This window comes from Streptomyces sp. H27-H5 (assembly GCF_026627505.1).
Classification (GTDB): domain Bacteria; phylum Actinomycetota; class Actinomycetes; order Streptomycetales; family Streptomycetaceae; genus Streptomyces.
Map to the genome: position 1 here is coordinate 56409 of NZ_JAPNLK010000012.1, position 56473 is coordinate 112881.

Sequence of the window (56473 nt, forward strand, 5' to 3'; positions counted from 1 at the left end):
TGGGCCTGCGTCCCGCCGCCGCTGACGGCAGGCGCGAGCGGATCCTGTTCTCCGCCCCCGCACGCCTGGGCCCCAACACCCTGGAGGACCGCCGCGAGTTGGCGGTCCGGTCCTCGTACGACGAGGGTCGGACTTGGCAGACCGAGGGCACCCTGGTGATACCGGGCCGGGCCGGGTACTCGGACCTGACCCTGCTGCCCTCGGGCGCGGTCGGCATGCTCCACGAGACGGCGGGGAACATCCCGCACGGCACCGTCGCGTTCGTCTCCTTCACCGAGTCCGACATGGACGCCGCGAAGACGGGGCTGCGCAGCCCCCGCACCGCCGACACCGGCCCCAACGGCAACGACAACCACGCCGTCGTGCACGGCGGCGCCGTGCTCGGGGACCGCGGTACCGGCAAGGCCATGACGTTCGACGGGAAGGACGACTACCTGCGTCTGGTGAGCTGCTCGGACTCGCTGAAGGTGAAGGACCAGGACTTCACGGTCACCGCGTGGTTCCGCCACAGCGCGACCACCGGCGCGCTGCCCATCGTCTGGGCGTACGGCATGGAGGACTCGGACCCGGCGAAGAACGTGCGCCAGTTCTGGCTGAAGGCCGAGCCGGGCAAGGGCATCATGCGCGCGGCCATCAGCACGGACGGCGCGTACGCGGAGGGGAGGTGAAGACGAACTCGTCCTACAACGACGGGAAGTGGCACCACGCCGTCTTCAAGCGCGAGGACGCGAAGCTGGTCCTGTCGGTCGACGGCGCCGCGTTCACCGCGAACGCGCCCGCGGGCGACATCACCCCGCCCGGCGAGTTCAGCATCCACGTGGGCGCCCGGCCCGACTTCCCGAACCAGCCGGTGGGGGTCGGGGAGCTGTTCAACGGCGGGCTCGACGACGTACGGATCTTCCGCCGCGCCCTGACGGCGGAAGAGGCCGCGCGGGTCAAGGACGGGGCGCTGGACGTCGCGAACGACAAGGAGAGCGTGCGGCTGGGGTTCTCCACCATCGGGTGAGCAGCGGCTGTCGACGGTTCGCGCGGGCGGGCCCTCGGGGCGGGTGAGGGTCGGCGGGGCTCGGGGCTGCCCGGGCAGCCCCGCCGGCCCACTCGACGACTCGACGACTCGACGACTCGACGACTCGACGAAACGGCGGGACCGGCGCCGGTGCCGGTCTGTCCGGGCACAATCAACCCTGCCTCGAACGAGGTGAGTTCGACGACGACCGACGAGGGACACCGCGAGGAGATGTGCGGCCACCCTCCCCGGGTGGACAAGGACTGACGGCCTGACCGGCCGTCCCCGATCCCGGTCCGACCCGCGGGGCCGGTCCGACCCGCGGGGCCGGGCCATCCGGCCGGGACGGGCGATCGACGCTGTGCTGGTACGGCGGTACCATGAAACGGCCCCGGCCGCGGCCCCACCGCCGACCGGGCCCCATCCCCGACCGGGCGGAGACACCCCAACATGCCGAAGCGCGTGGACCACGAGGAACGGCGGGCGCAGATCGCCGAGGCGCTCGTCCGGGTCGCCGGACGGCGCGGGCTGCACGCGGTCGGGATGCGCGACGTCGCAGCCGAGGCCGGCGTGTCCCTGCGCCTGGTGCAGTACTACTTCGAGACCAAGGAGAAACTGCTCCTCTACGGGCTCCGGCACCTGACCGACCGCTTCACGGCGCGCGTCGGCGCCCGACTCACCGCCGCGGGCCCGGCCCCGGGGCCCCGCGCGACCGTCGAGGCGCTGCTCCTGGCATCGCTGCCCACCGACGAGGAGAGCCGCACCTTCCACCTGCTCTACAGCTCGTACGCGATCCTGTCCGTGACCGACGAGGCGCTGGCCGCCCAGCCGTTCATCGACAACCCCGACGCCGCGGAGGACGCCGTGACCGGGCTGATCGACGGGGCACGGGAAGCCGGTCTGGCCGACCCGGACGTGGACGCGCGCACGGAGGCGATCAGTCTGCTCGCCATGGCGGGCACCCTGGGGACCAGCATCCTCGTGGGGCAGCGGTCACCCGAGTCGTCCATCGAGGTACTGCGCCACCACCTGGACCGGATCTTCACGACGACGCCCGCGGACGGGTAGTCCTCGTTCCCTCGGCACGCACCCGTTCCGGTACGTCAGCGGAGCGTCAGCGGGGCATGACCACAACGATGGTCGCTCCCGGCACAGTGGTGATCATGCGGGAACCCTCCCGCTTCGACCGCACCACACGGGGGCACTCCACATGCGTACCAACCGGACCCGCGCCATCCACCCGACCGTGACCACCCACCCGACCCGGACCACCGCCCGGACCACCGCCCTGGCAGCCGCCACCGCCGGCCTCGCCCTGGCCCTGACCGCCTGCGGCGGCGGCTCGGCCACCGCGGGCGGATCGACCGCGACGCCGGGCCCGGACGCCAAGCCGGTCACCTCCGGGTCCACGTCCACGTCCGTGTCCACTCCCCCTGCCACCGGCTCGGCCGCCTCGACGAACGGCAAGACGGCCGCCGGAGCCGGTACAGCCGGCAAGGGCACGCCGGTCACCCCGGCGAATGCCGGTTCGGGCGACGCCGCCGACGACTCCTACGCCTACAGCCACCCGTGCTCCGCGAGGAACCTGACCGTCAAGGTCACCTCCCCGCAGGGCATGCCCGCCACCGTGCGCGTGATCACCGTGACCAACAACGGTTCCACCGCGTGCGGCCTGGACTACCACCCCGCCGTCGGCTTCAGCGCCAAGGGTGCGGCGCTCGGCATCCAGGCCACCGCCCCCGAGGGCCTGGGCGGCGCGCCGGCGTACCCGGTGCGGGCCGGCGCCACCGCGTACGCGGCCGTGAACCTCAACCCCTCGGGCGGCAACGGCCCCGTCGCCGACGAGATCAACATCCTGGCCGACGGCTCGCACATGCCGAACGCGGACGGCGTCAGCCTCCCGCTCGCCAAGCCGGGCAGCGTCGTCAAGCCGAAGGTGGGCCTGTACCGCACCAACGCCGGCGACTCGCTCAAGACGCTCTGACGCACTGCGCACTGCGCACTGCGCACTGCGCACTCCGGCCGATGGCCGGCCGACGCCGACCGATGCCGGCGGCCTACGTGTCGAACTCGCCGACCCAGCTCCGGTGCAGGAGCTGGGTCGGGAGGTAGTCGGAGACCACGTCGATGGGAAAGTCGCCGTCGAAGGCAAGGCACGCCATGGCCAGGGGGCCGATCGCCCACAGGCCGGTGACGTCGAAGTCGCGTTCCTCCTCCGGGACCGCACACAACTCGGTCATGCGGAGCTGGTCACGGCAGATGACCGCGAAGAAGGAGGCGTCCAGCCAGTTCGGCGCACTCGCGAGCTTCCTGCAAAGGCACCGTGGCGCTCAACAGTCACCCTCACTCGATCTCCCTCACGCCAGGCCGCTCCCATGCACGAGTGGGAGCGCCGTTCTCGTCCCAGAACGTCACGTCTCGCAGGCTGCGGGTGTCAGCGTCGAAGCATCGCGGTGCCGTGAAGGCTCCCTTGGAGTGCCCGCGACGATCCGTCTCGGAATGGCACAGAGACGTCGAGGTGGGCCCATACGCACCGGGGCGGCCACTAGTCCGCCTTACGTGGGGAATTCGCCGCACCAGTTGCCGGCGAGGAGAGTGGCGGGCAGGTACTCGGACTCGACCTCGATCGGAATGCCCTCGTTCTGAGCGAAGCAGGCCACGGCGAGCGGAGCGAGGGCGACGAGACCCGAGACCCGGGTCGCCCGACCCTCGTCGGTCCAGTACTCCTTGTGCAACTCCAGGGCTGCGGCGAGGGCACGATTGAAGCCCTCGTGGTCCCCTCGAACGACACGGTGGAACATCTCCATCGGCGGGTACATCAGCTTGCCCGCGGCTTCCGGTTGAGTGGCGACTGCCGGGTCCGTGCCGTCGATCGCGGCCACCAGCTTCGCGCTGAAGCCGTCACCGCCGAGCCAATACGTCTGCAACGCGTCGATCCAGGCGTACTCGAATGCGTCGAATTGCGCGTCGTTGTCCCGGAGCAGCGACAGCGGCACCCGGCACAGGGCCGTGATCCGGTCGCGCTCCCGGCACACCACGGCCAGGTAGAAGGCGGTCAGCCAGCTACCCGGGGTGACGTACTGCCGCGGACCGGTGGCCTGGAGCGTGCGGTCCTCGTGCGCGATTCGGCACTGCACCGGACCCTCGGTCGCGCTCGCGGCGGCGAACACGGCCGAACCGACCTGCATGGCATTCACCCAGGCATCCCACGTGGGAAAGATCGCCCCCCGTGGATCCGTCCCGCAGCGCAACTTGGCCACCATGAGCGTGGTGTCCAAGGCTTCGCCCAGACCGGTCGAGTCCGCCTCCAGACCACCGATCCACCCTTCCGCACTCTCTGTGAGCACAGTGAGCGCTGCTTCCACGTTCTCCGTGGGGAAGGGGTGGCGGGGGATGACCGAAACCAAGGCGTTTCTCCTTAAAAGAGATCGAAGTCTTTGAGTACGGCTCCAGCATACGTACCGGTGTTTTCGGAGGCCTGGACGAGGACGTAACGCAGAGTCTTGGCCTTGATGGCGTCCTCGATCTCCTTGATGTACTTGGCTTCGCCCGGTGATTCCAGGACGCGATCCTTCATGTCGGCCACGATGGTGCGGACATAATCGATGCTTCCTTGCTTCACCATGAACGTGCCGCCGCTGGGATGGCCATTGCTTTGGCGCCATTCCAAGGTCCCGTTGGGGCTCTTGGCCTCGACGATGATGAGGTTGCCGTCTTTGCCACGCCAGAGCTGGTCGAACCTCTTCGAACCATTCGCCGTCTCCGGCAGGTCGGTCAGCTCGTGAGCGCCTTCGAACTCCACCTGCCGGAGGATGTGTCGGCGGGCGGCCTCCTCGCCGAGGGTCTCACCCAGCTTGCTGTTGTTCGCGGCACCCTCGCCGATGATGTTGAAGTTCTCCTGCGCGTGGGCCAACTCGTAGGCGTTGGCGAAGCTCGGGTCCTCCGCGAAGGCCTTCTCCCATTTGGTCAGCTCCATGCCTGCGAAGCGCCTGGCCGCGATCTTGTCCAGGTGCGGGAGGTCGTTGGGCTCGACCGTGGACCGGCCCCTTTCCATGGTGTCGAGGTGGAATCCGCCCGGGTGCGCGTGGGGAATCGAGGACGCGGCAATCCAGCTGCCGTCCGGCTGCTTGTTCAGAATCGGCAGGAGCTGGCCATCGACCAGTTCGCTCGCACTGTTTCGGTATCCGGGCCTGTACTTGTCGTAGTGCTCGGCACGCCAGATGGGGTCCTCGTTGACCAGCCGGACGTGTTCGCGGGTGATCGCCATGCTTTCGGCAGGCGTCCGCTCCTTCGCCGGCACCTCACGGGCGGCCTCGTACTCCGCTCGGTGGGCCGCACGGGTCGCCTCGTCAAGGGGTGCCGAGGGTGAAGGGCCGTGGGGTTCGGTGCCACCTGTACCGCCGGGGCCGTCCGGATGACCACCGCCCGCGCCGGGGCCGTCGGGGTGGCCGACCGGCGAGAGGTCGCCCGGGCGAGAGCCGCCTGCGGACGGGCCGTCGGGGTGGGAGCCGCCCGAGCCGGGGCCGTCCGGGTGGGATCCGCCCGCGGACGGGCCGTCGGGTCGGCCGACCGGGGACAGATCGCCCGGTCGGGTGCCGCCCCGCGGCGTGTGGTCCAGGTCGTTGCGCGGCATGCCGTCCGGGGCCTGGCCGCCCGGGGTGCCGTGGTCGCCGGCGCGGCCCGTGGGGGTGTTGTCGATGCCGTGGGGGCCGCCGTGGGCGCCGTTGTCCACCGCGCGGACCGGTTCGGAGATGTCGGAGCCGACGCGGATGACGTCGTCGCCGCCTCGGGCGCCGACTCCCGCCAGGACCGGGGTCTCCTGGCGGACCGGGACCTCCGTCTTGGGGGTGTTCGCGCCCGTGTCGATCTTCGGGGACGGTTCCGGTCGGGCCTGGTCGGCCTTCTGGTAGAGGCTGCCGTCCTCCTTGTAGAGGTTGCCCGCCTCGTCGGCGTACTTCGCGGGGCCGTCGAAAGGCCACTTGACCGTGCCCGGGGGCAGGGAGGCGGTGCCCTCCGGGAGCTTGATCGTGTCGTCGGAGACCTTGACGGCCCCCTCGGGTATCGGGGTGTCCTTGGGCAGCTGAATCGTTCCGTCGGGCAATTCCATGGCGCCCTCGGGGAGGCTGAACGCACCCTCGTCGATCTTGGGAAGCTCGATTTTGCCCATGCCCTTCAGGCCGGCCATGACATCGCCGATCTTCGAGACACCGGCGCCGGCGCCCTTGAACACGTACGTCATGGGGTCGATCGCCCGGCCGGCCTTGCCCGCCAAGGAGATCGCCTTCGCCGCGAGCCCCGCCTTGCCCGCGCCCGCCGCCGCACCGCCCGCGCCGCCGGTGAACACCGTGGTCAGCACGTTGAACGTCACGGCGCCGGCCGCGCGCGAAGGGTTCGAACCCCACTGGTCCCACGCGACGAGCGCCTTGCCGGTCTCCTTCATCGCCGTGCGCGAATCACGGATCCACGGCGGCAGGTCCTTGTCGTCCGCCAGCCAGAACACCGCCGCCGCGGGCGACGCGGTGATCGCCACACCCGTCAGGAGCTTCCCCAGCCCCGTCCACGCCTGCCCCGCCGCGTCCCAGCCGTCGAAGCCGACCAGCGTCCCCAGGCCCTTGATCGTGCCCCACACGCCGTCGACGATCAGGCCCTTGCCGAAGTCGTAGGCGTGCTCCCACACCTGCCACGCCGGGACCGACTCCTCCACCGCGTCACCCCACGGCAGCGTCTTGGCCTGCTTGAGGGCCTCGGCGTCGTAGCCGTACATGCCCTCGCCGTTGGAGCCGTCGTTGACCTTCAGCGGCGTGCCGCACACCAACGCCACGATCTTGTCGTGCGCGTGCCGCTCCGCCGCCTGGAACTGCGTCCACACCTCGGCGATCTTGTTCCGGCGTTCGAGGTTCTCGTCGATGAGATCCCCGTCCTCGATCCAGTCCTCGTCCTGGGAGACCTTGGACTTGAACGACGCGGCCTCGACCTTCAGCTCCTCCATCCTCTTCACCAGAGGACGGATCTCCTGCGCGTAGGTGCCCAGCGCTCCCGCGATGGTGCACATGTCGCCGCTGAACGACATCGTGATGTCGACGACCGGCTTGGTCACCGCGAACAACTGCTCGGCCTCGGGCGCCTGGTAGTACGCCGACATCCCACCGAAGGTGGTGTGGACGGACGAGCCGGCGTTCGCGAGCGCGCCGCCGTCCGCCGACAGGGCCTTGACCTTCTCGTCCAGCACCGACAGCTGTCCCGTGAAGACGGGAACGTTCGCCGGATCGACCGGGGCGTTGCTCACTTGTGCCCTCCTGCGGCTTCCTTGAGCTGGTCGAGGCGCACGTTCTTCGCCGCGTCCTGGGCCTCCTTGGCCGCTTCCAGGTCGCCTTGGACGTACTCGTTCGTCGCCTTGGCCGCGCCCAGCACCGCGGCCTGGATGCGGTCGACCATGGACTTGAGGTCCGTCTGCCGCTTCTCCAGGTACTGGCTGAGCGCGGCGCCCACCGGGCCCGTGCTGCCGCGGTGCGACAGGGGCACCTGCCCCGTCGCCACCGGGCCCTGCATGGTGGGTGAGGGCAGCTTGGCGGCCGATCCCGGAATCGCCGTGCCGGCCGCGTACGCGGCCTCCGACATGTCCGACATCAGCTTGTTCAGCGCCTTCTCCAGATCACCCGCCCGCTCACCGGTGAGCTTGAGCTGGCTCTGCACACCCTGCGGCTTGATGTCCCACGACGTCATGGCTCCCCCGAAGCTCCGACAACCCCGCTCAGCCGATGTTGTCGACCGCGGCCTTGGCCCGCGCCAGCGTCTGCTGCGCCGTCGCGTCGTTCTTCTCCAGCGTCGTCTTGAGCAGCCGGATGATGTTCTTCACCTCTTGCGAGGCGTTCTTCCACCGCAGTTCCTTGGCGTGGTAGTCGTCCGCCACACCGTCCGCCGCGAAGTCCGACATCGCCGCGCTCACCTGCGCCTCGCGCGCCGCGATCACCTGCTCCAACTGGCCGATGACCACCTGGATGTTGCCCTGCGCCTCGGTCGACGCACCCGTGTCGTAGGACCGACGGTCCGTGTCACCGGCCATCACACATCACACTCCCCGTGTGGTTGAAGGGTTCTGAAGAGGATCAGCGGCCGGAGAACCGGGCCGCGTCGAAGTTGCCCGCGCCCATCTGCGTGCGCGCGTTGTCGCCGTGCTCCTGGTCGCCGGTCCCGAAGGCCTTCTCCATGCCGGACTGGCCGCCCAGGATGGCCGACAGCGAGGCGTTCAGTTCCTTCGTGATCCCGTCCGACCGCAGCTTGAACGAGTCGAACGCGACCTTGCCCTGGCCGTTGAACTTGCCTTCCAGGGGCTGCGCCGCATTGATCAACTGCTGGATCAGCGTCCCCAGGTCGGTACTGGAGTTCCGCGACCCCGACATCAGGCTCGTCAGAACCTGCGTCCCCATGTCGAACTTCATTCCACTCCCCCGCACACTCGGATGACCGTAAGTATGTTCATTTCTATCAACTCACGTCGCTAGTGCAACCAGCAACCGGCTTCCTGTGACAAAGGCCTGACAAACCCGCGGCCTCCGTCATTCCCCCTTCAGATGTCGCACCAGCCGCTCGAAGTCGGTCCATCCCGAAAGGTCCGAAGGATCCCCCGGGAACGGGTAGTACAGCGCCGGGCGGGCCTTCGGTCCCAGTGTGACCGGCTGCACTGACAGCGGCGTGCGTCGTGCGCGGTCGCCCGGCATCGCCCGGACCTCCTCGGATCCCAGGACGAACGCCAACGGCACTCCGGGTCCCTCGAAGCGGGCCGGTACCGCCAGGTCACGGCGTGCTTTGCGGAACTGTACGAGCATCGACCGCAAGGGGTGGCGGGTGGCGAGGGCCTCCGCGAGCCGCGGCAGCGCCTCCAACGGCGGCTCCTCGTGGGCCCCGTAGCCGAACGCGAGCGTGACGTCCTCCTCCACGCCCGCCTTCGTACGGGTCACCCGGACACCGGCGACGCCCGGCCGCTCCGGGCTGCCGACGACCACGAACCAGCTCGGCTCGGGCGACCGCGCGTGCGCGACGTCGGTCAACCGCGCGGGTGACCAGGGCAGGTTGGCGGGTTCGGCGGTCGACCAGCCGGCCGGCGCCTCGCCGGTCAGCTCGCGCCAGACCGTCTCCAGGGCGCCGCCGAGCACCAGCCGGTCGTCGGCGGGGTGGACCGTACGGAAGGAGACCGTGAGTTGGCGTTCGCCCGTGTCCGTGAACTCCCGGAACGAGGCCGCCACCGGGGTGCGCGGATCGTCCTCGGTCGCGTCCGGGTGCACGACCGTCGCGAACATGCCCTCCTGCCAGCGCAGCACGGCGCCCGAGCGGCCGTCGAAGTAGCCGTCCCGTTCGTCCCGCACCACCCAGCGCGAGGGCCAGCCGGGCAGGGCGTCGCGCACGGCCGGGGTGAGGGTGCTGCCCGCCGGGCTGACGATCTGGAGCCCGCGCTCCGAGGCGGCGGCGGCCCGGAAGGCGTCCGCGAGCCAGGCCGTCATCGCGACCACGGGCCGGTCCATGATGACGACGGCGACCTTGTCGGTCAGGACGTCCACGGCGGGTTGCGCGGCGGCCGGCGCGGGGGCGACGTCCACGCCCTCGGCCGGGACCACGGCCAGCGACAGCGCGGCCTCCGGTGGCCAGGCCGTGCCGCCGGCGAGTGCGGCGACCCGGGCCGCGAAGGTGCCCGCCAGCAGCTCGGCCTCCGCGACACCGGTGGTGGCGCGGGCCTCGGTCCACCAGAACGGCACCGGCGGCTCCACGGCTGCGAACAGCCGCGTGGCCTCGCCGGGGACCTGTACGAGCATCGGGGCCTCGACGGCCACCAGTGGCCGGCCCCGCGGGTCGCAGAGCTGTACGACGGCTCCCTCGCCGGTGGTGTCCACCAGCTTGTCCGGGCCGCCGGAGAGCAGCCCCGCGAGCACGCTCCAGGCGTCGGGCATCCGCGGGGTGAGGGCTATGACGTCCTTGGTCATGGGGTCGTACGGTCCTTAGGGGTCTGGCGGTTTCGTCACTCGGGCGTGTACACGGTCTGGATCAGGCGGTGGGTCTGTCCCCGTCGGACGAGCACACCGCGGCCGGCGGGCTGCTGCGAGGCGTACACACCGGGGAAGAGCTGGCCCTCGCTGCGGTCGCCCGCCATCACCACGGCCGAGGCCCCCGACTCGCGCAGGCCCTGCACCAGCGGCTCGTACATGCCGCGCGAGGCGCCGGCGACACGGCGGGTCAGGACGAAGTGCAGGCCGATGTCGACCGCCGACGGGATGTAGGGCAGGAAGGGGGCGAGCGGCGACTGTCCGGCGGTGGTGAGCACGTCGTAGTCGTCGACGAGGACCACGATCCGGGGACCACCGCCCCAACTGCCCGGTTCCAAGTCGTCCAGGGGGGCGCTGTCGTCGGGCATCCGCCGTTCCAGCTCGGTGGCGATGCCCGCGGCCAGTCCCGCGCACATCTTGGCGTTGTAGGCGTAGCCCCCGTTGAACTCCTCGGGGATCGCCCCGCGCAGGGCGCGGCGCGGGTCCATGATGGCGAAGACGAGCTCCTGCTCGCCGTACCGCTCGATGAGTCCGGCCGCGATGGTCTTCAGCAGGTTCGTCTTGCCGCATTCGCTGTCGCCCATGACCAGCAGGTGCTGGTCGTGCGCGAAGAGGTCCAGCAGGACGGGCGCCAGGGCCGTCTGGTCGAGGCCGATCGGCACCCGGCGGGGTTCGACGGCGGGTCCCGGCAGCAGGTGCGGCTCCAGGACGTGCGGCAGTACCCGTACCGGCTGGGCGGCCTCGCCGCTCCAGGTGGCGCGCACCTGGCGGGCCGTGCGCTCCAGTACCGCGCCCAGCTCCGCCTGGTCGGCGAGGCCGTCCGTGCGGGGCAGCGCGACCTGCGCGAACAGCTTGCCGTCGGTGAGGACCCGGCCGGGCTCGTCGGGCGAGAGGGTCTCGGCGAGCTTGCGCTCGATGCTGGACTCGCCGGGGTCGTTGAGCCGCAGCTCGACCCGGGTGCCGAAGTTCGACTGGGTGGCGATGCGGACGTCGTTCCAGCGGAGCATGCCCGCGACGACGTGGATGCCGTAGCCGCCGCCGCGCTTGAGGATGTCCACGACGGCGTCGTCGAGTTCCTCGAAGTCGTCGCGCAGCGCGCCGAAGCCGTCGATGACGAGGACGATCTCGGCGGAGGCCAGTTGCGGCAGCCGGCCCGCCGCGTGCAGGGTGCGCAACTGCTCGACGGAGTCGATGCCGTGGTCGCGGAAGAGGTCCTCGCGGGTGGCGAGCATGTTCCGTACCTCTTCGACGGTACGGGCCGCGCGCTCGCGGTCGGCGCGGCCGGCGATGCCGCCGACGTGCGGCAGACCGGACAGGGCCTGGAGGCCGCCGCCGACCAGGTCGAGGCCGTACACGCCGACCTCGCGCGGGGTGTGGGTCAGGGCGAGGGAGAGGACGAGGGTGCGCAGCAGGGTGGTCTTGCCGGACTGCGGTCCGCCGATGACGGCGGCGTGGCCGCCCGCGACGGTCAGGTCGAGGTACCACTCGCCCTGCCACTGCTTCGTCGGGTCGTCGAGCAGGCCGAGCGGCACGGTGAGCCGGCCCCGTCGCTTGGCGAGTTGCATCCCGCGCGGGCCGGCGTCCAGCGGGCCGGCGACCGTGTCCAGTGCGATCGCGGTGGGCAGCGGAGGCAGCCAGATGCGGCGTACGGGGGCCGCGGCGTGCTCCAGTTGTCCGACGATGACGCCCATCTCGGTGGGGCCGGTCTCGCGGCGGCGGGCGGAGGGCTCCTGCGGACCCTGGTTCTCCAGGTCGGCGAGGGTGTTGAACGCCTCGTACTCCAGGGCGAGGGGGCCGGTCTCCTCTTCCTCGGCCCGTCGGACGGGTCCGCGGTAGCCGCCGGACACGTAGCTCGCCTTGAAGCGCTCGTAGTGGCTGGTGTCGACCTTGAGGTAGCCGAAGCCGGGCAGCGGGGGGAGGTGGAAGGCGTCGGTGGTGTCCAGGACCGTGCGGGACTCGTCGGCGGAGAAGGTGCGCAGGCCGAGCCGGTAGGAGAGGTAGGTGTCCAGGCCCCTGAGCTTGCCGCCCTCGATGCGCTGGCTGGACAGCAGCAGGTGCACGCCGATGGAGCGGCCGATCCGGCCGATGGACAGGAAGAGGTCGATGAAGTCGGGCTTGGCCGTGAGGAGTTCGCCGAACTCGTCGATGACGACGAACAGGTGCGGCAGCGGTTCCAGGTCGGGTCGCCGGTCGGCGCGCAGCGCGGCGTAGTCGCCGATGTCGGCGACGTTGCCGGCGTCCTTGAGGACCTGTTGGCGGCGCTTGACCTCGCCCGCGAGGGAGGCGTGGACGCGCTCGACGAGACCGGCCTGGTTCTCCAGGTTGGTGATGACACCGGCGACGTGCGGCAGGTCCGCGAACGGGGCGAAGGTCGCGCCGCCCTTGTAGTCGACGAGGACGAGCGCGAGGTCTTCCGGCGGGTGCGTGGCGACCAGGGCGAGCACGAGGGTGCGCAGCAGTTCGGACTTTCCGGAGCCGGTGGCGCCGACGCACAGCCCGTGCGGGCCCATGCCCAGCTCGGAGGACTCCTTCAGGTCGAGCAGGACCGGCTCGCGGGAGTCGCTGACGCCGATGGGCACGCGCAGGAAGGCGCGCTCGCCGCGCGGCGCCCACAGCCGGTCGAGGTCGAGGCGGGCCACGTCGTCGATGCCGAGCAGGTCGGCGAAGTCGACGGGGCCGGACAGCGGGGCGTCGATCAGGGACTCGGCGGACAGCCGCATCGGCGCGAGCATCCGGGCCAGGCCCTCGGCGAAGGGGATGCCGACCTCGTCCACGGTGCCGTGGGCGCTGATCGGTTCCTCCTCGCGCAGGTCCTCGATGAGGACCCGGTCCCCGTCGACGGTGATCCGTACGCCGACGTGGCCGGGCTCCTGGATCCGCTGTTCGAGCAGGTGCAGGACGGTGACGCCCATCTCGCGCAGGCCGACGGCCTCGTCCGGGCGCGGCAGCTCGACGGCGTCCTCGCCGTGTCCGTCGGCGACGACGAGCAGCCGGGAGGTCATCGACAGGGCGTCCTTGCCGGACAGGCCGCGACGGACCTCGGCGGCGTAGGAGGCGCGGCGGCGCAGTTCGGGTCCGAGCCGGCGGGCGAGCTGCGACGCCGAGGGCGCGATCCGGCGGGCGGCCACGGGCCCGTCGAGCTGCTCGGTGTCGAGCAGGTGCGGCATCCACTTGGCCCAGTCCCAGTCGTCGAGCCGGTCGCCGGGCACGGCCAGGGCGATGGCGACGTCGTCGGGTGCGTGGGCCGCGGCGGTCTGCACCATCAGGGCGCGGGCGACGCGCAGGCAGTCCTCGCGGGGACCGATGACGGTGACGTTGCCGACGCGGTCGAGGGGGACGGTGAGGGGGAGTTCGGTGCCGTTGCGGAACCGGGTGGTCAGGGCCGAGGCCTCGTTGAGCATGAAGAGGTCGGGCGGGGTGAGGACGGTGGAGCCCTGTTCCGCGATGCGGAGGTCGCGGACGGGCATCTCGCCGGTCCCGACGCGCACGCGCAGGAAGTCGGCGTCGACGCGGCGGCGCTCCCACAGCCGGGCCGGGTCGCGCACGATGTCGTAGAGCGCGTGGGGCGGCGGGTTGAGCACGTCGGCGCGTTCGCCGCGCTCGCGTTCCTCGGCGGCGAGTTCCTCGCGGAGGTCCTCCAGGTAGGCGAGGTACGCCTCGCGCTGGGTCCGTCGGGTGCGTTGGGCCTTGCCGCGTTGGGAGAAGACGAGTCCGACGGAACCGATGATGGTGACGACGAGGATGAGTGCGCCGAGGGCGGCGAACTGGCTGTTGCGGACGACCGTCATCATCACGACGGACGACATGACGCCGGCCACGGGGAGCAGCGACATCGCGATGTTGCCCGCCTTGCCCTCGGGCAGGTTGGGCGGTGCCTCTATGACGCGTGCCTCGGAGGCGGCGGGGGGCCTGACCGTCCGGGCCGGGCGGTGGATCAGTCGGGTGCTCATCTAAGTCGTCCGTCGTCGTCCGTCAGTGGCGCTTCTGGGAAAGCCGGAACGCGTCCGCCGCGATGCGGGTGGCGGCCGTCCTGGTCGCCTGGGCGAGCAGGTCGGTGCGGATCTCGCCGCCGTCCGCGAGGTGGCGGTCGTACGGCAGGACGTGGACGCTCGTCCCGGTGGACGCGAGCGTGCGCACCGCCTCGTCGGTGTCGATGCCCGAGTGCGGGGCCTGTTCGGTGAGGACCACGACGGTGCCGCCGATCACGTGCGGGGGCAGGCCCTGCATCCACTGGAGCACCGCGTGCGTGCTGGCGACGCCGTCGAGGGTCGCGGGGGTGGTGAGGACGCAGGCCTGGGAGGCGGTCAGTGCGACGCGGGCCACTTCCGCGGGGAGCGTCTCGCAGTCGACGACCGTGACGCCGAAGTAGCGGCGCAGGGCGACCATGGCGCGTTCGTAGGAGCGGAAGTCCAGCATGGCGCCGATCTGGCCCTGGCTGCCGGGCAGCAGCCAGGCGTTGTCGCGGAGCTGGACGAGGTAGCCGGTGATGTCGAGCAGCGACATCTGCGGTTGGACGATGTCGGCGACGTCCCCGGTGGTCCAGCGCAGTGACTCGGCGCCGAGCCGGATGGGGAGCGAGCCGAGGGCGGGGTCGGCCTCGACGAAGAGGACGGGGTCCTGGCGGTAGTGGGCGTACGTGGTGCCCAGCAGGGCCGCGACGGTGGACTTGCCGGCGCCGCCGCGAATGGAGGTGACGGCGATCTGGCGGCCGGTGGTCACCGGCTGCTGGAGCGATTCGGCGATGCGGGAGACCTCGGCGACCTCGCGGGCCACGGACGAGGAAACGGTTCGCCAGATCGCGCGGGCGGCCCGGGCCGTGAAGGGTTCGCCGTTGCGCGGCTTGCGGCTCGCCGCGGCGAGGCTCGGATCGACCGCGGGGCGGGAGTCGGGGGTACGGGCCGCGCGGGCGGGGGCCGGGTGCGCGGGGCCGGGGGCCGGGGCGTGGCTCTGCGGCCGTGGGGCGGCGGACGGTACCCGGGGACCGGCGTCGGGGTGCGGACCACCGGGGTGCGGGGCCTGCGGGGCCGGGTACGGGGCCGCCTGCGGGGCCGGGGCCTGCGGGGCGGCGGGCCGCGCGGGGTCCTGCCCCGGGCCGGGGGGCGGCGGGGTGGCGCCCTGCCCGGCGGGCCCGGGCCCGCCGGGCAGGGCGGGCTGCCGGCCGCCGCCCCTCAGGTCCCGCAGGACGTCGCCCTGCCAGTTGTCTGCCTGTGACATGTCTGCCCCTGCCCCTCTTCTTCCGACCTGCCGCCCCGCGCGGAACACCTGCGCGTGGACCTCAGAACTTGTCGAGCAACTGCCCGTAGATGCCGAACACCCCGACGGCCAGCGGGAACAACCCCACCACCCCGACGGACTCGACGAAGTCGGCCGTGCGCCGCAGCCGCACCTGCACGTGGTCCGGCGGCTGCATCGCGAGCCCGAGCAGCGGCAGCAGCGCGGCCACGCACAGCACGGCGAGGGCTCCCGCGCCGCCGCCGTGACCGATCCACAGCACCACGAGGCGTACGAGGAGCAACCCCGCCGCAGCGATCAGCGCCACGACCTCCGCGACCAGCGGGAAGGCCCGCGCCCTCGACAGGAGTACCACGGCGACGAGCGCCGGCAGGACCACGGTCCACACGCTCGGTTCGCCGGCCAGCGTGAGCAACCAGCCGGCCGCCGCCGCGGAGACGGCCGCCGCGATCGTGGCGAGGGCGAGGCCCCGGTGCGTGGCCGCGAGCGCGTTGCCCACCTGGTGTCGGCTCACGGAGGTTCCGCCGGAGCGCCGGTCGTCGAGCGCCGTCAGCCCCGAGGCCATCAGCGCGAGGCGGGGCAGCAGGCCGAGCATGACGACGGAGAACACGGCCATGACCGCGCCGAGTCGCGCCGGGTCGTCCTGGACGGAGGCGACGACCTCCCACACGGCGGTGATCGTGGCGATGGCGGCCGCGCCCATGAATCCGCCGCGACCGAGCGGGGAGAACCAGCCGAGCATGACGAGGGTCACGACGAGCGCGGCGGCGACGGCCGCCAGTCGGGCGATGCCCGCCCACTGGTAGGCGTCGGCGGCCGTCCACGCCGTAAGGATGCCGAGTCCTCCGGAGGCGAGCAGGAGGGCCGTGGCCAGGCCCCGGTTTCCTTTCCCGACGCGTGCGCCGAGGGCGCCGGCGGCGAGCAGGAGGACGGTGACGACGAGCAGGGCGCCGGCGAGGGCCTCGAGTGCGAACTCGCGGCGGGCGAGCAGGGCGGCGGTCACCGCGAAGGCGACGGTCGCCACTCCCGCGCTGCCCCTGCGGGCGGCGGGGCGCCAGCGCCAGGCCTGGAGGTCGAGGTCGTCGGCCACCAGGTCGACGACGTCGTGGACGACGGGGGCGGGCGGCGCGGAGTGGGTCCTGACCAGCCGCAGGACCGCGCCGTCGGCTATGCCGGCGCCGGCCAGGGTGCTGTCCTGCGGCAGCGCCGAACCGTCCGACGTCACCAACTGGCGTGTCATGGGCCGCGAGGCGGCACGGTCGTCGAGCAACTGCAGGATGTCCGGAAGCAGCTGCCCTATGGGAGTGTCCGAGGGGAGGACCATGTCGGCCCGGCGTCGCTCGCCGACCAGGGTCACCCGGGACAGTTGCGCTCGGGAAGTCGTAGCTGTGCTCACCACTTGCGGGAACCTATCATCGCGGCGTTGCGGCCCTTCAGGGTCAAGGTTTCTACGAATGGGTCGGCTCGGGCGACTTCGTCGCCGACGGCCGGGGCGACGTGTGGGCCTTGGACGGGCGGGGGGACTTCGACGGCGTCGCCGACCCGGTCGGGGTCCCGGACTTCGAGGGCTTCGGGGACCGCGACCCGGACGCGGGGGCGTGCACGGACGCGGCCTTGGAGGCCGCCTCCGACGGGGCCGACGCCTGCGAGGGGGTCGGGGTCGCCGACGGCTGCGCGTACGGCTGCACGAGTCCCTGTTGTTGCTGCTTCTGTTGTTGCTGTTCGGCCTTCTGCTTCGCCAGCGTGGCCTGGATGAAGGACCATCCGACGCAGCCCGCGCACAGGACGGCCGCGATGGCGACCCCCGCGAACACCTTCCCGAGCCGTTCGTCGGCGGTGCGTCTCGCCCGCCCCGCCCCGAACAGCAGCGCGTCGCGCATCCTGCGACGGCGTACCGCCACCGACTCCAGCAGTTGGCTGTCGTAGTCCCGTGCCATGTGTCGTCCGTCGCCTCCCCCGCTGTTTTGCCTGTGCAACATAGAACATCCGTCGGGTTCGGGCACACTCCGGGGGCTCCGCGCGTCGCGGTGCGGATCACGGCTGGGAGAGGCGGGCGACCAGTTCGGCCAGTTCCACGCAGGCCTGCTCGATCTTGCGGCGGATGTTCTGCTGCTCGGTGACCATGGCCGACAGGAGGAGGGCCGTCAGGGCGGCCGAGCCGTTGAGGGCCATCAGGTTGGCCATGATCTCGAAGAGGCTGTGGTCCTCGAAGGGGCCCGCCCGATCGGTGGCCGCCGCGATGGCCACGACGGAGATCAGCAGCGAGCAGGGGGCCGCTCCCGGCAGCTGGAAGCGCACGGCGGCCCAGATCAGCAGCGGGAACACCAGGAACAGCAGCGAGAGCGAGCTGTGGGTGACCAGCAGGGTGACCGCCACCGCCGTGACCGCCAGCGCCGCCCCCTCGGCGAGCCGGTAGAGGTCGGGGGTCAGCCGGAACCGGGGCAGGACCAGCAGCAGCGGGGTCACGACCAGCACGCCCATCGCGTCACCGGCCCACCAGGACCACCAGACCGGCCAGAACCCGCTCGCCGGCAGGCTGCCGCTCAGCGCCAGCACCCCGGCGCCGACGGTGGCGCTGATCAGCATCGGCAGCAGCCCGCCGAGGAAGACCAGCGCCAGGCCGTCCCGCAGCCGGTCCATCTCGGTCCGGAAGTCGACCCGGCGGAGCATCGCGTACGCGCAGAGCGGGGCGAGGGTGTTCCCGGCGACGATGGCGAGGCCGACCGGCTCGAACGGGCCCAGGGTCTGCATGACGCAGAACGTGCCCAGCGCGATCCCCGGCCAGATCCGGGGCCCCAGCCACAGCAGCGCGGCGACCGCGATCCCGGTGGGCAGCCACAGGGGCGTGACCTGGGCGCCCGCGAGGACCACGCGCTGGAGCAGGCCGACGCGTCCGCCCAGGTAATAGGCGAGGGCGACGGCGAGGATCGACAGCAGCAGGTACGGGAGGCCTCGGCGTCGCCATCGCTCGGTGTGCACCCCATGTATGAGACAACGGCCGGCTGCTCCCGGGGCGCCTGACACGCGCTACTCGGTGCCCGGTGGTGCGTCGTGGCGCAGGACGAGGACCGCCGCGTCGTCCGCGTGGCCGGTCGAGTCGGCCACTTTCATCACCTCGGCGGCCAGTTCCTCGGGGTCCGCGCCCGCCCCGTCCCGGACCACCCGGACCACCTCCGCCAGCCCCGTCTCGATGGGGAACGAGGGCCCCTCGACGACCCCGTCGGTGAGCAGGACGTAGGCGCCGGGGCGCCGCAGCCGGCGGCGGGTGACGGGGTAGTGGGAACCGGCGAGGACGCCCAGCGGGAGCCCGCCCTCGTCCTCGTCCGTTCCGCAGTCGCCGTCGACCGTGGCCCAGACGGCCGGGACGTGCCCGGCCCGGGCGCCGTCGATCTCCCAGGTGCTCGGGTCGAAGCGGAGGAAGGTGCAGGTGGCGAAGAGTTCCTGGTTGACCGAGATCAGCAGGTCATTGGCGCGGCTGAGCACGTCGCCGGGGTCCTCGGCGGCCGCGGCGACGGCGCGCAGGGCGATGCGGATCTGCCCCATGAAGGCCGCCGCCTCCACGTCGTGGCCCTGTACGTCGCCGATGGAGAAGCCGAGCGAGCCGTCGGTCAGCGGGAAGCCGTCGTACCAGTCGCCGCCGATGTCCAGGCCCTGGCGGGCGGGCGCGTACCGGGCGGCGGTCCGCAGTCCGGGGGCGTCGGGCAGGGAGGGCGGCAGCATCTCGCGTTGCAGCGCCTCGGCCAGCTGGACCCGGGCCCGCTGGAGCTCGGCGCCTTCCCGGGCCTGGGCGGTGAGCCGTCCGAGGGTGGCCAGGAGGTCGTCGGCGCTCGCCTGTCGAGGGGCACGACGCGGGGCCATGGGCGTCTGGACCTCTCTCCGTGGGACGACGTGGGACGACCGAGCGGTACGCCCATCGTATTTGCGCGTCCCGATCCCCGCCCGGGGACGCCGTGCGGTGGCCGCCCTGCCCCGGAGCGGGTACCGGCGCGGTGGCCGCCCTGCCCCGGGTGCGTCCCCCGCCCCGCCCGGGAGCGGGTGGGGGACGGTGCTACGCCGTGGCGGCGGCCGGGGCGAGGGCGGCCGCCAGGGCCTCCCGCGACGGGTTGCCGGTGAAGGTGACCCCGTCCGGGAAGCGCAGGTACGGGATGCCCGGCAGGGCCTCGGCGCGGACCGCGGCCAGCGCCGCCCGGACGGCGTCGGCTCCCCCGTCGCTCCAGGCGACCCCCGCGTCGGCGGCGAGGCGGCGCAGGACGGCGGGATCGGCGATGTTCAGGCCGTCGGTGTGGTGGGCCCGGAAGAGCCGCTCGACGGCGGCCTCCGCCCGGCCCTGCGCGGCGGCGACGGCGATCAGGCGGTGCGCCTCGAAGGTGTGGGAGAAGACGGCCCGGTCGTGGTGGAACTCCAGGCCCTCGGCGGCGGCCAGTGCCGTGATCCGGGCGATCGCCGGGGCCACGTCGGCGCCGAACGCCCGCCGCAGCACCTCCGCCTTCGGCTCGCCCTCGACGGTGGCCTCGGGCGCCAGTTGGTGAGGGCGGAAGACCAGGTCGACCGTGCCGCCGGCGGCGCGGACCCGGGCGGCCTCCCGGGTGAGGCGGGCGAAGGCGAAGTACGACCAGACGCAGGGGATGTCGAGGGTGAATTCGATCTTCATCGGGGGCCTCCGCGTACGGTGGGTGGTCGAGCTGACGGCTCGACGGTAGGAGCACCGGGACGGCCCGGGCATCCGTCGGGTGACGGGGATCCGAGGGGGGCGTTCGATGCTGTTGGGCCGGGGTGGGGAACGGGCCGTCGTCGAAAGGTTGCTGGCCGGGGCGCGCGACGGCCGCAGCGGGGTGCTCGTGGTGCGGGGCGAGGCGGGCATCGGGAAGACGGCCCTGCTGGACGGCGTGCTCGCCGAGGCGGGCGACGACGTACGGGTGTTGCGCGGGACGGGCATCGAGTTCGAGAGCGCCCTGCCGTACGCGGGGCTGCACCTGCTGCTGCGTTCCGTGCTCGACCGGGCCGACGTGCTGCCGGCCGCACAGGCCGCCGCGCTGCGGACGGCCCTGGGTACCGGGAAGGCCGCTCCCGCCGGCGGCGACCGGTTCCTGGTCGGGGTCGCGGTGCTGACGCTGTTGGCCGAACTGGCCGAGGAGCGACCGGTGTTCTGTCTCGTGGACGATGCGCAGTGGCTGGACCAGGCGTCCGCCGAGGCCCTGGTGTTCGCCGCCCGGAGGCTGCACGCCGAACGGATCGCCCTGGTGTTCTGCGCGCGGGACCCGCACACGCCCGAGTTCCGACCGGCCGGGCTCGACGAGTTGCGGCTGCGGCGCCTCGACGGGGCGACCGCCGCCGATCTGTTGGCCCTGTACGCCGCCGACCTCGGGCACCACGAGCGGCAGGACGTGCTGCGGGAGGCCGAGGGCAACCCGCTCGCACTGCTGGAGCTGACCACGGCGCGGCGTGAGGGCCACGGCTCCCCGTACGGGGGTCCGCGCGGCCGGATCGAGCAGAGCTTCGCCACCCGCATCGCCGCCCTGCCGGAGCCGACCGGGACGCTGCTGCTGGTGGCGGCCGCGGCCGACGAGGGGGACGCCGGGACGGTCTTCGAGGCGGCCGGCAGGCTGGGCGCGGGGCTCGCCGACCTGGCGCCCGCCGAGCAGCACGCTCTGGTGCGGCTCGACGGGACCCGGCTGGTCTTCCGGCACCCGCTGGTCCGGTCGGCGGCGTACCGGGGCGTCCCGGCGGCCCGCCGGCTCGCCGCGCACCGCGCCCTGGCGGAGTGCAGCGAGGGCCACCGGGCGGCCTGGCACCTGGCCGCGGCCGCGACGGCCCCCGACGAGGAGGTCGCCGCGGCGCTGGAGCGCGGCGGCGAGCAGGTCCGCGCCCGGGGCGGGCACGCCGCGCTGGCGGGGGTGTACGAGCGGGCCGCGGAACTGAGCCCGGATCCCGCCGATCGCGGCCGCCGGCTCGGCGCCGCGGCGCAGGCGGCCCTGCACGCGGGCCAGTTGGACCGGGCGTGCGCGCTCGCCGCGACCGCCCGCGTCGCACCGGGCGGTGCGACGGCGACCGCCCGGCTCGCGTCGATCGTCGCGGAGATCGCCGACGAGCGGGGCGACCTGGCGCGGGCGCACACCCTGCTGGTGGAGGCGGCGCCACCGGTGGCCGCCGACGATCCGCGGGGTGCGGGACGGATGCTGTTCCTCGCCGTGGGCAGCGCGTGGGTCGGCGGGGACCCGGAGGGCGTGGCGCGGGCGACCGGGGCGGCGACGGCGGCCGGTGTGCCGAACCTGGCGGAGATCCGGGCGCTGGCCCGGCTGTCGTCACCGGACGCGGAGGTCCGCACGGACGCGCTGCGGTTCCTGCGCGACTCCTCGGCGCGTCCCGCCGGGCAACTCGGGGACCTGCGCGAGGCGTTGCGTTCCGCGTGTTGGCCCGGGTTCCTGGGCGACCACCGGGCGGCCTGCGAGCGGGCCGCGGCCGTCGAGCGGGAGTGCCGGGCGCAGGGCGCGATCGGGGTGCTGCCGCGCGCCCTGCTGGAGGTGTGCCAGGCCCAACTGCGGCTCGGGCTGCACCGGGACGCCCTGGCCGGCGGTACGGAGGGGCTGCGGATCGCCGCCGACACCGGGCAGGTCCGGACGGCCGCGCAGCTCGCGGGCACGCTCGCCGGCCTGGCGGCGGCCCGGGGCGACGAGGCCTGGTACCGGGAGCTGGCGGTCACCGCCGGGACCGTCGACCTGCCCGACATACGCCACCGGTTGGTGTCGGCGGGCATCCTGCTCGACCTGGGGCTCGGCCGGCACGAGGCGGCCGCGGACCGGGCCGCCGCGGCGCCCGCCCTGGCGGGCTGCACGTGTTGCGGCCGGGACTCCGACGAGGTGGAGGCGGCCCTGCGGGCGGGTCGGCCGCGCGCCGCGCTGGCGGCGTGGGAGCGGCTGCGGGACCTGTCCCGGCAGCTGGACCGGCCCGGGATCCGCGCGGTGGAGGTACGGTGCGAGGCCCTGCTGGCCGACGACGCCGAGGAGTTGTTCCGCGGCGCCCTGGCCCTGCACGGCGAAGGGGACACGGACCGCTTCGAGGAGGCCCGGACGGCCCTGCTGTACGGGGAGTGGCTGCGCCGGGTGCGGCGACCGGTCGACTCCCGGGGGCCGCTGCGGGCGGCCCGGGACGCCTTCACGCGGCTGGGCGCGACCCCGTGGGCGGGGCGGGCCGCCGGGGAACTCCGCGCGGCGGGCGAGGGCCGGCCGCCGGAGCAGCCCGCCGCCGGGTCCGACCTGGACCGCCTGACGCCCCAGGAGTTGCAGGTGGTGCGGCTCGCGGCGACCGGTCTGACCAACCGGGACATCGGGGCCCGGTTGTTCCTCAGTCCACGGACGGTCGGGTACCACTTGTACAACGCGTACCCGAAGCTGGGCGTGACCTCGCGGATGGAACTGACCCGGCTCGACCTGGCGGTCTGAAAGGACCCGGCGGGGAGCGGGGTGGGGCGCGCGGGATCCCGTCTGCGCCGGCGCGGGACCCGCCCCCGTCACGACCCCGGTCATCGGAACCCGGTCACTCGACAGAGGACCGGCCGCCTTGCCCGCTCGTAGGTTCGGGGCATGGCAAACAACCTGCGTCTCGCCCTCGTCATCGGCTCCACCCGCGAAGGCCGCTTCGGCCCGACCGTCGCGAACTGGTTCGCCCCGATCGCCCGTCTGCACGCCGACTTCGACCTGGACGTCATCGACGTCGCCACGCTGGAGCTGCCCGACGTCCATCCCGGCTGGGGCACCGAGCCGACCCCGGGACTGGCCACTCTGCGGGCCCGGGTCGAAGCGGCCGACGCCTACGTCGTCCTCACCCCCGAGTACAACCACAGTTACCCCGCCCACCTCAAGCACTTCATCGACCTGCACCACTCCGAGTGGAGGGCCAAGCCGGTCGGCTTCGTGTCGTACGGCGGCCAGGCCGGCGGGCTGCGCGCCGTCGAGCACCTGCGCCAGATCTTCGCCGAACTGCACTGCGTGACCGTCCGGGACGTCGTCAGCTTCCACTCGGCCTGGGACCACTTCGGCGAGGGCGGTCGGGCGGACGACCCGGCGGGCGCCGCCGGCGCGGCCAAGGTCCTGCTCGACCAGCTCGCCTGGTGGGGGCGGACATTGCACGAGGGCCGTGCGGCCCGCCCGTACGGCAACTGACACCCCGGGCGCGTGTCCTGACGGTCGGTCGGCCCGGCGCACATCACTGCCGGCGCAGCCGTCCACCGACCGCGAATCACCGACGGAACGGAAGGAACCACCGATGACCACCACCGAACCGACCGCTCTCCGGCGGACCGCGACTCCCGTCCCCTCCCCGCTCGCGATCGCCATGGTGGTGGTCCTCGGCTCGTTCATGACGGTGCTCGACACCACCATCCTCGGCGTGGCCCTGGGGGGCCTCTCGCGCCACTTCGCCTCCCCGCTCGCCACCGTCCAGTGGACGGCGACCGCCTACACCCTCGCGCTCGCCACCGTCATCCCGCTCACCGCGTGGGCGGCGGCCCGCTTCGGCACGACGCGGCTCTACGTCACCTCCATCGCCCTGTTCACGGCCGGTTCGGCCCTCGCCGGGCTGGCCTGGAACATCGAGACCCTGATCGCGTTCCGGGTCCTCCAGGGCCTCGGCGGCGGCATGGTGATGCCGCTCGGGATGGCCATCGTGCTGAACGCCGCCTCCCCCGGAACCAAGGGCCGGATGATGGGCCTCCTCGGCCTTCCGGTGCTGGTGGGGCCGCTGGTCGGACCGGTGCTCGGCGGGTGGCTCGTGGACGAGGCCTCCTGGCGGTGGATCTTCTTCGTCAACGTGCCGGTCGGGCTCCTCGCGGTGGCCCTGGCCGCGCGGATCCTGCCCCGCGACACCACCCGCGCCTCCCGCCCGCTCGACGTCGTCGGCCTGCTGACGCTCTCCCCGGGCCTCGCGGCGCTGATCTACGGGTTGGCCACGGGCGGCGAGCACGGCGACTTCGCCTCGCCCACCGCGCTGGTGCCCACCGTCGTCGGCGCGGTGCTGGTGGCCGCCTTCGTCGTACGGGCGCTCAAAGCCCGTACGCCGCTGCTGGACCTGCGGCTCCTGCGGGTACGGGCCTTCTCGGCCGGGGTGGGCACGATGGCGCTGTTCGCGGGGGCCTACTTCGGGGCGCTGATGCTGGTGCCCATGTACTACCAGCTCGTACGCGGTGAAAGCGCCACGGTGTCGGGGCTGTTGGGCATCCCGCAGGTGCTGGCGACCGGGATCGCCCTACAGATCGCGAGCCGGCTCACCGACCGGGTCCCGGCGGGGCGGATCGTCCCGGTCGGGGTGGCGCTGGCGGTGCTCGGCTACGCGGCGTTCACGGCCCAGATCGGCGACGCCGAGGTCCCGTACTGGCGGCTGATGGCCGCGCTGACGGTGGCCGGCGCGGGGGTCGGGATGACGATGATGCCGACCATCACCGGGGCGACCCGCGGGTTCGGCCCGGACCGGGTCCCGGCCGCGAGCACCCTGCTGAACATCAACTCGCAGATCTCCGGGTCGATCGGCATGGCGCTGTTCTCGGTGCTGCTGACCACGGCCGCGGCCGGCAGCGGCGGCCTGACCGTCGCCCGCGGCACGTCGGCCCCCGCGCTCGCCGGCGCCTTCCAGCACACCTACCTGTGGGTGGTCGTCGCACTGGCCGCCGCCCTGGTACCGGCGCTCCTCCAGCCCCGTACGCACGAGTGACCGCGCGCCGGGCCGTGCCACGCAGGCCGTCGCCCGTCGTGTCAGGGCGTTTGCGCGGCGAGGAAGGCCCGCTGGTCGTCGAGGAGGCCCGGCGGGAAGAGCGCCCTCGGGGCGAAGAGCGCCGTCAGCGGCAGCCGCCACGAGGACCGTTCGACGGGGGTGCGGACCAGGGAGTGGGTGGCCCCCGGATAGCGGCGGACCGTGAGGGTGCCGGGGGCGAGCGTCGCCCGGTACACGGTCTCGGTCTCGGCGCCGTCGACGTTCAGGTCGTCGGCGCCCGAGATCAGCAGCACGGGCAGGTGCGGCATCGCCCGCAGGTCGGCGGTCGCGTCGGCCGTGTGGTTGCGCCCGATGAACGTCCAGCGCCCGGGCGTCAGTTGCGGATCGGCGTCGGGGCTCGTGCGGTACTCCTCGTAGCCGGCGCCGCGCCGCAGCAGCGCGCCGGTCGTCTCCCTGCGGCGCAGGGCGGCCGCGACGCGCTCCGGGCCGGCGCCCTCGTCGCGCAGTTCCGCGCGCAGGTTGTACTCCCCCTGGCGCTCCCAGTTCACGGCGGTGCCGACGGCGATCACGAAGCGGACCCCGGGCGCCGGGGCCCGCGCGGCCACCTTGGGCAGGACCCAGCCGGCCTGGCTGGCGCCCCAGAGCCCGATCCGGGACCGGTCGATCTCGGGTCGCCGGCCCGCCCAGGCGAGGGCGTCGAGGCTCTCGCGGGCCCGGTCGTCCATGGTCTGGTCGAGCCAGTCGGTGGGCTTGTCGAGGGAGAGGGAGGCGTAGCCGGCGCGGGCGAAGGCCTCCCAGTAGGGGCGGTAGAAGCCGTCGTGCGTGGCGTCGACCTCGCCGTCGCCGTGCACGAACACGACCAGGGGGTAGGGCCCCCGGCCGGTGGTGGGGGTGGCGAGCACCCCGGACAGTTCGTGCCCCGCGGCGGGGACGGTGACCTGTTGTTCGCGCAGGTCGTAGTCGTTCTGCCAGACGACGACCCCGGTGAGGAGGAGCGCGGCGGCCAGGGCGAGGAGGAGGAGCGTGCGGATGGTGCGTCGTGTGCGGGACATGCCGGTACCCCCGTGGGACGTGCGGGTCGATCGGAAACGCGGAAAGCCGCGGCGCCTCGGAACGCCAGAACGATCGAGCTGGAAACGATCGTACCGACCATGAACGTATTATGCTTGTGCGTATGACGACGACATTGCTGCGCGGACTGCCAGAGGGCGCCGAGGAACGGGTGGCCGAGCTCTACTGGGAGGCCTTCGGCCACAAACTCGGCGCCGCCCTCGGGCCCGCCGGGCCGGGGCGCCGGTTCATCGCGGACCACCTGCACGCGGACCGGGCCCTGACCGTCCTCGCCGAGGACGGTCGGGTGCTGGGCGTCGCCGGGTACCAACTCGCGGGCCGCGGCCTCGTCGGCGGTGACGCGGCCGCCATCAGGGCCGGGTACGGGCAGGTCAGGGGCCTGTACCGGGTGTTCCTGCTGGCCCTGTTGGAACGCACCCCGGCCCGCGGCGAGCTGGTCATGGACGGCATCGCCGTGGACCCCGCCCGGCGGGGCGAGGGCATCGGCGCCCTGCTGCTGGACGGCGTCGAGGAGGTCGCCGCCGAGCAGGGCTGCCGGCGGATCCGGCTGGACGTGGTCGAGGAGAACCCGCGGGCGCGGGCCCTGTACGAGCGGCGCGGCTTCCAAGCCGTGAAGGTGCGGCGGACGCCGTGGCTGCGGGACGTCCTGGGCTTCGGGGCCGTCACGACGATGCACAAGGCGGTGACGGTCCGATGATCCCCACCCGGCTGGTGGTGCACGCGCTGGTCCGCGAGGACGGCACGGTCGACGCCGGCGAGCTGTACGAGGTCGCCGGCGCGCTCGGCATGACCGACCAGCAGGTCCGCCTGTGCGTGAAACGGCTGGCGGCGGAGGGCCGCTTCGAGGTCGAGGGGCGGGGGCGGCGGGCCGTGCTGCGCGCGGTGGGGCCGGGCGGCGGACTCCCGGCCGTCCCCGAGGTGGAGTACGTCCGGCACGCCTACCGGCAGGACCGGGGCCTGGAGCCCTGGGACGGGGTCTGGCACGTGTTCGCCTTCGCGGTACCCGAATCCGCGCGGGCGGCCCGGGACGCCCTGCGGGACGCCCTGACGGGCCTGGGGGCGGCGCCGTTGCAGGGCGGGCTGTACGTGACCCCGAACCCGATCGGGCCGTACGTCCGCGCCCGGGCCGCCGAACTGGGGGTGGGGGCCGCACTGACCTGCCTCGGCACCCGGGACCTGGAGGTCGGCGGGACGGACGACCCGCGGGCCCTCGCGGCCCGGCTGTGGCCACTGGCGGAGATCGCGGAACGGTACGAGGCGCTGCGCGAGCTGGCGTCACGCCCCGAGCCGGGGCCGTCGGAGCCGGGGTCGTTCGAGCGGGGGCCGTCCGGCTCGGGGCGCGTCCACCCGCTGGCACGCGCGGTGGAACTGGCGGCGGCGTTCTCCGAGGCGATGCTCCCGGACCCGCTGCTGCCGCCCGAGCTGCTGCCCCGACCCTGGCCCGGCGCGGCGGCCCGCGCGGCCGCCGCCCGCGCCTGGGACCGGCTCGACTCCACCGCCCCGTCCCCGGGGCCCCGCCTGTTCCGGCTGTACGCGCGGGCCCTGGGACCGGACCCGGACGAGCCGCGCGATACGCCCGGGTAGGTCATGATATGAGGGGGTATACCCTCTAGACCGCGCGACGACGGGCCCCGCCCCGGGGCCGGCCGCCGGAGGAGCGCAGAGCGATGGAACACACCGATCTCACCGATGTCTCGACCCACGAGGCCAGGGCACTCTCGGTGGCCCTGTTCCGCGAACTCGCCGCCTTGGAAGAGGGGACCGAGGAGTACTCCCGCACGCGCAACACGCTCGTCGAACTCAACCTCAGCCTCGTGCGGTACGCCGCCCGCCGGTTCCGCAACCGCAGCGAACCGATGGAGGACATCGTCCAGGTCGGCACCATCGGGCTCATCAAGGCCATCAACCGCTTCGACCCGGCCCGCGGCGTCGAGTTCACCTCGTTCGCGATGCCCACCATCACCGGGGAGATCAAGCGGTTCTTCCGTGACACCAGTTGGGCCGTCAAGGTCCCCCGCCGGCTCCAGGAGCTGCGGATCGACACCGCCAAGGCGCACGACGCCCTGGAGCAGGGACTCGGCCGCGAGCCCACCGACGCCGAACTGTCCGAGCGGCTGCACGTCACGCCCGAGGAACTCGCGGAGGGCCGGAAGGCGGCCTGCGCCTACTCGGCGCGTTCGCTGGACGCCCCGCCGCAACCGCAGGAGGAGGGCGAGCGCGACCCGTACACGGCGCGGCCCTCGCTCGGCGCGGAGGAGCCGGCCTACGACCTGATCGAGTGCATGGAATCGCTGGTGCCGATGCTGGCCGGGCTGCCCGCCCGTGAACGGAGCCTGCTGGAGCTGCGCTTCGGGGAGGAGCTGACGCAGGCGGAGATCGGGGAACGGCTCGGGCTGTCCCAGATGCACGTGTCCCGGCTGCTGAACCGGACCCTGAGCCGGCTGCGCACCGGGCTCCTCACGGACGCGGAGTCGACCGACCCGGATCCGGACCGGGCCCCTGCTCGGGAGCCTGAGCCGAGTCGGTCCCCGGACCCGGAACTTCCAGCCAGACCGTCTTGCCGACCCCCGCGCCGCCCGACGGCTGCGCCCCCCAGCTCCGTGCGAGTCGCTCCAGTACGACGAGGCCGTGTCCTCCCGGCCGACCGCGGTCTCCCGACACCCGCCGCCGCGGAGGCTCGGGGTTGTCGTCGCTGACCTCGACGCGCAGGCGTCCGGGGGCGTGCCGCAGGACGAGTTCGCGGGGCCCGCCTGCGTGTAGGCAGGCGTTGGTCACCACTTCGGAGACCAGGAGGAGCACGTCGTCCACCGCGTCCTGGTCGCGCGTCCACTGCCAGTCGGCCAGTGCCTGCCGGGTGAAGTCCCGGCAGCGCGTGACGACCCCCGTCGTGGCACCGCCCAGGACCAGCCTCCGAGTCTGCTCGGCCACAGGGCCTCCCGTCTCCCGCACCGCCCCTGCGCGGCGCACCTACCCCGGCCCGGACCGGTCAACCCCGACGTCCCGCCCGCCCGGACCTCGAAACCGCCCCCCGCGACCGCGTGCCGATTGCACACCCTCACGCATCATCTTCCGGAATCGGCGCCGCCGCGGCCCGCCACGCACGACGCCCCCCGATGGTCCTCGTGGGGTCGGCGGGACGCGCCGCGCGGGAGGCGCCCCGGGGTCCACATCCCGGACAACTACCCTCGGCTCATGAACGCAGAAGCCGACGCCCTCGCCGCCGTGAAAGACGCCGACCGGAAGCACGTCTTCCACTCCTGGTCGGCGCAAGAGCTCATCGACCCGCTCGCCGTCGCGGGGGCCGAGGGCTCGTACTTCTGGGACTACCAGGGCAATCGGTTCCTCGACTTCTCCAGCGCGCTCGTCTACACCAACATCGGCTACCAGCACCCCCGGGTCGCCGCCGCCATCGCGGAGCAGGCCGCCAAGCTGTGCACCGTCGCCCCCGGCTTCGCCGTGGACGTCCGCTCCGAGGCCGCCCGGCTGATCGCCGAGCGCACCCCCGGCGACCTCGACAAGATCTTCTTCACGAACGCGGGCGCGGAGGCCGTGGAGAACGCCGTACGGATGGCCCGACTGCACACCGGACGGCCCAAGGTGCTGTCCGCGTACCGCTCGTACCACGGGGCCACCTCCACCGCGATCAACCTGACCGGTGACGCCCGCCGCTTCGGCAACGACACCGCGACCGCGGGCGTCGTGCACTTCTGGGGCCCGTTCCTCTACCGCTCGCCCTTCCACGCGACCACCGAGGCCGAGGAATCCGCCCGTGCCCTGCGGCACTTGGAGGACACCATCGTCTTCGAGGGCCCGCAGTCCATCGCCGCGATCATCCTGGAGACCGTGGGCGGCGCCCCGGGCGTGCTCGTGCCCCCGGCCGGCTACCTGGCGGGCGTGCGCGCGCTCTGCGACCGGTACGGCATCGTCTTCATCCTGGACGAGATCATGGTCGGCTTCGGTCGGACCGGCGCGTGGTTCGCCGCCGACCACTGGGACGTCACCCCCGACCTGCTCTGCTTCGCCAAGGGCGTGACCAGCGGATACGTCCCGCTCGGCGGGGTCGCCATCTCCGCCGCCATCGCGGAGACCTTCGCCCGCCGGCCCTACCCGGGCGGGCTCACGTACTCCGGGCACGTGCTCGCCTGCGCCGCCGCCGTCGCAACGATCAACGTGATGGAGGAGGAGGACACCGTCGGGCAGTCCGCCCGCACCGGCGCGGACCTGTTGGGCCCCGGCCTGCGCGCCCTCGCCGAGCGGCACCCCGCCGTCGGCGAGGTCCGGGGCATGGGCACCTTCTGGGCGTTGGAACTCGTCCGGGACCCGTCGACGCGCGAGCCGCTCGTCCCGTACAACGCCTCGGGCGCCGACAACGCGCCGATGGCCGCGTTCGGGGCCGCCTGCAAGAAGGGCGGGCTGTGGCCGCTGATCGCCGGCAACCGCATCCACGTCGCCCCGGCCTGCAACATCTCCGCCGAGGACGTCGCCAAGGGCCTGGCGATCCTCGACGAGGCCCTCTCGGTCGCCGACGCGCACATGGCCTGACCTGGGATTCCCTTCGGGGACTGTGGGGTCGCCCAATCCGTGGATGCCGGTGTTCGGATGATCCGTGCGGGGGAGATCCCCCCGCACGCATGTTGCAATCCGTAGCGCAGCACACAGCAGTACCCAGCACCTACGGACCGGGATGCACGTCAGTCCCGGGGCGGTCCTGCGGGGCCGAACGGCGGGGAGCGACCACGTCTTGAACTTCGGGCGGGCGCTGGACGCCGGGCGTACGGGATCCAGACGACCGGACTCCGTGTTCCCGAGAACCCGAAGGAAGACACCATGAGCAAGCACGTCCTGGCGCAGAACCAGTACGGCAAGGCCGAGAACCGCATCGTCAAGGTCACCCGCAAGGGCAGCGACGGTTCCTGGCACGAGATCCGCGACCTCAACGTCTCCGTGGCCCTGCGCGGCGAGTTCCGCGACGTCCACCTGACCGGTGACAACGCCAACTGCCTGCCGACCGACACCACCAAGAACACCGTGTACGCCTTCGCCAAGGAACACGGCATCGACTCTCCCGAGGCCTTCGGCATCCTGCTCGCCAGGCACTTCGTCTCCTCCCAGGTGCCGATCCGCGAGGCGCAGATCCGCATCGAGGAGTTCGTGTGGGAGCGGATCCCGGTCCCCACGCGCAAGGAGCAGCACTCCTTCGTCCTCAAGGGCCAGGAAGTGCGCACCGCGCAGGTCACGTTCAGCGAGACGACGGGCCTCCAGGTCATCTCCGGGCTGAAGGACCTGACGGTGATGAACTCGACGAACTCCGAGTTCCACGGCTACATCAAGGACAAGTACACGACCCTCCAGGAGGCGTACGACCGCATCCTGGCGACCAAGGTGACCTCGCGGTGGGCGCACTCGGCCCTGGCCGCCGAGGACTCCGCGTACGACTGGGACCAGTCGTACAAGAAGGTGCGCAAGCACCTGCTGGAGGCCTTCGCGGAGACCTACTCGTACTCGCTCCAGCAGACCCTGAACCAGATGGCCGAGCGGGTGTTGGACAACTGCCCCAAGGTCAACGAGGTCCGGCTGAACCTGCCCAACAAGCACCACTTCCTGGTCGACCTGGAGCCCTTCGGCCTCAAGAACGACAACGAGGTCTACTTCGCGGCGGACCGGATGTACGGCCTGATCGAGGGCACCATCCACCGTGACGGCGTGCGGCCCGTCATCGCCACCAGCGACTGGATCGTGGCGTAACGCCCGAAGGACCCGTCAGTTCGGCCCGGACCGCGTCGCGGGGTCCGGGCCGTTCGCGTTCCTCAGCCGGCGTCAGGGTCGGGGCGGCCCAGGAGCAGGTTCCAGCGACCGGAGCGCCCGGTGAGGGTGATGACCGTGTCGGGCCGCGCGTCGAGGCGCCAGAACACCGGGGCCGGCAGTTCCAGGGCGTGCACCACCGCCGCCCGTACGACGGCCTGCTCGACCACCACCCGGTGCGTTCCGGGGGCCAGGGCGGCCAGGTGCGCGCCGACCCGGGCGATCAGCGCGGCCACCGACTCCCCGCCGGGAGGCGCGAACCCGGGGTCGGTCAGCCACGCCCCCACGGCCTCCGGGTCCTCGGCCGCGACCTCCTCCAACGTCCGTCCCGCCCACGCCCCGACGGCGAGGCCGCGCAGGCCCTCGTGGCCCGGGACGGGTTCCCCGCGGCCGAACGTCCCGGGGCGGCCGTCGGGGCTCGACGGAGGGGTGACCAGGTGGACGCGGACGACGGATCTCGGGGGCACGGAACACACAGAGGCCATGTGGGGAGCGTAAAGCGCCCGCCCGGGGCGTGAGACGGCGCCCACACGCCGTGGTGTTCCAGCCAGGCGCGCGGTACGGTCTCGGACGACATGACGACGGTATGACGGAAGCACCGGTGAGAATCCGGCACGGTCGCGCCACTGTGAAACCTCCCGCAGGAGTTCGGGGAGGGAAGTCAGACCCGCCACCTTCGTCAAGAGCACCACTGACCGGGACGCGTGTTCCCCCTGGAGGTTCTGCCATGGCTCAGTCCGCCGTGCCCACGACGGCTCCCGCCGCCGTTGCCCCGATTTCCCTCTCCGCGCTGGCCCCCTGGGCCGTCTTCGCGGGCGTCCTCATGCTGGTCCTGCTGTACCTCGTCGGCGCCGAACAGGGCGCCACCGCGATCTTCGAGGGCGACACCATCCACGAGTGGATGCACGACGGTCGTCACCTCCTCGGCTTCCCCTGCCACTGATCCCCGCACCCTCAGCAAGGGAACCCGAACATGAACCCCATCTCCCCCAGGGTCCTGCTCGTGCGGGGCATGCTCGCCGGCCTCCTGGCCGGCGTGGCCGCCTTCCTCGTCGCCTATCTCCTCGGCGAGTCCAAGGTGGACGCCGCGATCGCCATCGAGGAGGCCGGCGCCCACGAGCACGGCGACGAGGGCGCCCCCGTCAGCCGTGCCCTCCAGGCCACGGCCGGCCTCGGCACCGGCACCCTCCTGTACGGCGTCGCGATCGGCGGCATCGCGGCGCTCGTCTTCTGCTACGCCCTGGGCCGCATCGGTCGCTTCGGCCCGCGGGCCACCGCCCTGTTGGTCTCCGGTGGGCTCTTCCTCACCGTCAACCTGGTGCCGTTCATCAAGTACCCCTCCAACCCGCCGGCCGTCGGCGACCCCGAGACGGTCACCCAGCGGACCACCCTCTTCGTGCTGATGATCGCGTTGAGCGTGCTGCTGGGCGTGGGTGCGCTGATCCTGGGTCGGCGCCTCGCACCGAGGCTCGGCAACTGGAACGCGTCGATCGTCGCCGCGTTCGCGTTCCTCGTGGCGATCGGCCTGTCCTATGCGCTGCTGCCCGGCATCAACGAGGTGCCGGAAGGCTTCCCGGCGGCGCTGGTCTGGCAGTTCCGACTCGCCACCCTCGCCCTCCAGGCCGTCACGTGGGCGACTTTCGGCCTCACCTTCGGACATCTAGCCGAACGCGCCCTTGTCCCCGCGACCCCGGCCCAGGAGGCTGTGCCGACGAGTTGACGATGAGGGGGCCGGTCGCACATGCCGACGGCGATCAGGGAGTGGCGGGGCTGGACGGGCGCCGCCCCGTTCTGGCTGAACTCCTTCCTGCTGCTCCTGGCCCCCTTCACCGCCGTCACCCTGTTCGCCCAGATCGGTGTCATCACGGCCCTGGCCGCCCTCGGCGGCCTGGTCCGCCAACTCTGGTACGGCGACTACGGCCACCCCGCCGTCCACCTCTGCGCCGCCTTCATGGGCGCGACGGCCGTCGCGCTGGTCGTCGTCTGAGACCCGTGTGACCCCGTGGTCGTTCGAAACGCCCCTCGACCGGGCCCGGTGATCCCCGGGCGACCGCCACGGATCGGCCGGTGCGCCGCGACCGGGGAGGATGGGCGTTTCGAACGAGTACGGGGGCCGGTGTGGCGACAGGGCGGGACATACCCGAGGAGTACCTGGAGGGTTACGTCCGGATCCTCGCGAACGTGGCCGCGACCGGCCGGCGGCCCGGCCGCGACGAACTCGACGCCCGCCGCGTGCTCGGGGAGAAGGCCGCCGGGGCCGGGTACGGACCACCGGCTGACCGGGACGGATCCGGGGGACCCCGCGCAGCGGTACACGCTCCAGACGGCGGTGATCGGGTCACGGCTGCTGGACTGGCCGGCGAATCCGCTCTGAGCCGTCACGGCGCCGTACTCCCCCTCACCCTTTCGGGCGCGGGCCCCGCACGGGCCGAAGCACGACCGGCGCACCGGCCGCGAGCTGGGAAGACGCACGCGCACCCGGGTGACGTGTGGGTGACTTGTCGTCAGCGTGGGATGACTCCCGATGTGCGGGCGGGCCGGGAGCGGTCCACTGCTCACAGGACCCGGCCGTCCGAGCCGGACCAGGAGGGAATGCCCATGCCCCGCGCCCAGTGGATCGTCGCAGCGGTGACGGTCACTCTGCTGTGTACCGGCGTAGGGATGTTGAGGAGCAGCGACGGCGCCCCGCCCGCGGCCGCCGGCACGGTCGCCGACTCGCTCCCCTCCCGGGCCCTGGGCTTGTCCGGCCACCGCCGGCTCGTACGCGAACTGGAGCATTCCGGCGGGCACTCCGGCACGCACACCCCCGGCAAGGGGGCTCGGTCCGCGCGGGGTGGCCTGCCCGGTCCCGTCGCGCCGATGCGGGCCGCGCCGCCCGTGCGGCTGGTGATCCCGGCGCTGGGGCTGGACGTTCCGCTGACCGCCGACCCGGAGGACGGCGACGCGATCCGCTGGGACGCCGACGGCCCGGCCCCGGGCTCGGCCGGCACCGCCGTCGTCACGGGGAACGGGCTGCGCCTGGGCGAGCTGCGCCGGGGCCTGACCATCGAGATCGCCCGCGCGGACCACCGTACGGCCGTGTTCACCGTGGACCGGGTCTCGCCGGCCCGCGTCCCCGGCCCGTCGGGGCGGTCCGGGGACCATGCGGGCGAACGGACGGGGCGGGAGGCCGGCGAGCGGACGGGCGGGGCGTCGGAGCGGCGGCCGGGTGAGCGGGCCGGGCGTCGCGCCCAACTGCGTCTGATCAGCGGGGAAACGGCCGTCGTGGCCCGGCTGACGGGCCGCCACCGCACCCGCTGACCCCGCCGCGGCGGGCCCGGTGTCAGCCGACGGGGGTGTCTTCGTCCCCCGGTCGGGGGCTTCTTGGGCCCCGGTGGGGAGTGCTTCGGCGTGTCGGGGCACAGAGCTGGTCATGAGCGGTGCTCGGTACGCGCGGACGGCTGCGGCGAAGGCCCTGACGATGGCCTGCGTCGTGCTGCTGTGCGTCTTCGGCGCCGGTCCGGCCGGCGCGATGGCCGTCGAGGTCCGGCCCGCCACGAGCGCCCCGGCAACCCCCGCGGAGCCTTCCGAGAGCCCGTCCGACCCCGCCTCTGATCCCGAGGCGCGGGCGGCCCTGCGCCCGGTCGTGCGCGGGATGGTGGGCGTGCGACGACCGGCGCCGCCGGTGTTTCACGTGAAACCCCGGGAGGCGCGGGCATCCCGCGTGACCTCGTACGGGTCGGCCGAACCGGCCCTGTCCCGGAGGACGGTACGGAGTGTGGTCCTGCGCTGCTGAGCGGGCCGAGCAGCAGCACGCACCCACACCCCCCTCGAACACCGAGCACCCGTGAGGTTCCGCCATGCCCATCGACCCCTACGCCGCCCTGAACGCCATGCTGCGCGCCGAAGCCTCCCGTTTCACCCCGCCGGCCCGACGCCCGGAGCAGCCGGAGCCGGAGCCCGCCGCCCGTCCTGAAGCCCCGGCCGCTCGCCCGGCCGAAGCCGCCGCGAAGGAGTGAGGCCTCCCCGGATACGACGCGTCGGCTCACGGTTCGCGCATGTAGTAGCGGTAGAACGCGGTGAGTCCGGTGGCCGCGGCGACGGCGATGCCGAGGCCCGCGGAGCGGAGCACACTGTCGCCGGTGAGGCTGTACAGGTAGCCGACGGCCACGCCGCCGAAGACGCCGTAGGCGGCGGCGTGCAGTTCCCTCGGCAGTCGGGAGCCGATCCGGCCGAGGGTGAACATGATCGCGGCGAAGAGCGCGCCGCACAGGATGCCGTAGAAGACGTTGCCCACGTCGACCGGGCCCATCTGGCGCTTGATGAAGGCCGCCCAGACCCCGTAGACGAGACCGGCCAGCAGGGCGCGGACCATCGCGCCCTTGCTCAGGTCGTGCGTCCGGTCCGTCGTCATCCCCCGGTGCCGCCGATGGGCGGTGGGTGCCGCATGTGCCATGACGGGGCTCCTCTCTCCACCATCCAGGGCACACCCGCCACCTCGGACCGGCAAGTGGATCAAGCGGTGTCCCCGTCGCCCTCGGCTCCGCCGCGTCCCCGCCCCGCGGGGCCCCGCCCGGTCCGTTCACGCCCGCCACCCGCTCGCAGCAACAACGCTCGCGGGCCGCACCGCCGCGGCATTCCCTGGTGACGTGCGCACCTTCCTGTCGACGGTACTGATCGTGCTCGTGGCCCTGCTGGTGCCCGCGAGCGCGGTCGCGTACTGGGCCGACCGCGAGCTGGGCGACGCCGACCGGTACACCGCCGCCATGTCCCCGCTCGCCGAGGACCCCGCCGTGCGGGGCGTGGTCGTCACCCAGGCCACCCGCGCACTCGCCGGCCAGATCGACGCCGGCCCCTTCCAGGGCGGGGTGGACGCCCTCCTCGGCGAGGCCCTGCAGTCCTTCTCCGGGACCCCGGCCTACCGGACGGCCTGGGACGCCGCCAACCGCGCCGCGCACGCCGCGTTCCTCAAGGCCCTCACCACCGGCGACGGGGACGCCGTCACCATCGACCTCGCGCCCGTGATCGCCCGGGTGAAGGGGGAACTCGTCGAGAACGGGGTGCCCTTCGCGGACCGGATCCCGGTGACCCACGTCTCCGTCGAGGTCATGGAGTACGACGACCTGGGCGCCCTACGGAAGGGATTTCGCATGCTCCAGATCGCCGGGGTGTGGCTTCCCCTCCTGACCCTGCTGCTGGCCGCGGCGGCGATCGCGGTCGCCGCCGCGCGCCGGCGGGCCGTGGTCGCCACCGGGCTGGGGCTGGCGGTCGGGGCGGCGCTGCTGTGGCTCGCGGTGCAATGGTGCCGACGTCTCACCCTGGAGGACCTGCCGGCCGACATCGACCGGCCCGCCGCCGGGGCGGTGTACGACGCGCTCACCGCGTTCCTGCGGACCACCGCCTGGGTGGTGCTGGCCATCGGACTCGCGGCCGCGCTCGGCGCCTGGCTCGCGGGACGGCTGCGCCGCACGCCATAAGCTCGGAAGATGCGGAACCTGCGGAGAAATGGGCAGACGACCGGGGAACTCCACAGAAGAACCGATTCGCGAGCGGCGGCACGGAAGCGGGAATGACCACCGAACGACGCACCGAGCACATGAGGTCCGGGCACTCCCGGGCCCGTCAGATCCCCCTGACCCCGCCCTCGTGGCTCCTCAACGGGCTGCGCCCGAGCAGCGCCCCCGTCCCGTGGGCCGCCGTCGCGCGCGCCGGCATCGCCCTGTCCGTCCCCCTGGCCGTGGGCTTCGCGCTGGACGAACCGGAATACGGCGCCCTGGTCTCCATGGGCGCCCTGTCCGGGGTGATCGGCGACACCGCCGACGCGTATCGGATGCGCGTCCTCAACATCGCCGTGCCGCAGCTCTTCGGCGCCGTCGGGGTGGCCGTCGGCACCCTCGTCTTCGGGCACGGCTGGCTGGCCGTCGCCGTGCTCACCCTGATCGCCCTCGTCTCCGGAATGATCTCCTCGATCGGCACGGTCGCCTCCGTGTCCGGTCTGCTGCTCCTGCTGAACGCCGTGGTCGGCGCCGGCCTGCCGATGCCCAAGCCCTGGTGGACGGCGCCGCTGCTGCTCAGCGCCGGCGGACTGTTCGTGCTGGCGCTCAGCCTGGCGGGCTGGCCCCTGCGTGGGCGCCAACCCGAACGGGTCGCCGTCGCGGCCGGATACCGGGCCTTGGCGGACACCCTGGAGGCGGCGGGCGGGCCCGACTACGAGGATCGCCGCCGGGAGGTCACGCAGGCCCTGAACCAGGCCTACGACCTCGTCCTGGGCCGGCGGGCGCTGGTGCACGGGCGCAGCCCGTCGCTGGTGCGGATGCTGGCCCAGTTGAACGTGCTGATCCCGCTCGTCGAGGGGGCGCCCGCAGCTCACCTGCGGGGACGGCCGCTGCCGCCCGAGATCCCGGCCGCCGTGAGGGAACTGGCGGCGGCCGTCGAGGACGGCCGCACCGGGACGCCCGTACTGGACCTGCCCCCGCCGCACGGCCAGTCCGAACGCGCCATCGACGCGGCCCTGCGGCACGCGGCGACCATCGTGCACCTCGCCGAGCCGCGGATGCACAACGTGGACGACCGGCTCGGAAGACCGGCCGCGCTGGGGATCAGGGCCCGGCGGGCGGTCCGCGACATGATGTTCTCCCGGGCCTCCTGGCGGTACGGCATCCGGCTGGCCGTGTGCATCGGGCTGGCGCAGGTGCTCGTCTCGGTGATCCCCATCGAGCGCTCGTACTGGGTCGCGCTGACCGTCACCTTCGTCCTCAAGCCGGACTTCGGCTCGGTGTTCTCCCGGGCCGTCCTGCGGGCCCTGGGGACGGCCGTCGGGCTGGTCCTCGCCGCCGCCGTGCTGGCCGAGGTGCCGCGCGGCTGGTGGGACGTGCCGGTGATGGCGGTGCTGGCCGCGCTGATCCCGGCGTTCTCCGCCAAGGGGTACGCCTTCCAGACCGCCGCGATCACCCCGGTGATCCTGCTGCTGTCCGACCTGCTCAACCACCAGGGCTTCGACCTGATCCGGCCCCGACTGCTGGACAGCCTGATCGGCTGCGCCATCACGCTGGTCGCGGGGTACCTGCTCTGGCCCGAGAGCTGGCACACCCGGATCGGGGACCGGCTCGCGGACACCGTGGACGACGCCGCCCGGTACGTGGAGCGGGCGTTCGCCGCCGACCGTCCGGACACGGAGGCCGAGCAGCGGGCCGCCCGCACCGCCCGGCTCCAGGCCCGCCGACGGATCTACCGGGACCTGTCGGGCGTACGGACCGAGTTCCAGCGGGCGCTGACCGAGCCGCCGCCGACGGGGGCGCGGGCCGCCGCGTGGTGGCCGCTGGTGGTGGCCGTGGAGCGGATCGTCGACGCCACCACCGCCGCCCGGGTGCGCGTCAACCACGGCGCGGACGCCCCCGACGGGGACGAGGTCGCGGCCGCCGTGCGGGAACTGCGCGGACTGGCCGAGGGGGTGCGCGCGAGCCGGACCCCGGCGGCGGTGCGCGGCGGCCCGGCCCCGTTGGGCAGGGAGGACTCCGTGCTGGCGCCCGTCCACCAGGAGATCGCCGCGGCCCGCGCCATCGCCGCTCCTGCCGACTGACGGCGGGCGCGGGGCCCCGTCCCCCGAATGGGTCCGTGCCCGGGCCGGTGCTCCTCCTCCGGGGGAGCATCGCCCCATGAGGTCCCCCGTCCCGCGCGGCCGGCGCCGCGGCGTCCTGGCCCTCCCCGTCCTCGCCGCCCTGCTCGCGGTGTCGGCCGGGTGCTCCGACGTGGAGGGGCTGCAGAGCGACGGTGACCTGGGCGTCGTGCACGCCCCGCAGACCCTGTGGAAGAACATCCACCCGGCGCCGCCCGCGGCGGACCAGAAGCCGGGCACCGCCACCGTGGTCCCGGGGTTGCCCAAGGCCCCGGGACCCGACATGCGCGGCGTGAACCCGCTGGACGTCGTACGGGCCGACGTCACCGCCTCCGCCCGGCAGGACGGCGGCACCGGACGGCTCGTCGACCCTCGGGCCCCGCAGCGGCTGGCGCTCTGCACACAGGCTGTGGACGGGGGCCCCGACTGCCCGATGCGGCCCCCCGTCCTGCAGGACGTGACGGGCAACGGCCGGGAGGAACTGATCACCGCTCTCGACCTCGACGGCCGGAACAGCGAACTGCGCGTCTACACCGTCCAGGACGACGGGGCGATCGCCCGGATCCTGTACCGGCGCGGAGTGCTGGAGGACGTGGAGGTCGCCGCCGAACACCTCGCGGTGCGCGAACCGACGTCGAATCCCAAGTACGTCTCCGTCTCCGACTACGTGTGGGACCCCGACGCAAAGATCCTCAACCTGTCCCAGCTCACCCTCGACGAGTGCCCCACCGCCAAGGACGGCTCGACCGGCTGCCCCCCGAGCCGGGGCTGAGGGGACGGGCCGGATGCGGGTGACGAGCAGTCTGCGCTGGAAGATCGCCCTGACCACCACGGCGGTGTGCTGCGCGGTGGCGGCCGTGCTCGGGATCCTCGTGCACAACGTGGTCGCCGGACAGGTCGTCGGCGAGGTCCGCAAGGACGTGACCCGGGACCTGGACGACGCCGTCAACCAGTACCAGTACGGCACCGTGCACGGCGACGTGAACGTGGTCATCGACCCGCCCGAGCTTCCCGGACCCCTGCGCAAGCTCGTCGCGCGCGGGGAGACCGGGAGCATGGTCGGCAAGCACGACGGCGAACCCGCCATGTGGGGCGCCGGGCCCGCCGACACGAAGGTCCTGGCCGTCTGGCTCCCCTTCGACCAGACCCGCCGGCGGCTGCGCGACCTGGACACCGCCATCCTCGCCTCTGCCGCCCTCGCCGCCGGGATCGTGGCACTGGCCGGCCTGTTCCTCGCCGACCGGATCAGCAGGCGGCTGGCGACCACCGCCGCCGTGGCCCGCCGGATCAGCGCCGGCGACCTGGACGCCCGGGTGGGCCTCCCCGCCGACCCGGACGATCCCCGGAACACCCGCCACCACGACGAGGTCCGCGACGTCGCGCACGCCTTGGACTCGATGGCCGGGTCGCTCCAGGAACGGCTGGAGGCCGAGAAACGGTTCACGGCCGACGTCGCACACGAACTGCGCACCCCGTTGACGGGCTCGCTCGCCGCCGCGTCACTGCTGCCCGAGGGCCGCCCCAAGGAAATGATCAACGACCGGCTTCGGGCCCTGCACCTGCTCACCGAGGACCTGCTGGAGATCTCCCGGCTGGACGCGGGAGTGGAACAGGCGGAGCTGTCCCAGGTGGAACTGGGCCGGGCCGTCCGGCGGGCCGCCGCGGGCACCCGGCTGCCCGTCACGGTCCGGGTGGTCCGGGACACGGTGGTGCTCACCGACCGGCGCCGCCTCGACCGGATCCTGGCCAACCTGCTGGTCAACGCCGACAAGCACGGGAAGCCGCCGATCGAGGTGTCCGTCGAGGGCCCGGTGGTGGTGATCCACGACCACGGGGCCGGTTATCCGCCCGAACTGATCGAGCAGGGCCCGCAGCGCTTCCGCACGGGCGACCCGGGGCGGGGCCGGGGGCACGGTCTGGGACTGACCATCGCGGCGGGTCAGGCCGCGGTGCTGGAGGTGGAACTGACCTTCGCCAACGCCCCCGACGGGGGCGCGGAGACCACCCTGCGCCTGCCCGTCGGGCGTCTGGTCGCGGACAGTTGAACGGGACGAGGAGATGTTTCACGTGAAACACCGGACGGCGGGGGATGTTTCATGTGAAACATCCCCCGCCGTCACCGGGTGGCCCGTCGACCCGACCGGTCGCCCGCCTGATCCATCGGTTGACCAACCAGGCGGACCAACCCGGCTGATCAACTGGGCTGACCAGTGGGCCGGTTCACACCCTGGTCGACCGGGCCGGTTCAGACGCCGATGTTCTTGCCGTCCTTGCGCCAGACCGACACGACCGCCGGGCGGACGATCTTGCCGGGGCCGTCGGGCCACACCGACTGGGGCTTCTCGACGGACGCGCCGTCGATCTCGCCCGGGTGCTGGACGGAGACCAGGACTCGCTTGTCCTGGATCAGCGGGCCACAGGTCTCGGCGCCGCGCGGCACGGTCAGGAACTGCTTCAACTCACCGCGGCGTTCACCGGCCGTGGCGACGCCGAACAGACCGTCGTGCGAGCCGAGCTGGTTGCCGTCGGTGGAGATCCACAGGTTGCCGTGCGGGTCGAAGGCCACGTTGTCCGGGCAGGAGATCGGGCTGACCTTGTCCTTCGGGAAGCCCGCGAAGAAGGTGGCCGGGTCGTTGGGGTCACCGGCGACCAGGAAGAGCCGCCAGGCGAAGCCGTCGCCCGCCGGGTCGTCGAAGTTCTCGGCGAGCTCCAGGATCTGACCGTGCTTGTTCAGGTTGCGGGGGTTGGCCTCGTCCGCGCCCGCCTTGCCGGCCTTGCCGCGGTCGGTGTTGTTGGTCAGCGCGATGTAGACGCGGCCGGTGCGCGGGGAGGGCTCGACGTCCTCGGGACGGTCCATCTTGGTGGCGCCCACCTTGTCGGCGGCCTGCCGCGTGAAGACGTACACCTCCTCGGCGGTCATGCCCTCGACGTGCGAGACGTTGCCGGTGGCGAGCTTGATCCAGACGCCGGATCCATCGAACTGGCCGTCCGAGGGGAGCTTGCCGGTGCCGTCGATCTCGGCGGCCGGCGAGTCACCGGTCAGCTTGGCGACGTACAGGGTGCCCTCGTCGAGGAGGGTGAGGTTGTGCTCCTTCGCGGCGCGCGAGCCGCCCTTCTTCATCCGCTTCGACGAGACGAACTTGTAGAAGTAGTCGAAGCGCTCGTCGTCGCCCATGTAGACGACCGGGCGGCCGTCCTCGGTCAGGCGCGGCTGGGCGGCCTCGTGCTTGAAGCGCCCCAGCGCGGTGCGCTTGCGCGGAGTGGACGTCGGGTCGTACGGGTCGAGCTCGACGACCCAGCCGAAGCGGTGCGACTCGTTGGGCTCCTGCACGGTGTCGAAGCGCTTGTCGAACCGCTCCCACTTGCGCTCGGTGGCGCCCGTGGTCATGCCGTAGCGCTTCAGTCGGGCGGCCTCGGTCGGGTCGGTGACCTGTCCGGCGTTGGCGAAGTACTGGTTGAAGTTCTCCTCGCCGTGGAGGGTGGTGCCCCACGGGGTGGTGCCACCGGCGCAGTTGTTGAGGGTGCCGAGCACCTTCGTGCCGGTCGGGTCGACGGAGGTCTTCAGCAGCTCCGAGCCCGCCGCGGGGCCGGTCAGCCTGAACTCGCTGGTGGCGGTGAGACGCCGGTTGAGCTGGTGCCGGGAGACCGCCGTCAGCTTGCCGCTGCGGTGGTCCTCCTGCACGACGACGACGGAGAGGCCGTGCGCGGCCCAGGCGATCTCGACCTGCTCGCGGGTCGGGTTGGCCGGGTCGTACGCCTTGAACATGAGGTTCTCGTCGGTGTACTCGTGGTTGGCCACGAGCAGCTGCCGACGCTCGTAGTCGTCACCGAGCGGGAGAAGGCTCAGGAAGTCGTTGTTGTAGCCGAACTGGCCGGCCTGCGCGGCGGCGGTCTGCTTGTCGGGGTTGAAGCCCGGGGCGCCCTTGACGATGGGCTCGCCCCAGCGGATGACCACGTTCTGCTCGTGGCCCTCGGGGACGGTGACCTTGTCGTCGGTGTTCGGCGCGACGGCCTTGAAGCGCAGTCCGCGGGCGGCGTCGCCGACACCGGCCGCACCGGAGCCCCGGGTGTCGACGGAGGGCGAGGCGTTGGCGGCGGAGCCGTTGCCGCCCAGCGTGACGGCGGTGCCGGCGGCGGTGGCCACCGTGACGACGGCGGCGGACCGGAGCATCGAGCGGCGGGAGTAGGCGCGGGCGATCACGTCGCCGACGTACTCGTTGTCGCTGGTGTTCGGCACCTCGTGGAAGCAGGCGTCGCCACAGCGGTAGCGGCAGGTGAGAGCGGAACGGCCGCTCCCATGCGGGTTGCCGAGGAGCGGCAGAAGCTTGCGCACGAGGTGTCCTCCGAGGGTGCACGGCGCCGACAACATGTCGGAACGAACAGCCGTGACGCTAGGCGGAGGTTGCGCCGATGCGGCGGCGCGGGGATGAACGGTCGGTGAACCCGGCACGGCGGAGGGGCAGTTCCCCACGGGCTCCGGTTGCATGCGAGGGTTGGCGCCACGAAAGGCGCCCCTGCCGAAGTTCCAGCCAAGGGGCCGATAACCTTACGTGTCCACTCTGGGCAGGGATCTACCGCGCAGCACGGACAAATGACGCACGCACTCATGCGAAAGGCCTGGCCCATGGGTATTCGGAGCTTGTTGCGCAAGGTGTTCGGACGGTCTACCGAACCGGTTCCGGATACGTCGGACGCCCCATCGGCGGCCGTCCCGAGCCAGACGGAACGTACGCCCATGGACTCGGCGGCCGAATTGGTCGCCGCGTCCTTCGACAACCCCACTGTTCCCCCGCAGTCCGCTCCGCGGGACCGCGAAGCCGGCACCGTGATGACGGCGCCGGCCGTCCCGGAGGCCCGCCGCCCGGCGCCTTCGGCCGGTACCGGAAGCCCGGCGGAGCCGGCCGCCGCGCCGACGCCGGAACAGACGCCGACGCCGGCCGAGGCCGAGGCGGCGCCCGCCGAAGCGGTTCAGGAGCCGGTTGCGGCCCAGCCGGTCGCTACCGAGCCGGTTGCGGCCGAGGCGGTTGCGGCGGAGCCCGCGGCCGCCGAGGTCGAGCCCGTGACGGCCGAGACGGTGGACGAACCCGCCGCCGAGGTCGAGCCCGAGCCGGTCGCCGCCGTGGCCGAGCCCGAGGTCACCGAGGCCGCACCCGTCGCGGTCGAAGCCGAGCCGGAGCCGGTCGCCGCCGAGACCGTCGCGGTCGAAGCCGTCGCGGTCGAAGCCGAGCCCGTGGTCGAAGCCGTGGTCGAGCCGGTCGTGATCGAGCCCGCCCCCGTCGTCGAGGCCGTCGTGGTCGAACCGGTCGTGGTCGCGCCCGAGCCCGTCGTTGCCGAGGCCGCACCCGCGGTCGAAGCCGAGCCGGTCGCAGCCGAGCCGGTCGCAGCCGAGCCCCTCATGGTCGAGCCCGTAGCGGCCGAGCCGGTCGCCGTCGAGCCCGTAGCGGCCGAGCCGGTCGCCGTCGAGCCGCTCGCGGTCGAAGCCGAGCCCGTCACCGCCGGAGCGGAAGCCGCACCCGCACCCGCCGTCGAGGCGGTCGTCGCCGGGGTCGGGGGGCCGGCCGTCGCGCTGGCCGCCGTCAAGCGGCGGGCCGCGTCGGTCGCCGGGGCGTACAAGGCCGCCGGTCAGGTGCTGCGCGCCAAGGGCAAGGCCGGGGCGCGCGCCAAGGTGTACCTCGTGCTGGACCGGTCCTTCTCGATGCGCGGCTTCTACAAGGACGGCAGCGCCCAGCACCTCGCGGATCACGCGCTGGCCCTCGCCGCGCACCTCGACGACGCGGCGACCGTGCACACGGTGTTCTTCTCCACGGACGTGGACGGCACCGCCGACCTCACCCTGGACGGTCACGACGGCGCCTGGGTCGAGGCCCGTCACGCCGAGCTGGGCCGCATGGGCCGCACCAGCTACCACGTGGCCGTCGAGGCGGTCGTGGAGCGGTACCAGAAGGACGGCGGCACGGGCCCGGCCCTCGTCGTCTTCCAGGTCGACGGCGCCCCCGACAACCGTCAGCCCGCCCGGCAGGCGATCGCCGCCGCCGCGGCGCACGACATCCACTGGCAGTTCGTCGGCTTCGGTGACCACGACAGCAAGGGCTTCGACTTCCTGCGCAAGCTGGACGCCGAGAACGCCGGCTTCTTCCACGCCGGGCCCGCGCCCCGCGAGCTGACCTCGGCGGCCCTGCTCAAGGGCCTCCTCGACCGCTTCTAGGTCGACGGCGCGTACGAGAAGGCCGCCGCCCCCGGTACTCCGGGGGGCGGCGGCCTTCTCGCGTACCCGGCCCGCCCGGGCCGTGGAGGGCCCCAGTGCGCCCTGCGACGCCGCACGGGCCGCCGGGGGCAGGCCGGGGCCACGGACGCCCGGAAGGCGGCGCAACGAGCCACAGCGGCCTCGGGAGTCACGGGGCCGTGGCCCGGCAGCCGGCCCACGGAAAAGGGCGGTGCCCCCGAACATCCGGGGGCGCCGCCCTTCACACACAAGCCGTACAAGCCGTACAGCCCCGCGCGGGGCCTGCCGGTCCTACTGGTGCTGCTTGACCGACTTTTCGACGGGCTCGGTCTCCTTGGCCTCGACCGGCTTGCGCAGCGCGATGTTCAGCTCGCGCAGACGGGTCTCCTCCAGCACGGTGGGCGCGCCCATCATCAGGTCCTGCGCGTTGCCGTTGAGCGGGAAGGCGATCGTCTCGCGGATGTTCGGCTCGTCGGCGAGCAGCATCACGATGCGGTCGACACCGGGGGCGATGCCGCCGTGCGGCGGGGCGCCGAGACGGAACGCGCGGAGCATGCCCGCGAACTCGCGCTCGACGGTCTCGGCCTCGTAACCGGCGATCTCGAAGGCCTTCAGCATGACCTCGGGCTCGTGGTTGCGGATGGCGCCGGAGGACAGCTCGATGCCGTTGCAGACGATGTCGTACTGCCAGGCCAGGATGTCCAGCGGGTCCTTCTCCTCCAGGTCCTTCATGCCGCCCTGGGGCATGGAGAACGGGTTGTGGGAGAAGTCGATCTTGCCGGTCTCCTCGTCCTTCTCGTACATCGGGAAGTCGACGATCCAGCAGAAGCGGAAGACGTTCTCCTCGAAGTGGCCCGCGCGCTTGGCCGCCTCGACGCGGACGCCGGACATGATCTTGGAGACCTCGTCGAACTCGCCCGCGCCGAAGAACACCGCGTGGCCGGCCGCGAGGCCGAGACGCTCGGTGAGGACCTTGACGTTCTCCTCGGTGAGGAACTTGGCGATCGGGCCGGTCAGCGCGCCGTCCTCGCCCACGCGGACCCAGGCCAGGCCCTTGGCGCCGAGCGAGATCGCGTACTCGCCGAGCCCGTCGAAGAACTTGCGGGGCTGCGCGGCGGTGTCCGGGACGGCCAGCGCACGCACGTGCTTGCCGGCGAACGCCTTGAACTCCGAGCCCTCGAACACGTCGGTGATGTCGACGAGTTCCAGCTTGGCGCGCAGGTCGGGCTTGTCGTTGCCGTACTTCAGCATCGACTCGCGGAACGGGATCCGCGGGAAGGGGGAGGTGACCTCGCGGCCGTTGCCGAACTCGGTGAAGAGCTCGGTCATCAGGCGCTCGATCGGCTGGAAGACGTCCTCCTGCTCGACGAAGGACATCTCGACGTCGAGCTGGTAGAACTCGCCCGGCGAACGGTCGGCGCGGGCGTCCTCGTCGCGGAAGCAGGGCGCGATCTGGAAGTACCGGTCGAAGCCGGAGATCATCAGCAGCTGCTTGAACTGCTGCGGCGCCTGCGGCAGGGCGTAGAACTTGCCCGGGTTGAGGCGGGACGGGACGACGAAGTCACGGGCGCCCTCGGGGGAGGTCGCGGTGAGGATCGGCGTCGCCATCTCGTTGAAGCCGAGGGCCACCATCTTCGAGCGGATGGAGGCGATGACGGCCGAGCGCAGCATGATGTTGCGGTGCATGCGCTCGCGGCGCAGGTCGAGGAAGCGGTACTCCAGGCGGCGCTCCTCGTTCACCCCGTCGTCGGTGTTGATGGTGAAGGGCAGCGGGGCGGACGCGCCGAGCACCTCGACCTCGGAGACCTCGATCTCGATGTCGCCGGTGGGCAGCTCCGGGTTCACGTTGTCCGCGCCACGGGAGAGGACCTTGCCGTCGATGCGGACGACGGTCTCCTTGGAGACGCTGCTCAGGGCCTCGTTCGCGGCGGTGCCGGGACGGGCCACGAGCTGCGTGATGCCGTAGTGGTCACGGAGATCGATGAAGAGGATGCCGCCCAGGTCTCGACGGTTGTGCAGCCAGCCGCTCAGCCTGACGTCGGCGTTGACGTCGGAGGCTCGGAGCTCGCCGCACGTGTGGGACCTGTACCGATGCATCAGTCATCCAGTTCTTCGCGATACCAGGGTGGATTCAACCGTCCCCAGGTTACCGTCCGGGCCCCGGCCGCGCGGGCGGGGCCGGGGCGGCCCGGTCCGGCGGCCGTGTGGCCGCCCGTGGCAGGGGCTCGCGGGCGGGCCCCGGGCGCGACCTGGGACGGGGTGCGGGGGACGGCCGGGAAGCGGGTCCGGGGGCCGTGAACAGGCACGCCCGGATCATCACCTGTAAAGATGACCGAGTGCGTACCGAGGATGTCCTGGCCGCGATCGCGACCGGCCTGTGGCGATGGGACAACGGGTCCGGGACCGTCACGCTCGACGGCGAGGCCGCCCGGCTGCTCGGTCTGCCCCCGGAGCACGTGGTCCTGCCGGAGGTCGCCGTACGGTCCCGGTTCCACCCGGTGGACTGGAACGAGATCAACGGCATCGTGAACCTGGCCGTCGCCGAGGGCACCCTCGCCGAAGCCCGGCTGCGGATCATGGACGAGGACGGGCGGGTGCTGCGCACCGTGCGCAGCCGCTCCAAGCCCGTGGAGAACCGCGCCCCGGACGGCCGTGTGGACTACGAGCTGATCGGCACCATCCAGGAGATCGCCGAGCCGCAGCCCGGCACCACCGCCGTGCACACCCCGATCACCGGGGACTGGCGGCGCTCCCGCGAGGCGTTCCTGCTGGACGCGGGCCGGGCGCTCGCCGAGGCGCGGTCCACGGCGGAGGTGCTGCGGGTGGCGGCGTCGCTGTCCATGCCCGGGTTCAGTCCCGACGGGCTGGCCGTGTTCGGTGTGGCCGGCGACCGGCTGTCGATCATCGGGCACCACGGGCACGGTCCGGGGGCCGAGGATCCCTTCGCGGAGATGCAGCTGGACACGGACTGTCCGGCGGCGGAGGTCGTGCGCACCGGACGGGCGATCTACCTGCCGTCCCCGGAGGACTACAAGCTCCGCTTCCCGGCGATCTGGCCCCTGGCCCGGCACTTCGGCCGGATCTCCTGGGCCTTCCTCCCGCTGATCGTGGCGGGGCGGACCATGGGCGCCTGGATGGCCGCGTTCAAGCACCCGGTGTCCTTCTCGCCGGACGAGCGGTCGGTGCTGACGACGGTGGCCCGGATGCTGGCCCAGGCCCTCCAGCGGGCGGGCGTGGCGGAATCCGAGCGGGAGCTGACGACCGGCCTCCAGCGGTCGATGATGCCGCAGCTCGGCCCGGAGATCCCGGGCATGGCCCTCGCCGCCCGGTACGTCCCGACCGGCGGCGGGCTCCAGGTCGGCGGCGACTGGTACGACATGATCCCGCTGCCGTCGGGCCGGTTCGCCCTGGTCATCGGGGACGTGCAGGGCCACGATGTACGGGCCGCCGGGCTGATGGGCCAGCTGCGGATCGCCGTGCGGGCGTACGCCTCCGAGGGCCACCGACCGGACGCGGTGCTCTCGCGGGCCTCCCGGTTCCTCGCCGGGCTGTGCTCCACCCAGGACACGGCCGACTCGGCGTCCTACGACGACACCGACTTCCTCAGCCCGCGCTTCGCGACCTGCCTGTACGTGGAGTGCGACCCGCGGACGGGAACGCTGGAGGTGGCGCGGGCCGGCCACCCCGAGCCCGTGGTCCGGATGACGGACGGCACCGTGCTGATGCGGTCCACGGCCGGCGGGCTGCCGCTCGGCATCGTCCCGGACACCGACTACCCGACGACCCGGTTCACCCTCGAACCCGGCGAGACGATGATGCTGTGCACCGACGGGCTCATCGAGACCGGCGGCCACGACCTGGACACGGGCTGGGCCCGGCTGCGGGCCATCCTGGAGACCGAGGCCCCGGACGACGGGACCCTCGACGGCGACATGGCGGCCGGGCACTTGGAGAAGCTGGCCGATCTGCTGGTGCAGGCCGTGCACGGGCCGTCCTCGCACCACACCACCGGCCCGCTGGCCGATCGGCGCGAGGACGACATAGCCGTGGTCCTGCTGTGCCGCGAGGGCGCGGGCTGTGGCTGCGGCACCCCGCAGACCCACCCGGCGCCGCCGTCGCGCCGCACCCTGCTGACCGTGGCGCAGGCGGAGCCGGCCCGGATCGCGGGAGCCCGCCGACAGATCCGGGAGCTGCTGCACGACTGGGCGGACTCCGAGCAGGTCGACTCGGCGGTGCTGATGGTCTCCGAGATGGTGACGAACGTACTGGTGCACACGGACGGCGACGCGGTGCTGGTCGCGGACGCGGTGGGCGAGCCCGGAACCAGGCGGCTGCGCGTGGAGGTGGCCGACTCCAGCGACGAACTGCCCCACAAGCGGCACCCCGGCGAGATGGCGTCGAGCGGACGCGGTGTGCTGCTGATGGAGATGCTCGCCGACGCGTGGGGCGTCGACCCGCGCGGCGAGGGCAAGTCGATCTGGTTCGAACTGCGCGAACAGTCCAAACCCACCCCGGACGCGAACCCCGGCGCGGACACGACCCCCGACCCCGACGCGAACACGGCCTCCCCGCCCCGACCGTGAGCGCCCGGACGGGACATCCTGCCCGGGCGTGGTTGGATGCAGCGGTGTCGACTCCCCTGCTCCCCGAGCCCGTCCGGCGGCTGGCTGCCTGGTGCGCCGTCTTCCTGCTCGTCGCCGGCGTCGTCGCGGTGATCGTCTGGTTGTGCGCCACCTTCCGGACCGCCGTGACGCCTGCGCTGCTCGCCCTGCTCGGGACGGCCCTGCTCGGACCGATGCACCGGCGGCTCATCCGCATGAAGGTCAACCGGTCGCTCGCCGCCGCGTTGACCTGCCTCGCGGTGGTGGCGTTCGTCGGCGGGGTCTCGTACGCCGTCTCCCTCGCGCTGATCGACACCGGCGACCAGATCGCCGCCTCGCTGCGACGCGCCGGCGAGGACCTCGCCCGTCATCTGGGCGCGGCCGGCACGTCGTTGGAGGACATGGCGGAGAACGCCAAGGGGCTGTTGGCCAAGTTCGGCGGCACGGCCGCCTCCGGGGTGATCGCCGGCATAAGCGTCGTCGGCGAGGTCATCGGCACCTCGATCCTCGCGCTCCTGCTGATCTTCTTCTTCCTGCGGGATTCCGACCGCGCCGCCGGCGCCCTGCGTTCGCTGGGGCCGCGCGCGGCCGGCGACATCGTGGAGGCGATGGCCCGACGGGCCTTCGAGGCCGTCGAGGGGTTCATGCGCGGGACCACCTTCATCGCCCTGATCGACGCCGTCTGCATCACGATCGGCCTGCTGATCCTGCGCGTGCCCGGCGCGTTCGGTCTGGGCGCACTGGTCTTCGTCGGCGCCTACATCCCGTACCTCGGCGCCTTCCTCTCCGGCGCCATCGCCGTGCTCGTCGCCCTCGCCGACCGGGGGTGGGTGATCGGCCTGTGGGTGCTCGGCGTGGTGCTCGCCGTCCAGGTGCTGGAGGGGCACGTGCTCCAGCCGGTGATCCAGAGCCGTACCGTGCAGATGCACCCGGCGGTGGTCATGCTGGCCATCACCGCCGGCGCCGGCGTGGCCGGGATCCTCGGGATGCTCCTCGCCGTCCCCCTCACCGCCGCCGCCTTCGGCGTCGCGTCGGAACTCCGCACCCGCTACGAAACCCCACCCGCCCCGCACCCCGAGACGCCCCCGGCCTGAGCCCGCCGGTCCGGCGCCCGCCGGTCCGGCGCCCGCCGGTACCGCACGCGACGAAGGCGCCGCCCGGGATCCGGGGGCGCCTTCGTCGTGGGGTGACCGCGTGGGGCGGTCGGTCAGCGGGTGCGCGCCGTCGTGGGGACGGTGCCCAGGCGGCCGGCCTGGAAGTCGTCGAACGCCTGCTGGAGTTCGTGCTTGCTGTTCATGACGAACGGGCCGTAGTGCGCCATCGGCTCACGGATCGGGCGACCGCCGAGCAGGACGACCTCCAGGTCCGGGGCGTTGGAGTCCTGGGACTCGTCCGCGCGGACGGTCAGGGAACCGCCCTCGCCGAACACCGCCGTCTGGCCCTTGTGGATCGGCCGGCGGTCCTGGCCGACCGAACCGCGCCCTGCCAGGACGTAGGCGAGGGCGTTGAAGTCCTCGCGCCACGGCAGGGTGATCTGGGCGCCCGGGGTGATGGTCGCGTGGATCATCGTGATCGGGGTGTGGGTGATGCCGGGGCCCTCGTGGCCGTCCAGTTCACCGGCGATCACGCGGAGCAGCGAGCCGCCGTCCGGGGTGGACAGCAACTGCACCTGGCCGCCGCCGATGTCCTGGTAGCGCGGGGGCATCATCTTGTCGGTGGCCGGGAGGTTCACCCACAGCTGGAGGCCGTGGAAGAGCCCGCCCGAGACGACGAGGGACTCCGGCGGTGCCTCGATGTGCAGGAGGCCCGAACCGGCGGTCATCCACTGGGTGTCGCCCCCGTTGATGACTCCGCCGCCGCCGTTGCTGTCCTGGTGGACGAAGGTTCCGTCGATCAGGTACGTGACGGTCTCGAAGCCGCGGTGGGGGTGCCAGGGGGTGCCCTTCGGCTCGCCCGGCGCGTACTCCACCTCGCCCATCTGGTCCATCATGATGAACGGGTCGAGGTACTGGTAGTTGATCCCGGCGAACGCGCGGCGCACCGGGAACCCCTCGCCCTCGAAACCACCCGGGGCGGTCGTGACGGCCAGCACCTTGCGGGCGGCGGTCTCCTGGGCGGGCTCCGCGACGCGGGGGAGCGTCAACGGGTTCTCCACAGTCACTGCAGGCATGGTCGGAACCTCCTTCTGGCGCCGAGTTTAGTTGAAACTCGAACTTTCTGCCACACCCCGCAGAACAGCGCGCCGCCCGATGTCATTCCCGCGTCAACCCCGAGTCCCCGACCTGAGTCTTTCCACCGGCAGAGGACGAGGACCGACCGAGGGGGCACCACGTGGACGACATCGACCGGAACGGCAGCCGACCCGCCGAGCACGCCGGGCACGCCGGGCACGCCGGGCACGCCGGGCACGCCGAGAACTCCGGCAGCGACAAGCACGACGAGCCCGATCGGCGCGACGAGCCCGACGAACGCCGCTCACCGGTGCTCTCCGCGCTCCTGTGGTCCCTCGTCACCGCGGCCTGCCTGTTCGGCGCCGGTTACGCCGCCTTCCGCTGGGCGTCGACCGGCATGCCGTTGTCGCCGCAGCCCGGCTCCCCGTGGGCGTACCTCGCCACCTGGAGCGCGTTCTGCTTCGTCGGCTGCCTGCTGCTCCGCTGGGCGGCGGTCACCGAGGGCGGCGAGGGCACGGGCTACGTGGTCCTGGTCGTCGCCTTCGCCGGCGTCCGGCAGAGCCTGGCCCACCGCCCGGACCTCGACCTGCTCTGGGCCTGGGCCGTACCCGCACTCCTGCTGGGCACCGCCGCCGCCCTGGCCTGGCGCCGCCGCGCCGCGCACCGCTCCTGAGCCCGCGACGACGCCGGCCCGCCCCGGCGGTGCCGGGACGGGCCGATGCGAGGCGTGGGGAGGGCCGGGCTAGCCGTACATCCGGCGCATCGCGAAGTCGACCATCTGCTCGACGGCCTTCGCGTCGAACACCATCCGGTGGTCACCCTCCATGTCGAGGACGAAGCCGTAGCCGGTCGGCAGCAGATCGATCACCTCGGCGCCGGTGATCACGAAGTACTTGGACTCCTTGCCGGCGTACTGGCGCAGCTCCTTGAGCGTGGTGAACATGGGGATCACCGGCTGCTGCGTGTTGTGCAACGCCAGGAAGCCCGGGGTGTCGCCGCGCGGACAGTAGACCTTCGAGGTCGCGAAGATCTGCTGGAAGTCCTCGGCGGACAGCGACCCGGTCGTGAAGGCCCGCACCGCGTCGGCGAGCGACGGCGGCGAGGGCTCGGGGTACAGCGGCGGCTGCTGCGCGTAGCCCTGCTGGGGCGGGGGCTGCTGCGCATAGCCCTGCTGCTGGGCGCCCGGAGTCTGGTCGTAGCCGTACATGCGGCCCACCCTACCGAGCGCCCGACGCCGTACCCGCCGGTACCGGCCACCACCCTCAGCCGGACAGCTCCCCGGCCTTCAGCGCCCGCACGAACGGAACCCATGCGGCGGCCGTGACGATCACGGCGGGGCCGTGCCGACGCTTGGAGTCCCGGACCGGTACGAGACCGGTGACGCCGTCGGCGACCTCGACGCAGTCGCCGCCGTCACCGTTGCTGTAACTGCTCTTGCGCCAGACGGCGCTGTCCAAGTCAGTCTGCGTGATTGCCATTGCGGAGTTCCTCAGCCGTGGATTCGATCATGGCAAGAGACGCCTCCGATGACAGCGCGGCGGCCCTGAGGCGATCGTAAGCCTTGGCGTACTGCCTCACGAGGGCCGGATCGTCGATGAGTTGACCGTGATACGGGCCCTCCGTGTAGACGACCGGCGGCTGGTCGTCGAACTCCATGAGCGTGACCGGGAGCATGCCCAGGAGGGACACGGTTCCGTTCCACGGAAGCACCTGTGGAACGATCCGGCGGCGCCTGGCCAGGGTGGCGATCAGATCCAACTGCTCGGCCATCCCGGCAGGAGGAAGCATCGTGTGCCGCAGCAGGGACTCGTGCAGGATCACCCAGTACTCGGGCCGCTGCGGCGCCTCGAACAGCCGGCTTCGTTCCATGCGCTGCCGCACCTTCGCCTCCACCTGCTCAGGCAGTTCCAGCGGATGCGTCGCGTAGACAGTCGCCTGCGCGTACGCCTCGGTCTGCAAGAGCCCGGGGATGACCGCGTTGGCCCACCCCTCGATCGTTCGTGCCCGCGTCTCCGACTCCGCGACCGGAGCGAAGTACGACGCGTGCGCGCCCTGCCGGGCCTTGCGCACGTCCTCGCAGCACCGCTCGAAGAAGCCGTCCGTGCGCAGCACCCGGTCCACGTGCCGTGCCAGATCCAAGGGCATGCGCCGCTGGGCCCGTTCGATCTCGCTGAGGTAGCTCACCCCGTAGAAGCTGCCCTCCACGGTCTCCTGGAGCGTCAGTCCGGCTCGTTCCCGCTGCCAGCGCAACTCCTTCCCGTAGAAGGCCGGAACGCCCGCCGAGCCGTCAATGTCCTTGCGTGCGGCCATCGTCGCAGCCCGCCCTTTCACACCTCGCGCCGTGGACCGGAAACCCTTCCCACGGTACGCACCGCGACCCCACGCTGTGAGGGCTTCGTCACACTCCGCACAGGAACGGATGCCCCCCCATGAGCGACCACGTCGGCGACCGCCTCGCCATCGAGGCACTGACCGAGCTCCGCAGTGCGCTGACCGCGCACGGGATCACGCTCCCCTCGCTCGACCTGCACCTTCCCTCCTACGCCGCGACCCACCGCACGCCGACCCTGCTCGCCCTCGGGTCGTGCAACCCGGCCACCGCCCGCGCCCTCGCCGCCACCCTGAACCGGGCCCCGCGCCGGTGAGGCCGTTCCGTGCCGGGGTGCTCGCGCTGCCGCAGGAGCTGTCGGCGTTGCGGCGGGCTGTGCGGGCGCACGTGGACGCGCCCTGCCACGACCTCCAGCTCTGCGTGAGCGAGCTGGTCGGGAACGTGATCGTGCACGTCGGAGAGGGCACTCCCGTGACCCTCGCCATCACCCGCACGGCCGAGGGCCGCACCCGGGTGGAGGTCAGCGACCCCGACCCCCGCATGTGGCCCGTCCTGCGCCGGGCGACGGACGAGGACGAGGGCGGTCGGGGCCTGGCCGTGCTCGACGCCGTCGCCGCCCGCTGGGGCGTGCGTCCCGGCCCGTACAGCGGCAAGACCGTCTGGGCCGAACTCCCGCCCCCGTAGCCCGCCGCCCCCGCGGACCCGCCCCGCGACCGCCTCCCCGGACCCGCCCGGCGCCCGAGATCCCGGCCCCGCACGGGTCTGGGCTTCCGGCGGCACTCCAGTCACTCTGGCTTGATGCTGGTCACAGTCACCGGTAAGGGGTTGCTTGTTATTACCGACGGGTAGCATCATGATGTTACCGATTGGTATGTACGAGGAACCTGTCTCCCCGAGCCTTAACGGAGCCGTCGCCATGGGGCACTACAAGTCGAATCTCCGCGACATCGAGTTCAACCTCTTCGAGGTGCTCGGCCGCGACAAGCTGTACGGCACCGGCCCGTTCGGTGAGATGGACACCGAGACCGCCAAGACCATCCTGAGCGAGATGACCCGGCTCTCCGAGAACGAGCTGGCCGCCTCCTTCGAGGACGCCGACCGCAACCCGCCGGTCTTCGACCCGACCACGAACACCGCGCCCGTCCCGGCGTCCTTCAAGAAGAGCTACAAGGCCTTCATGGACTCCGAGTACTGGCGCCTGGGCCTGCCCGAGGAGATCGGCGGCACCACCTCGCCCCGCTCGCTCATCTGGGCCTTCGCCGAGACGATCCTGGGCGCGAACCCGGCCGTGTGGATGTACTCCTCCGGCCCGGCGTTCGCCGGCATCCTCTACGAAGAGGGCAACGAGGCGCAGAAGAAGGTCGCGGAGATCGCGGTCGAGAAGCGCTGGGGCTCCACCATGGTCCTCACCGAGCCGGACGCCGGCTCGGACGTCGGCGCCGGCCGCACCAAGGCCGTGCAGCAGGACGACGGCTCCTGGCACATCGAGGGCGTCAAGCGCTTCATCACCTCCGGTGAGCACGACATGGAGGAGAACATCCTCCACTACGTCCTCGCCCGCCCCGAGGGCCACGGCCCGGGCACCAAGGGCCTGTCGCTCTTCCTCGTCCCGAAGTTCCACTTCGACTGGGAGACCGGCGAGCTGGGCGAGCGCAACGGCGTCTACGCGACGAACGTCGAGCACAAGATGGGCCTCAAGGCGTCCAA

The 56473-nt window shown here is 72.7% G+C and carries 51 protein-coding genes and 3 pseudogenes (2 of these 54 only partly in view); 30 read left to right on the forward strand and 24 right to left on the reverse strand.

Features of this window, described 5'->3' with window-relative positions; translation table 11 throughout:
- The 4 genes from OTB19_RS08055 to OTB19_RS08070 all read left to right on the forward strand — a co-directional run.
- Nucleotides 1–668, forward strand: partial view of a sialidase family protein gene (locus tag OTB19_RS08055; RefSeq protein ID WP_267797342.1) — the 3' end only. Its footprint begins 940 nt before the window's first position; the window shows 668 of its 1608 coding nt (coding positions 941–1608); the start codon falls outside the window, past its left edge; it ends in the stop codon at nucleotides 666–668.
- Nucleotides 665–1006 (forward strand): LamG-like jellyroll fold domain-containing protein, encoded by a 342-nt coding sequence (locus OTB19_RS08060; RefSeq protein ID WP_267797343.1) that lies wholly within the window; start codon nucleotides 665–667, stop codon nucleotides 1004–1006. The genes OTB19_RS08055 and OTB19_RS08060 overlap by 4 nt, the downstream gene beginning before the upstream one ends.
- A gap of 450 nt (nucleotides 1007–1456) precedes the next feature.
- Nucleotides 1457–2074 carry a TetR/AcrR family transcriptional regulator gene (locus OTB19_RS08065; protein ID WP_267797344.1) on the forward strand — a complete coding sequence of 206 codons (618 nt, stop codon included), beginning with the start codon at nucleotides 1457–1459 and terminating at the stop codon, nucleotides 2072–2074.
- 142 nt (nucleotides 2075–2216) lie between these two features.
- Nucleotides 2217–2990, forward strand: a complete 774-nt coding sequence (locus tag OTB19_RS08070) for a DUF4232 domain-containing protein (RefSeq protein WP_267797345.1) — start codon at nucleotides 2217–2219, stop codon at nucleotides 2988–2990.
- A gap of 73 nt (nucleotides 2991–3063) precedes the next feature.
- On the opposite strand, the gene OTB19_RS08075 is transcribed toward OTB19_RS08070, so the two are convergent.
- From OTB19_RS08075 to OTB19_RS08140, 14 genes and pseudogenes are all read right to left on the reverse strand, one after another.
- Nucleotides 3064–3246 carry an Imm49 family immunity protein gene (locus OTB19_RS08075; protein WP_267797346.1) on the reverse strand — a complete coding sequence of 61 codons (183 nt, stop codon included), beginning with the start codon at nucleotides 3244–3246 and terminating at the stop codon, nucleotides 3064–3066.
- 315 nt (nucleotides 3247–3561) lie between these two features.
- Nucleotides 3562–4269: an immunity 49 family protein gene (locus tag OTB19_RS08080; protein ID WP_385643551.1), complete on the reverse strand. Its 708-nt coding sequence runs from the start codon at nucleotides 4267–4269 to the stop codon at nucleotides 3562–3564.
- 155 nt (nucleotides 4270–4424) lie between these two features.
- On the reverse strand, nucleotides 4425–7292 hold the full coding sequence (locus OTB19_RS08085) for a hypothetical protein (RefSeq protein ID WP_267797347.1): 2868 nt from the start codon (nucleotides 7290–7292) through the stop codon (nucleotides 4425–4427).
- A complete protein-coding gene (locus OTB19_RS08090; RefSeq protein ID WP_267797348.1) occupies nucleotides 7289–7729 on the reverse strand; it encodes a DUF6507 family protein in 441 nt (146 codons plus the stop codon). Before OTB19_RS08090 ends, OTB19_RS08085 begins: the two co-directional genes overlap by 4 nt.
- Nucleotides 7730–7757: 28 nt before the next feature.
- Complete coding sequence (locus tag OTB19_RS08095; protein ID WP_267797349.1) at nucleotides 7758–8069, reverse strand: pore-forming ESAT-6 family protein; 312 nt, start codon at nucleotides 8067–8069, stop codon at nucleotides 7758–7760.
- A gap of 43 nt (nucleotides 8070–8112) precedes the next feature.
- Complete coding sequence (locus OTB19_RS08100; protein WP_267797350.1) at nucleotides 8113–8445, reverse strand: hypothetical protein; 333 nt, start codon at nucleotides 8443–8445, stop codon at nucleotides 8113–8115.
- A gap of 117 nt (nucleotides 8446–8562) precedes the next feature.
- Nucleotides 8563–9981: a DUF6177 family protein gene (locus tag OTB19_RS08105; protein WP_267797351.1), complete on the reverse strand. Its 1419-nt coding sequence runs from the start codon at nucleotides 9979–9981 to the stop codon at nucleotides 8563–8565.
- Nucleotides 9982–10016: 35 nt separating this feature from the next.
- Nucleotides 10017–13991: a type VII secretion protein EccCa gene (gene eccCa, locus OTB19_RS08110; protein ID WP_267797352.1), complete on the reverse strand. Its 3975-nt coding sequence runs from the start codon at nucleotides 13989–13991 to the stop codon at nucleotides 10017–10019.
- A 22-nt stretch (nucleotides 13992–14013) separates the two neighbouring features.
- Complete coding sequence (locus OTB19_RS08115; protein ID WP_267797353.1) at nucleotides 14014–15255, reverse strand: MinD/ParA family ATP-binding protein; 1242 nt, start codon at nucleotides 15253–15255, stop codon at nucleotides 14014–14016.
- A gap of 61 nt (nucleotides 15256–15316) precedes the next feature.
- Nucleotides 15317–16672, reverse strand: a complete 1356-nt coding sequence (gene eccD / locus OTB19_RS08120; protein ID WP_267797354.1) for a type VII secretion integral membrane protein EccD — start codon at nucleotides 16670–16672, stop codon at nucleotides 15317–15319.
- Nucleotides 16673–16904: 232 nt separating this feature from the next.
- A pseudogene (locus tag OTB19_RS08125) lies at nucleotides 16905–17210 on the reverse strand (hypothetical protein); the annotation flags it as partial.
- 97 nt (nucleotides 17211–17307) lie between these two features.
- Nucleotides 17308–18252 carry an MASE1 domain-containing protein gene (locus tag OTB19_RS08130; RefSeq protein WP_267797355.1) on the reverse strand — a complete coding sequence of 315 codons (945 nt, stop codon included), beginning with the start codon at nucleotides 18250–18252 and terminating at the stop codon, nucleotides 17308–17310.
- 48 nt (nucleotides 18253–18300) lie between these two features.
- A complete protein-coding gene (locus OTB19_RS08135; RefSeq protein ID WP_267797356.1) occupies nucleotides 18301–19131 on the reverse strand; it encodes a PP2C family protein-serine/threonine phosphatase in 831 nt (276 codons plus the stop codon).
- 190 nt (nucleotides 19132–19321) lie between these two features.
- Nucleotides 19322–19924 (reverse strand): DsbA family oxidoreductase, encoded by a 603-nt coding sequence (locus OTB19_RS08140; protein WP_267797357.1) that lies wholly within the window; start codon nucleotides 19922–19924, stop codon nucleotides 19322–19324.
- A 106-nt stretch (nucleotides 19925–20030) separates the two neighbouring features.
- Between OTB19_RS08140 and OTB19_RS08145 the strand changes: the two genes are divergently transcribed.
- From OTB19_RS08145 to OTB19_RS08155, 3 genes are all read left to right on the forward strand, one after another.
- Nucleotides 20031–22712: a helix-turn-helix transcriptional regulator gene (locus tag OTB19_RS08145; RefSeq protein WP_267797358.1), complete on the forward strand. Its 2682-nt coding sequence runs from the start codon at nucleotides 20031–20033 to the stop codon at nucleotides 22710–22712.
- A gap of 141 nt (nucleotides 22713–22853) precedes the next feature.
- Nucleotides 22854–23432, forward strand: coding sequence for an NADPH-dependent FMN reductase (locus tag OTB19_RS08150; protein WP_267797359.1), 579 nt, complete (start codon nucleotides 22854–22856; stop codon nucleotides 23430–23432).
- Nucleotides 23433–23535: 103 nt separating this feature from the next.
- Nucleotides 23536–24975, forward strand: coding sequence for a DHA2 family efflux MFS transporter permease subunit (locus OTB19_RS08155; protein WP_267797360.1), 1440 nt, complete (start codon nucleotides 23536–23538; stop codon nucleotides 24973–24975).
- A 41-nt stretch (nucleotides 24976–25016) separates the two neighbouring features.
- On the opposite strand, the gene OTB19_RS08160 is transcribed toward OTB19_RS08155, so the two are convergent.
- Nucleotides 25017–26027 (reverse strand): alpha/beta hydrolase family protein, encoded by a 1011-nt coding sequence (locus OTB19_RS08160; RefSeq protein WP_267797361.1) that lies wholly within the window; start codon nucleotides 26025–26027, stop codon nucleotides 25017–25019.
- Between the two features lie 122 nt (nucleotides 26028–26149).
- Between OTB19_RS08160 and OTB19_RS08165 the strand changes: the two genes are divergently transcribed.
- The 3 genes and pseudogenes from OTB19_RS08165 to OTB19_RS08175 form a co-directional block, all read left to right on the forward strand.
- Nucleotides 26150–26743, forward strand: coding sequence for a GNAT family N-acetyltransferase (locus tag OTB19_RS08165; RefSeq protein ID WP_267797362.1), 594 nt, complete (start codon nucleotides 26150–26152; stop codon nucleotides 26741–26743).
- Nucleotides 26740–27630, forward strand: coding sequence for a PaaX family transcriptional regulator C-terminal domain-containing protein (locus OTB19_RS08170; protein ID WP_267797363.1), 891 nt, complete (start codon nucleotides 26740–26742; stop codon nucleotides 27628–27630). Before OTB19_RS08165 ends, OTB19_RS08170 begins: the two co-directional genes overlap by 4 nt.
- Nucleotides 27631–27746: 116 nt before the next feature.
- Nucleotides 27747–28511: pseudogene (locus OTB19_RS08175) on the forward strand (SigB/SigF/SigG family RNA polymerase sigma factor); the annotation flags it as partial.
- Here the strand turns inward: OTB19_RS08175 and OTB19_RS08180 are convergent.
- Nucleotides 28504–29013: an ATP-binding protein gene (locus tag OTB19_RS08180; protein WP_324290508.1), complete on the reverse strand. Its 510-nt coding sequence runs from the start codon at nucleotides 29011–29013 to the stop codon at nucleotides 28504–28506. The pseudogene OTB19_RS08175 and the gene OTB19_RS08180 overlap by 8 nt on opposite strands.
- 225 nt (nucleotides 29014–29238) lie before the next feature.
- On the opposite strand from OTB19_RS08180, the gene OTB19_RS08185 reads away from it, so the two are divergent.
- Both OTB19_RS08185 and pucL read left to right on the forward strand, forming a co-directional pair.
- Nucleotides 29239–30588 carry an aspartate aminotransferase family protein gene (locus tag OTB19_RS08185; RefSeq protein ID WP_267797364.1) on the forward strand — a complete coding sequence of 450 codons (1350 nt, stop codon included), beginning with the start codon at nucleotides 29239–29241 and terminating at the stop codon, nucleotides 30586–30588.
- 285 nt (nucleotides 30589–30873) lie between these two features.
- Nucleotides 30874–31791 carry a factor-independent urate hydroxylase gene (gene pucL, locus OTB19_RS08190; protein ID WP_267797365.1) on the forward strand — a complete coding sequence of 306 codons (918 nt, stop codon included), beginning with the start codon at nucleotides 30874–30876 and terminating at the stop codon, nucleotides 31789–31791.
- 62 nt (nucleotides 31792–31853) lie between these two features.
- Here pucL and OTB19_RS08195 read toward each other — a convergent pair whose 3' ends face one another.
- The gene (locus OTB19_RS08195) at nucleotides 31854–32333 is read right to left on the reverse strand and encodes a histidine phosphatase family protein (protein WP_267797367.1); all 480 of its coding nucleotides are present in this window, start codon (nucleotides 32331–32333) and stop codon (nucleotides 31854–31856) included.
- Nucleotides 32334–32575: 242 nt separating this feature from the next.
- Between OTB19_RS08195 and OTB19_RS08200 the strand changes: the two genes are divergently transcribed.
- The 7 genes and pseudogenes from OTB19_RS08200 (at nucleotide 32576) to OTB19_RS08225 (ending at nucleotide 35846) form a co-directional block, all read left to right on the forward strand.
- A complete protein-coding gene (locus OTB19_RS08200) occupies nucleotides 32576–32791 on the forward strand; it encodes a CbtB domain-containing protein (RefSeq protein ID WP_053675696.1) in 216 nt (71 codons plus the stop codon).
- A gap of 30 nt (nucleotides 32792–32821) precedes the next feature.
- Nucleotides 32822–33568 (forward strand): CbtA family protein, encoded by a 747-nt coding sequence (locus tag OTB19_RS08205; protein WP_267797369.1) that lies wholly within the window; start codon nucleotides 32822–32824, stop codon nucleotides 33566–33568.
- Between the two features lie 21 nt (nucleotides 33569–33589).
- A complete protein-coding gene (locus OTB19_RS08210; RefSeq protein ID WP_053675691.1) occupies nucleotides 33590–33835 on the forward strand; it encodes a hypothetical protein in 246 nt (81 codons plus the stop codon).
- A gap of 282 nt (nucleotides 33836–34117) precedes the next feature.
- Nucleotides 34118–34222, forward strand: a pseudogene (locus tag OTB19_RS43565) (PucR family transcriptional regulator); the annotation flags it as partial.
- Nucleotides 34223–34446: 224 nt separating this feature from the next.
- Nucleotides 34447–35148: a class F sortase gene (locus OTB19_RS08215; protein ID WP_267797370.1), complete on the forward strand. Its 702-nt coding sequence runs from the start codon at nucleotides 34447–34449 to the stop codon at nucleotides 35146–35148.
- 112 nt (nucleotides 35149–35260) lie between these two features.
- Nucleotides 35261–35623, forward strand: a complete 363-nt coding sequence (locus OTB19_RS08220) for a hypothetical protein (RefSeq protein ID WP_267797371.1) — start codon at nucleotides 35261–35263, stop codon at nucleotides 35621–35623.
- 64 nt (nucleotides 35624–35687) lie between these two features.
- Nucleotides 35688–35846, forward strand: a complete 159-nt coding sequence (locus OTB19_RS08225) for a hypothetical protein (protein ID WP_267797372.1) — start codon at nucleotides 35688–35690, stop codon at nucleotides 35844–35846.
- Between the two features lie 26 nt (nucleotides 35847–35872).
- Here OTB19_RS08225 and OTB19_RS08230 read toward each other — a convergent pair whose 3' ends face one another.
- Nucleotides 35873–36283 (reverse strand): hypothetical protein, encoded by a 411-nt coding sequence (locus tag OTB19_RS08230; RefSeq protein WP_267797374.1) that lies wholly within the window; start codon nucleotides 36281–36283, stop codon nucleotides 35873–35875.
- 193 nt (nucleotides 36284–36476) lie between these two features.
- On the opposite strand from OTB19_RS08230, the gene OTB19_RS08235 reads away from it, so the two are divergent.
- From OTB19_RS08235 to OTB19_RS08250, 4 genes are all read left to right on the forward strand, one after another.
- Complete coding sequence (locus OTB19_RS08235) at nucleotides 36477–37304, forward strand: hypothetical protein (RefSeq protein ID WP_267797376.1); 828 nt, start codon at nucleotides 36477–36479, stop codon at nucleotides 37302–37304.
- A 119-nt stretch (nucleotides 37305–37423) separates the two neighbouring features.
- Nucleotides 37424–39406, forward strand: coding sequence for an FUSC family protein (locus tag OTB19_RS08240; RefSeq protein WP_267797419.1), 1983 nt, complete (start codon nucleotides 37424–37426; stop codon nucleotides 39404–39406).
- A 76-nt stretch (nucleotides 39407–39482) separates the two neighbouring features.
- Nucleotides 39483–40214, forward strand: coding sequence for a hypothetical protein (locus OTB19_RS08245; protein ID WP_267797378.1), 732 nt, complete (start codon nucleotides 39483–39485; stop codon nucleotides 40212–40214).
- Nucleotides 40215–40227: 13 nt separating this feature from the next.
- A complete protein-coding gene (locus tag OTB19_RS08250; RefSeq protein WP_267797379.1) occupies nucleotides 40228–41487 on the forward strand; it encodes a sensor histidine kinase in 1260 nt (419 codons plus the stop codon).
- Nucleotides 41488–41687: 200 nt separating this feature from the next.
- Here the strand turns inward: OTB19_RS08250 and OTB19_RS08255 are convergent, their stop codons facing one another.
- Complete coding sequence (locus OTB19_RS08255) at nucleotides 41688–43775, reverse strand: PhoX family protein (RefSeq protein ID WP_267797380.1); 2088 nt, start codon at nucleotides 43773–43775, stop codon at nucleotides 41688–41690.
- A gap of 402 nt (nucleotides 43776–44177) precedes the next feature.
- Between OTB19_RS08255 and OTB19_RS08260 the strand changes: the two genes are divergently transcribed.
- Nucleotides 44178–45647, forward strand: coding sequence for a VWA domain-containing protein (locus OTB19_RS08260; protein WP_267797381.1), 1470 nt, complete (start codon nucleotides 44178–44180; stop codon nucleotides 45645–45647).
- 309 nt (nucleotides 45648–45956) lie between these two features.
- On the opposite strand, the gene aspS is transcribed toward OTB19_RS08260, so the two are convergent.
- On the reverse strand, nucleotides 45957–47762 hold the full coding sequence (aspS, locus tag OTB19_RS08265) for an aspartate--tRNA ligase (protein ID WP_267797382.1): 1806 nt from the start codon (nucleotides 47760–47762) through the stop codon (nucleotides 45957–45959).
- Nucleotides 47763–48001: 239 nt separating this feature from the next.
- On the opposite strand from aspS, the gene OTB19_RS08270 reads away from it, so the two are divergent.
- Nucleotides 48002–50248, forward strand: coding sequence for a SpoIIE family protein phosphatase (locus OTB19_RS08270; RefSeq protein WP_267797383.1), 2247 nt, complete (start codon nucleotides 48002–48004; stop codon nucleotides 50246–50248).
- A gap of 44 nt (nucleotides 50249–50292) precedes the next feature.
- Nucleotides 50293–51360 (forward strand): AI-2E family transporter, encoded by a 1068-nt coding sequence (locus OTB19_RS08275; protein ID WP_324290509.1) that lies wholly within the window; start codon nucleotides 50293–50295, stop codon nucleotides 51358–51360.
- A 113-nt stretch (nucleotides 51361–51473) separates the two neighbouring features.
- On the opposite strand, the gene OTB19_RS08280 is transcribed toward OTB19_RS08275, so the two are convergent.
- The gene (locus OTB19_RS08280; RefSeq protein ID WP_053675668.1) at nucleotides 51474–52436 is read right to left on the reverse strand and encodes a pirin family protein; all 963 of its coding nucleotides are present in this window, start codon (nucleotides 52434–52436) and stop codon (nucleotides 51474–51476) included.
- Nucleotides 52437–52597: 161 nt separating this feature from the next.
- On the opposite strand from OTB19_RS08280, the gene OTB19_RS08285 reads away from it, so the two are divergent.
- Complete coding sequence (locus OTB19_RS08285) at nucleotides 52598–53110, forward strand: hypothetical protein (protein ID WP_267797385.1); 513 nt, start codon at nucleotides 52598–52600, stop codon at nucleotides 53108–53110.
- 69 nt (nucleotides 53111–53179) lie between these two features.
- Here OTB19_RS08285 and OTB19_RS08290 read toward each other — a convergent pair whose 3' ends face one another.
- The 3 genes from OTB19_RS08290 to OTB19_RS08300 are packed head-to-tail and all read right to left on the reverse strand — an operon-like array spanning nucleotide 53180 to nucleotide 54747.
- On the reverse strand, nucleotides 53180–53644 hold the full coding sequence (locus tag OTB19_RS08290) for an SseB family protein (RefSeq protein WP_053675664.1): 465 nt from the start codon (nucleotides 53642–53644) through the stop codon (nucleotides 53180–53182).
- 55 nt (nucleotides 53645–53699) lie between these two features.
- A complete protein-coding gene (locus OTB19_RS08295; protein ID WP_267797386.1) occupies nucleotides 53700–53915 on the reverse strand; it encodes a DUF397 domain-containing protein in 216 nt (71 codons plus the stop codon).
- The gene (locus OTB19_RS08300; RefSeq protein WP_267797387.1) at nucleotides 53896–54747 is read right to left on the reverse strand and encodes a helix-turn-helix domain-containing protein; all 852 of its coding nucleotides are present in this window, start codon (nucleotides 54745–54747) and stop codon (nucleotides 53896–53898) included. The genes OTB19_RS08295 and OTB19_RS08300 overlap by 20 nt, the downstream gene beginning before the upstream one ends.
- A gap of 119 nt (nucleotides 54748–54866) precedes the next feature.
- Here OTB19_RS08300 and OTB19_RS08305 point away from each other — a divergent pair, with 119 nt between their 5' ends.
- The 3 genes from OTB19_RS08305 to OTB19_RS08315 all read left to right on the forward strand — a co-directional run.
- Nucleotides 54867–55082, forward strand: a complete 216-nt coding sequence (locus OTB19_RS08305; RefSeq protein ID WP_267797388.1) for a hypothetical protein — start codon at nucleotides 54867–54869, stop codon at nucleotides 55080–55082.
- Between the two features lie 17 nt (nucleotides 55083–55099).
- Nucleotides 55100–55450: an ATP-binding protein gene (locus OTB19_RS08310; RefSeq protein ID WP_267797390.1), complete on the forward strand. Its 351-nt coding sequence runs from the start codon at nucleotides 55100–55102 to the stop codon at nucleotides 55448–55450.
- 232 nt (nucleotides 55451–55682) lie between these two features.
- Nucleotides 55683–56473: the start of an acyl-CoA dehydrogenase gene (locus OTB19_RS08315; RefSeq protein WP_267797391.1), read on the forward strand. The gene runs 1036 nt beyond the window's last position; only the first 791 of its 1827 coding nucleotides appear in the window; its start codon is at nucleotides 55683–55685; the stop codon falls past the right edge of the window.

Coding starts and splice junctions, on each gene's coding strand:
- OTB19_RS08140 (WP_267797357.1), bottom strand. CDS start 19,924: ATGAAGATCGAATTCACCCTCGACATCCCCTGCGTCTGGTCGTACTTC.
- OTB19_RS08165 (WP_267797362.1), top strand. CDS start 26,150: ATGACGACGACATTGCTGCGCGGACTGCCAGAGGGCGCCGAGGAACGG.
- OTB19_RS08160 (WP_267797361.1), bottom strand. CDS start 26,027: ATGTCCCGCACACGACGCACCATCCGCACGCTCCTCCTCCTCGCCCTG.
- OTB19_RS08290 (WP_053675664.1), bottom strand. CDS start 53,644: ATGTACGGCTACGACCAGACTCCGGGCGCCCAGCAGCAGGGCTATGCG.
- OTB19_RS08090 (WP_267797348.1), bottom strand. CDS start 7,729: ATGACGTCGTGGGACATCAAGCCGCAGGGTGTGCAGAGCCAGCTCAAG.
- OTB19_RS08145 (WP_267797358.1), top strand. CDS start 20,031: ATGCTGTTGGGCCGGGGTGGGGAACGGGCCGTCGTCGAAAGGTTGCTG.
- OTB19_RS08240 (WP_267797419.1), top strand. CDS start 37,424: ATGAGGTCCGGGCACTCCCGGGCCCGTCAGATCCCCCTGACCCCGCCC.
- pucL (WP_267797365.1), top strand. CDS start 30,874: ATGAGCAAGCACGTCCTGGCGCAGAACCAGTACGGCAAGGCCGAGAAC.
- eccCa (WP_267797352.1), bottom strand. CDS start 13,991: ATGAGCACCCGACTGATCCACCGCCCGGCCCGGACGGTCAGGCCCCCC.
- OTB19_RS08065 (WP_267797344.1), top strand. CDS start 1,457: ATGCCGAAGCGCGTGGACCACGAGGAACGGCGGGCGCAGATCGCCGAG.
- OTB19_RS08095 (WP_267797349.1), bottom strand. CDS start 8,069: ATGGCCGGTGACACGGACCGTCGGTCCTACGACACGGGTGCGTCGACC.
- OTB19_RS08185 (WP_267797364.1), top strand. CDS start 29,239: ATGAACGCAGAAGCCGACGCCCTCGCCGCCGTGAAAGACGCCGACCGG.
- OTB19_RS08080 (WP_385643551.1), bottom strand. CDS start 4,269: ATGGTGGCCAAGTTGCGCTGCGGGACGGATCCACGGGGGGCGATCTTT.
- OTB19_RS08150 (WP_267797359.1), top strand. CDS start 22,854: ATGGCAAACAACCTGCGTCTCGCCCTCGTCATCGGCTCCACCCGCGAA.
- aspS (WP_267797382.1), bottom strand. CDS start 47,762: ATGCATCGGTACAGGTCCCACACGTGCGGCGAGCTCCGAGCCTCCGAC.
- OTB19_RS08260 (WP_267797381.1), top strand. CDS start 44,178: ATGGACTCGGCGGCCGAATTGGTCGCCGCGTCCTTCGACAACCCCACT.
- OTB19_RS08070 (WP_267797345.1), top strand. CDS start 2,217: ATGCGTACCAACCGGACCCGCGCCATCCACCCGACCGTGACCACCCAC.
- OTB19_RS08210 (WP_053675691.1), top strand. CDS start 33,590: ATGCCGACGGCGATCAGGGAGTGGCGGGGCTGGACGGGCGCCGCCCCG.
- OTB19_RS08300 (WP_267797387.1), bottom strand. CDS start 54,747: ATGGCCGCACGCAAGGACATTGACGGCTCGGCGGGCGTTCCGGCCTTC.
- OTB19_RS08170 (WP_267797363.1), top strand. CDS start 26,740: ATGATCCCCACCCGGCTGGTGGTGCACGCGCTGGTCCGCGAGGACGGC.
- OTB19_RS08215 (WP_267797370.1), top strand. CDS start 34,447: ATGCCCCGCGCCCAGTGGATCGTCGCAGCGGTGACGGTCACTCTGCTG.
- OTB19_RS08280 (WP_053675668.1), bottom strand. CDS start 52,436: ATGCCTGCAGTGACTGTGGAGAACCCGTTGACGCTCCCCCGCGTCGCG.
- OTB19_RS08195 (WP_267797367.1), bottom strand. CDS start 32,333: ATGGCCTCTGTGTGTTCCGTGCCCCCGAGATCCGTCGTCCGCGTCCAC.
- OTB19_RS08305 (WP_267797388.1), top strand. CDS start 54,867: ATGAGCGACCACGTCGGCGACCGCCTCGCCATCGAGGCACTGACCGAG.
- OTB19_RS08075 (WP_267797346.1), bottom strand. CDS start 3,246: ATGACCGAGTTGTGTGCGGTCCCGGAGGAGGAACGCGACTTCGACGTC.
- OTB19_RS08155 (WP_267797360.1), top strand. CDS start 23,536: ATGACCACCACCGAACCGACCGCTCTCCGGCGGACCGCGACTCCCGTC.
- OTB19_RS08250 (WP_267797379.1), top strand. CDS start 40,228: ATGCGGGTGACGAGCAGTCTGCGCTGGAAGATCGCCCTGACCACCACG.
- OTB19_RS08230 (WP_267797374.1), bottom strand. CDS start 36,283: ATGGCACATGCGGCACCCACCGCCCATCGGCGGCACCGGGGGATGACG.
- OTB19_RS08115 (WP_267797353.1), bottom strand. CDS start 15,255: ATGTCACAGGCAGACAACTGGCAGGGCGACGTCCTGCGGGACCTGAGG.
- OTB19_RS08225 (WP_267797372.1), top strand. CDS start 35,688: ATGCCCATCGACCCCTACGCCGCCCTGAACGCCATGCTGCGCGCCGAA.
- OTB19_RS08135 (WP_267797356.1), bottom strand. CDS start 19,131: ATGGCCCCGCGTCGTGCCCCTCGACAGGCGAGCGCCGACGACCTCCTG.
- OTB19_RS08105 (WP_267797351.1), bottom strand. CDS start 9,981: ATGACCAAGGACGTCATAGCCCTCACCCCGCGGATGCCCGACGCCTGG.
- OTB19_RS08100 (WP_267797350.1), bottom strand. CDS start 8,445: ATGAAGTTCGACATGGGGACGCAGGTTCTGACGAGCCTGATGTCGGGG.
- OTB19_RS08245 (WP_267797378.1), top strand. CDS start 39,483: ATGAGGTCCCCCGTCCCGCGCGGCCGGCGCCGCGGCGTCCTGGCCCTC.
- OTB19_RS08205 (WP_267797369.1), top strand. CDS start 32,822: ATGAACCCCATCTCCCCCAGGGTCCTGCTCGTGCGGGGCATGCTCGCC.
- OTB19_RS08295 (WP_267797386.1), bottom strand. CDS start 53,915: ATGGCAATCACGCAGACTGACTTGGACAGCGCCGTCTGGCGCAAGAGC.
- OTB19_RS08220 (WP_267797371.1), top strand. CDS start 35,261: ATGAGCGGTGCTCGGTACGCGCGGACGGCTGCGGCGAAGGCCCTGACG.
- OTB19_RS08200 (WP_053675696.1), top strand. CDS start 32,576: ATGGCTCAGTCCGCCGTGCCCACGACGGCTCCCGCCGCCGTTGCCCCG.